The 56108-nt window shown below is 46.6% G+C and carries 64 protein-coding genes, 2 pseudogenes, 2 riboswitches and 1 other annotated feature (1 of these 69 running past the window's edge); of the genes and pseudogenes, 42 read left to right on the plus strand and 24 right to left on the minus strand.

All coding sequences use genetic code 11. From position 1 onward, the window contains the following. The 9 genes from C3B52_RS36870 to C3B52_RS27905 form a co-directional block, all read left to right on the plus strand. Positions 1-2491 (plus strand): Ig-like domain-containing protein (locus tag C3B52_RS36870; RefSeq protein ID WP_235615882.1); only part of this gene is annotated, 2491 nt, incomplete at its 5' end. Positions 2492-2547: 56 nt separating this feature from the next. Further along, complete coding sequence (locus C3B52_RS27875) at positions 2548-2745, plus strand: hypothetical protein (protein WP_235615883.1); 198 nt, start codon at positions 2548-2550, stop codon at positions 2743-2745. Beyond that, positions 2745-2867, plus strand: coding sequence for a CD1375 family protein (locus C3B52_RS36270; protein WP_201264954.1), 123 nt, complete (start codon positions 2745-2747; stop codon positions 2865-2867). The genes C3B52_RS27875 and C3B52_RS36270 overlap by 1 nt, the downstream gene beginning before the upstream one ends. 61 nt (positions 2868-2928) lie before the next feature. Further along, positions 2929-3066, plus strand: a complete 138-nt coding sequence (locus C3B52_RS37550) for a hypothetical protein (RefSeq protein WP_235615884.1) — start codon at positions 2929-2931, stop codon at positions 3064-3066. A 94-nt stretch (positions 3067-3160) separates the two neighbouring features. Further along, positions 3161-3460, plus strand: coding sequence for a hypothetical protein (locus C3B52_RS27880; RefSeq protein ID WP_103109641.1), 300 nt, complete (start codon positions 3161-3163; stop codon positions 3458-3460). Then, positions 3460-3717: a hypothetical protein gene (locus tag C3B52_RS27885; RefSeq protein ID WP_103109642.1), complete on the plus strand. Its 258-nt coding sequence runs from the start codon at positions 3460-3462 to the stop codon at positions 3715-3717. Before C3B52_RS27880 ends, C3B52_RS27885 begins: the two co-directional genes overlap by 1 nt. A gap of 8 nt (positions 3718-3725) precedes the next feature. Next, positions 3726-5030 carry a peptidoglycan DD-metalloendopeptidase family protein gene (locus C3B52_RS37555; RefSeq protein WP_235615885.1) on the plus strand — a complete coding sequence of 435 codons (1305 nt, stop codon included), beginning with the start codon at positions 3726-3728 and terminating at the stop codon, positions 5028-5030. A gap of 101 nt (positions 5031-5131) precedes the next feature. Next, positions 5132-6004, plus strand: coding sequence for a hypothetical protein (locus C3B52_RS27900; protein WP_103109643.1), 873 nt, complete (start codon positions 5132-5134; stop codon positions 6002-6004). Positions 6005-6100: 96 nt separating this feature from the next. Then, positions 6101-6454, plus strand: coding sequence for a YolD-like family protein (locus tag C3B52_RS27905; protein WP_164684976.1), 354 nt, complete (start codon positions 6101-6103; stop codon positions 6452-6454). A gap of 78 nt (positions 6455-6532) precedes the next feature. Here the strand turns inward: C3B52_RS27905 and C3B52_RS27910 are convergent, their stop codons facing one another. The 3 genes from C3B52_RS27910 to C3B52_RS27920 form a co-directional block, all read right to left on the minus strand. Next, the gene (locus tag C3B52_RS27910; RefSeq protein ID WP_103109645.1) at positions 6533-6811 is read right to left on the minus strand and encodes a hypothetical protein; all 279 of its coding nucleotides are present in this window, start codon (positions 6809-6811) and stop codon (positions 6533-6535) included. A gap of 131 nt (positions 6812-6942) precedes the next feature. After that, positions 6943-7299, minus strand: a complete 357-nt coding sequence (locus C3B52_RS27915) for a hypothetical protein (protein ID WP_103109646.1) — start codon at positions 7297-7299, stop codon at positions 6943-6945. Continuing rightward, entirely contained in the window at positions 7283-7507 is a 225-nt protein-coding gene (locus C3B52_RS27920; protein WP_103109647.1) for a hypothetical protein, read from the minus strand. The genes C3B52_RS27915 and C3B52_RS27920 overlap by 17 nt, the downstream gene beginning before the upstream one ends. A gap of 166 nt (positions 7508-7673) precedes the next feature. Between C3B52_RS27920 and C3B52_RS27925 the strand changes: the two genes are divergently transcribed. The 6 genes and pseudogenes from C3B52_RS27925 (at position 7674) to C3B52_RS27950 (ending at position 10806) form a co-directional block, all read left to right on the plus strand. Next, on the plus strand, positions 7674-7910 hold the full coding sequence (locus C3B52_RS27925; RefSeq protein ID WP_103109648.1) for a helix-turn-helix domain-containing protein: 237 nt from the start codon (positions 7674-7676) through the stop codon (positions 7908-7910). A gap of 96 nt (positions 7911-8006) precedes the next feature. Further along, positions 8007-8156: pseudogene (locus C3B52_RS37560) on the plus strand (sporulation protein YhbH); the annotation flags it as partial. 359 nt (positions 8157-8515) lie between these two features. Then, positions 8516-8884, plus strand: coding sequence for a hypothetical protein (locus C3B52_RS27935; RefSeq protein ID WP_164684977.1), 369 nt, complete (start codon positions 8516-8518; stop codon positions 8882-8884). Between the two features lie 337 nt (positions 8885-9221). Continuing rightward, the gene (locus tag C3B52_RS27940; protein ID WP_103109650.1) at positions 9222-9560 is read left to right on the plus strand and encodes a YolD-like family protein; all 339 of its coding nucleotides are present in this window, start codon (positions 9222-9224) and stop codon (positions 9558-9560) included. A gap of 215 nt (positions 9561-9775) precedes the next feature. Beyond that, the gene (locus C3B52_RS27945) at positions 9776-10207 is read left to right on the plus strand and encodes a hypothetical protein (RefSeq protein WP_103109651.1); all 432 of its coding nucleotides are present in this window, start codon (positions 9776-9778) and stop codon (positions 10205-10207) included. A 212-nt stretch (positions 10208-10419) separates the two neighbouring features. Next, a complete protein-coding gene (locus tag C3B52_RS27950; protein WP_103109652.1) occupies positions 10420-10806 on the plus strand; it encodes a hypothetical protein in 387 nt (128 codons plus the stop codon). A gap of 110 nt (positions 10807-10916) precedes the next feature. Here C3B52_RS27950 and C3B52_RS27955 read toward each other — a convergent pair whose 3' ends face one another. From C3B52_RS27955 to C3B52_RS27965, 3 genes are all read right to left on the minus strand, one after another. Then, positions 10917-11438: a YdcF family protein gene (locus tag C3B52_RS27955; RefSeq protein WP_235615886.1), complete on the minus strand. Its 522-nt coding sequence runs from the start codon at positions 11436-11438 to the stop codon at positions 10917-10919. Between the two features lie 202 nt (positions 11439-11640). Continuing rightward, positions 11641-13104, minus strand: coding sequence for a methyl-accepting chemotaxis protein (locus tag C3B52_RS27960; RefSeq protein WP_103109653.1), 1464 nt, complete (start codon positions 13102-13104; stop codon positions 11641-11643). 1 nt (position 13105) lies between these two features. Next, complete coding sequence (locus C3B52_RS27965) at positions 13106-13654, minus strand: GNAT family N-acetyltransferase (protein WP_103109654.1); 549 nt, start codon at positions 13652-13654, stop codon at positions 13106-13108. A gap of 259 nt (positions 13655-13913) precedes the next feature. After that, positions 13914-13997, minus strand: a riboswitch (cyclic di-GMP riboswitch). Between the two features lie 388 nt (positions 13998-14385). On the opposite strand from C3B52_RS27965, the gene C3B52_RS27970 reads away from it, so the two are divergent. Then, positions 14386-15984: an amidohydrolase gene (locus tag C3B52_RS27970; RefSeq protein WP_103109655.1), complete on the plus strand. Its 1599-nt coding sequence runs from the start codon at positions 14386-14388 to the stop codon at positions 15982-15984. 221 nt (positions 15985-16205) lie between these two features. Here the strand turns inward: C3B52_RS27970 and C3B52_RS37905 are convergent, their stop codons facing one another. Then, positions 16206-16340 carry a hypothetical protein gene (locus C3B52_RS37905; RefSeq protein ID WP_268811911.1) on the minus strand — a complete coding sequence of 45 codons (135 nt, stop codon included), beginning with the start codon at positions 16338-16340 and terminating at the stop codon, positions 16206-16208. A 594-nt stretch (positions 16341-16934) separates the two neighbouring features. Between C3B52_RS37905 and C3B52_RS27980 the strand changes: the two genes are divergently transcribed. The 7 genes from C3B52_RS27980 to C3B52_RS28015 all read left to right on the plus strand — a co-directional run bounded on the left by C3B52_RS27980 (position 16935) and on the right by C3B52_RS28015 (position 22375). Then, entirely contained in the window at positions 16935-17744 is an 810-nt protein-coding gene (locus C3B52_RS27980) for a TrmB family transcriptional regulator (protein WP_103109657.1), read from the plus strand. A 71-nt stretch (positions 17745-17815) separates the two neighbouring features. Then, positions 17816-18550 (plus strand): AzlC family ABC transporter permease, encoded by a 735-nt coding sequence (locus tag C3B52_RS27985; protein WP_103109658.1) that lies wholly within the window; start codon positions 17816-17818, stop codon positions 18548-18550. Next, complete coding sequence (locus C3B52_RS27990; protein ID WP_103109659.1) at positions 18541-18867, plus strand: AzlD domain-containing protein; 327 nt, start codon at positions 18541-18543, stop codon at positions 18865-18867. Before C3B52_RS27985 ends, C3B52_RS27990 begins: the two co-directional genes overlap by 10 nt. Positions 18868-18899: 32 nt before the next feature. Further along, positions 18900-19607, plus strand: a complete 708-nt coding sequence (locus tag C3B52_RS27995; protein ID WP_103109660.1) for a DNA alkylation repair protein — start codon at positions 18900-18902, stop codon at positions 19605-19607. A gap of 439 nt (positions 19608-20046) precedes the next feature. Then, positions 20047-20829, plus strand: a complete 783-nt coding sequence (locus tag C3B52_RS28005; RefSeq protein WP_103109662.1) for an amino acid ABC transporter substrate-binding protein — start codon at positions 20047-20049, stop codon at positions 20827-20829. Between the two features lie 125 nt (positions 20830-20954). Continuing rightward, entirely contained in the window at positions 20955-21614 is a 660-nt protein-coding gene (locus C3B52_RS28010) for an amino acid ABC transporter permease (RefSeq protein WP_103109663.1), read from the plus strand. 14 nt (positions 21615-21628) lie between these two features. Continuing rightward, on the plus strand, positions 21629-22375 hold the full coding sequence (locus C3B52_RS28015) for an amino acid ABC transporter ATP-binding protein (RefSeq protein WP_103109664.1): 747 nt from the start codon (positions 21629-21631) through the stop codon (positions 22373-22375). 70 nt (positions 22376-22445) lie between these two features. On the opposite strand, the gene C3B52_RS28020 is transcribed toward C3B52_RS28015, so the two are convergent. The 3 genes from C3B52_RS28020 to C3B52_RS28025 form a co-directional block, all read right to left on the minus strand. Next, positions 22446-22712 carry a KTSC domain-containing protein gene (locus C3B52_RS28020; protein WP_103109665.1) on the minus strand — a complete coding sequence of 89 codons (267 nt, stop codon included), beginning with the start codon at positions 22710-22712 and terminating at the stop codon, positions 22446-22448. A gap of 39 nt (positions 22713-22751) precedes the next feature. Further along, positions 22752-22874, minus strand: a complete 123-nt coding sequence (locus C3B52_RS37910; protein ID WP_268811912.1) for a hypothetical protein — start codon at positions 22872-22874, stop codon at positions 22752-22754. A gap of 273 nt (positions 22875-23147) precedes the next feature. Beyond that, complete coding sequence (locus C3B52_RS28025) at positions 23148-24071, minus strand: LysR family transcriptional regulator (protein ID WP_103109666.1); 924 nt, start codon at positions 24069-24071, stop codon at positions 23148-23150. A 140-nt stretch (positions 24072-24211) separates the two neighbouring features. On the opposite strand from C3B52_RS28025, the gene C3B52_RS28030 reads away from it, so the two are divergent. From C3B52_RS28030 to C3B52_RS28080, 12 genes and pseudogenes are all read left to right on the plus strand, one after another. Continuing rightward, a complete protein-coding gene (locus C3B52_RS28030) occupies positions 24212-24967 on the plus strand; it encodes an SDR family NAD(P)-dependent oxidoreductase (protein ID WP_103109667.1) in 756 nt (251 codons plus the stop codon). Between the two features lie 38 nt (positions 24968-25005). After that, positions 25006-25749 carry an SDR family NAD(P)-dependent oxidoreductase gene (locus C3B52_RS28035; protein WP_103109668.1) on the plus strand — a complete coding sequence of 248 codons (744 nt, stop codon included), beginning with the start codon at positions 25006-25008 and terminating at the stop codon, positions 25747-25749. Positions 25750-25882: 133 nt separating this feature from the next. Further along, positions 25883-25999, plus strand: a pseudogene (locus tag C3B52_RS37565) (spore germination protein); the annotation flags it as partial. A gap of 37 nt (positions 26000-26036) precedes the next feature. Beyond that, the gene (locus C3B52_RS37570) at positions 26037-26207 is read left to right on the plus strand and encodes a hypothetical protein (RefSeq protein WP_235615888.1); all 171 of its coding nucleotides are present in this window, start codon (positions 26037-26039) and stop codon (positions 26205-26207) included. 227 nt (positions 26208-26434) lie between these two features. After that, positions 26435-27247 carry a MetQ/NlpA family ABC transporter substrate-binding protein gene (locus tag C3B52_RS28045; protein ID WP_103109670.1) on the plus strand — a complete coding sequence of 271 codons (813 nt, stop codon included), beginning with the start codon at positions 26435-26437 and terminating at the stop codon, positions 27245-27247. Positions 27248-27335: 88 nt separating this feature from the next. Continuing rightward, positions 27336-28358, plus strand: coding sequence for a methionine ABC transporter ATP-binding protein (locus C3B52_RS28050; RefSeq protein WP_103109671.1), 1023 nt, complete (start codon positions 27336-27338; stop codon positions 28356-28358). Further along, positions 28351-29022, plus strand: a complete 672-nt coding sequence (locus C3B52_RS28055) for a methionine ABC transporter permease (protein WP_103109672.1) — start codon at positions 28351-28353, stop codon at positions 29020-29022. The genes C3B52_RS28050 and C3B52_RS28055 overlap by 8 nt, the downstream gene beginning before the upstream one ends. Positions 29023-29051: 29 nt before the next feature. Then, positions 29052-29831, plus strand: coding sequence for an enoyl-CoA hydratase-related protein (locus tag C3B52_RS28060; protein ID WP_103109673.1), 780 nt, complete (start codon positions 29052-29054; stop codon positions 29829-29831). A 44-nt stretch (positions 29832-29875) separates the two neighbouring features. Continuing rightward, entirely contained in the window at positions 29876-31021 is a 1146-nt protein-coding gene (locus C3B52_RS28065; protein WP_103109674.1) for an alpha-hydroxy-acid oxidizing protein, read from the plus strand. A 24-nt stretch (positions 31022-31045) separates the two neighbouring features. After that, positions 31046-32233 carry a CaiB/BaiF CoA transferase family protein gene (locus C3B52_RS28070; protein ID WP_103109675.1) on the plus strand — a complete coding sequence of 396 codons (1188 nt, stop codon included), beginning with the start codon at positions 31046-31048 and terminating at the stop codon, positions 32231-32233. A 204-nt stretch (positions 32234-32437) separates the two neighbouring features. Next, entirely contained in the window at positions 32438-34588 is a 2151-nt protein-coding gene (locus tag C3B52_RS28075) for a bifunctional diguanylate cyclase/phosphodiesterase (RefSeq protein ID WP_103109676.1), read from the plus strand. A 209-nt stretch (positions 34589-34797) separates the two neighbouring features. Then, the gene (locus tag C3B52_RS28080; RefSeq protein ID WP_103109677.1) at positions 34798-35712 is read left to right on the plus strand and encodes a DMT family transporter; all 915 of its coding nucleotides are present in this window, start codon (positions 34798-34800) and stop codon (positions 35710-35712) included. 63 nt (positions 35713-35775) lie between these two features. Here the strand turns inward: C3B52_RS28080 and nadD are convergent, their stop codons facing one another. The 5 genes from nadD to C3B52_RS28105 form a co-directional block, all read right to left on the minus strand. Then, a complete protein-coding gene (gene nadD / locus C3B52_RS28085) occupies positions 35776-36405 on the minus strand; it encodes a nicotinate (nicotinamide) nucleotide adenylyltransferase (RefSeq protein ID WP_103109678.1) in 630 nt (209 codons plus the stop codon). Between the two features lie 38 nt (positions 36406-36443). Beyond that, a complete protein-coding gene (locus C3B52_RS28090) occupies positions 36444-37001 on the minus strand; it encodes a cysteine hydrolase family protein (protein ID WP_103109679.1) in 558 nt (185 codons plus the stop codon). Between the two features lie 23 nt (positions 37002-37024). Continuing rightward, entirely contained in the window at positions 37025-37813 is a 789-nt protein-coding gene (locus C3B52_RS28095) for an NUDIX hydrolase (protein ID WP_103109680.1), read from the minus strand. Positions 37814-37978: 165 nt separating this feature from the next. Continuing rightward, complete coding sequence (locus C3B52_RS28100; RefSeq protein WP_103109681.1) at positions 37979-40102, minus strand: RNA degradosome polyphosphate kinase; 2124 nt, start codon at positions 40100-40102, stop codon at positions 37979-37981. Positions 40103-40368: 266 nt separating this feature from the next. Next, positions 40369-41904: a Ppx/GppA phosphatase family protein gene (locus C3B52_RS28105; protein WP_164684978.1), complete on the minus strand. Its 1536-nt coding sequence runs from the start codon at positions 41902-41904 to the stop codon at positions 40369-40371. A 151-nt stretch (positions 41905-42055) separates the two neighbouring features. Beyond that, positions 42056-42295: a binding site (T-box leader), on the plus strand. A gap of 77 nt (positions 42296-42372) precedes the next feature. On the opposite strand from C3B52_RS28105, the gene C3B52_RS28110 reads away from it, so the two are divergent. Next, the gene (locus tag C3B52_RS28110; protein WP_103109683.1) at positions 42373-42873 is read left to right on the plus strand and encodes an Lrp/AsnC family transcriptional regulator; all 501 of its coding nucleotides are present in this window, start codon (positions 42373-42375) and stop codon (positions 42871-42873) included. After that, positions 42870-44054 carry an aminotransferase gene (locus C3B52_RS28115; protein WP_103109684.1) on the plus strand — a complete coding sequence of 395 codons (1185 nt, stop codon included), beginning with the start codon at positions 42870-42872 and terminating at the stop codon, positions 44052-44054. Before C3B52_RS28110 ends, C3B52_RS28115 begins: the two co-directional genes overlap by 4 nt. Before the next feature lie 74 nt (positions 44055-44128). Here the strand turns inward: C3B52_RS28115 and C3B52_RS28120 are convergent, their stop codons facing one another. Together C3B52_RS28120 and C3B52_RS28125 are read right to left on the minus strand one after the other, a co-directional pair. Continuing rightward, the gene (locus C3B52_RS28120) at positions 44129-44803 is read right to left on the minus strand and encodes a CidB/LrgB family autolysis modulator (protein ID WP_103109685.1); all 675 of its coding nucleotides are present in this window, start codon (positions 44801-44803) and stop codon (positions 44129-44131) included. Next, a complete protein-coding gene (locus C3B52_RS28125) occupies positions 44800-45171 on the minus strand; it encodes a CidA/LrgA family holin-like protein (protein WP_103109686.1) in 372 nt (123 codons plus the stop codon). Before C3B52_RS28125 ends, C3B52_RS28120 begins: the two co-directional genes overlap by 4 nt. 111 nt (positions 45172-45282) lie before the next feature. On the opposite strand from C3B52_RS28125, the gene cidR reads away from it, so the two are divergent. Both cidR and C3B52_RS28135 read left to right on the plus strand, forming a co-directional pair. Further along, a complete protein-coding gene (gene cidR, locus C3B52_RS28130) occupies positions 45283-46164 on the plus strand; it encodes a cidABC operon transcriptional activator CidR (protein ID WP_103109687.1) in 882 nt (293 codons plus the stop codon). Between the two features lie 186 nt (positions 46165-46350). Beyond that, complete coding sequence (locus tag C3B52_RS28135; protein ID WP_103109688.1) at positions 46351-46791, plus strand: hypothetical protein; 441 nt, start codon at positions 46351-46353, stop codon at positions 46789-46791. Between the two features lie 148 nt (positions 46792-46939). Here C3B52_RS28135 and C3B52_RS28140 read toward each other — a convergent pair whose 3' ends face one another. The 4 genes from C3B52_RS28140 to C3B52_RS28155 form a co-directional block, all read right to left on the minus strand. Further along, entirely contained in the window at positions 46940-47995 is a 1056-nt protein-coding gene (locus C3B52_RS28140) for a TolC family protein (RefSeq protein WP_103109689.1), read from the minus strand. Between the two features lie 212 nt (positions 47996-48207). Further along, a complete protein-coding gene (locus C3B52_RS28145; RefSeq protein WP_103109690.1) occupies positions 48208-49656 on the minus strand; it encodes an amino acid permease in 1449 nt (482 codons plus the stop codon). A 121-nt stretch (positions 49657-49777) separates the two neighbouring features. Then, positions 49778-49964: riboswitch (Lysine riboswitch) on the minus strand. 149 nt (positions 49965-50113) lie between these two features. Further along, on the minus strand, positions 50114-51460 hold the full coding sequence (speD, locus tag C3B52_RS28150; protein WP_164684979.1) for an adenosylmethionine decarboxylase: 1347 nt from the start codon (positions 51458-51460) through the stop codon (positions 50114-50116). Positions 51461-51641: 181 nt separating this feature from the next. Next, entirely contained in the window at positions 51642-52136 is a 495-nt protein-coding gene (locus tag C3B52_RS28155) for a DinB family protein (protein WP_103109692.1), read from the minus strand. Positions 52137-52276: 140 nt separating this feature from the next. Here C3B52_RS28155 and C3B52_RS28160 point away from each other — a divergent pair, with 140 nt between their 5' ends. Together C3B52_RS28160 and C3B52_RS28165 are read left to right on the plus strand one after the other, a co-directional pair. Next, the gene (locus tag C3B52_RS28160; RefSeq protein ID WP_235615887.1) at positions 52277-52867 is read left to right on the plus strand and encodes a CGNR zinc finger domain-containing protein; all 591 of its coding nucleotides are present in this window, start codon (positions 52277-52279) and stop codon (positions 52865-52867) included. A 140-nt stretch (positions 52868-53007) separates the two neighbouring features. Beyond that, on the plus strand, positions 53008-53760 hold the full coding sequence (locus C3B52_RS28165) for an alpha/beta fold hydrolase (RefSeq protein ID WP_103109694.1): 753 nt from the start codon (positions 53008-53010) through the stop codon (positions 53758-53760). Here C3B52_RS28165 and C3B52_RS28170 read toward each other — a convergent pair. The 3 genes from C3B52_RS28170 to C3B52_RS28180 form a co-directional block, all read right to left on the minus strand. Continuing rightward, positions 53738-54136, minus strand: coding sequence for a hypothetical protein (locus C3B52_RS28170; protein ID WP_103109695.1), 399 nt, complete (start codon positions 54134-54136; stop codon positions 53738-53740). The genes C3B52_RS28165 and C3B52_RS28170 overlap by 23 nt on opposite strands. A 36-nt stretch (positions 54137-54172) precedes the next feature. Next, the gene (locus C3B52_RS28175; RefSeq protein WP_103109696.1) at positions 54173-54697 is read right to left on the minus strand and encodes an ImmA/IrrE family metallo-endopeptidase; all 525 of its coding nucleotides are present in this window, start codon (positions 54695-54697) and stop codon (positions 54173-54175) included. A 78-nt stretch (positions 54698-54775) separates the two neighbouring features. Then, positions 54776-55225, minus strand: coding sequence for a helix-turn-helix domain-containing protein (locus tag C3B52_RS28180; protein ID WP_103109697.1), 450 nt, complete (start codon positions 55223-55225; stop codon positions 54776-54778). A gap of 305 nt (positions 55226-55530) precedes the next feature. Here C3B52_RS28180 and C3B52_RS28185 point away from each other — a divergent pair, with 305 nt between their 5' ends. Beyond that, on the plus strand, positions 55531-56108 hold the 5' portion of the coding sequence (locus C3B52_RS28185) for a hypothetical protein (RefSeq protein ID WP_103109698.1). The gene runs 1333 nt beyond the window's last position; 578 of the gene's 1911 nt are visible here — the first part of the coding sequence; its start codon is at positions 55531-55533; its stop codon lies beyond the right edge, outside the window.

The raw sequence follows: 56108 nt of genomic DNA on the forward strand, positions 1-56108 counted from the left end.
CAACACGGACATGCAAACCAATATCGGATTTAACTGTAATGGTGTGACAAACGTTTTTGCACTTGAGCCTATCACCAACAACCCGCCAACGCTCACACTCACGTCACCTGCCGATAATCAGACATTAACAGAAGGCAGCACGTACAAGCTGGAGGGCACTGTCTCTGATGTTGACGTTGGTAACGCCCTGTCTGTGAAATACTCCATCGGAGGTGGACCAACGCAAACTATAGCGCTCGGTACGTCTGACGGCTCAACAGCGAAGTCATTCAACAAAACGTTGAAGTATTCACAAGGTCGTTTCTGGGATGGTGCAACGGATGTTTCAGGCTTGTTGCCAGCAGAGGCATCGTCTATTCAAATCTGGGCAAATGACGGTATAGACGACTCAGCCAAGGTGACTCGGAACTTCACCGTTGTACAAGAGGACGGGAAGATTATTATTCCTGTCAACGTGGTATCGGCTGGGTACCTCGTTTCTCGTATGGCGCCGCCTGTCCGATTGAGCAACGGGTGGTTGGTTGGGGCTGTTAAAGATACTTCTGTAAATCGAATAGCCATCTATAAATCAACTGACAATGGAAAGATTTGGATGCAACTATCAGCCCTGAATACTGTTCCGGGTGAGTTTTCACTTACTAGTAAAGGGATGTCAGTATACATCTTGGCTAGTATGAGTTCGACTCAAATTCTCGCATATAGGTTCGATGTTACGACTGTGGGCGCTTCAATAACTGGCGGAGTTTCCGTTGAATCTGGACAAACAGCTCTCGGTGCAATTGATCTCAAAATTACTCCTGACGGCACCACACTCCGGTGGGCAGCCAGCACAAAAAACGCCACCTATCCGAACAGTTTCAACATCCGTGCTGGTTCTATTCCGATTAATGCGGATGGTACGTTGGGGACTCCGAGTGCGGTTAGTCAGGCTACAACTTATGATATAAAACAATATAATTGCACTAATCCTGTTCTGGTTTTTCGTGACGGCCTCCCTGTAATCGTATTCCAGTACAATGGCACATCCATGTATAACAATATTTACTCCTTAGCTTTAAATGGTTCAGAATGGCCTGTAGGTGTTGTATATCAAGGAGGCGAGTCGTTCGTCCAATCGTCGCCAACTGTCTGCGCCACACCTAACACCAAACTGCATACGGCGTGGCACGGAACAGACGCGACAGATTCCGCAAACCCGTGGATTCGCTACTCCAACGCGTCAGTCGGCGCACTTTGGCTCCCCACACCGAAAAAGTTGGTTAAAGGCCAAAATGCTTGTATCACCAGTGACAAGAGCGGCAAGCTGTTCATTACCTACGAAGACGGCGGAGTAATCAAGCGGATCGAGTCTACCAACGAATTCGCGTCGTTCCAAGGACCGTTTACAATCGGAGTAGGAACCGTACCAGCATCTCAATTTGACCCAACGTTCCAGACCGATTTCACGATACCGCCTACGATCTATCAGGCTACGGGCGCAGTCAAATATTACGGCTCATTGATCGTCAACAAAAAGCCCGTTGTCACACTTACCACACCTGACAACCAGACTCTGACGGAGAACGCAACGTATGATGTAGCTGGTAACGCTGTAGACGAGGACGTTGGGAATGTCGTAACAGTCTACTACAAAATCAATAATGGACCACCACAGGCGGCTGCATCTGGCATATCAGATGGTAGCACGCCTATTTTGTTTTCCAAGCAGCTGACCTACAAGAACAAGCGCGTCTACCTGGGCACTACAGACATTACAGGAGCTGACCTAGCTGAAAACGTTGACCACATCCTCACCGTCTGGGCTGAAGATAACAAGCAGGGCAAGAGTACAGAAGTCACACGCAAGTTCAAAGTGGTTTGGAACCGTCCGCCAGTAATTAGCGACAGTAACCGCGATCTTGGAATAATGGAAGCACCGCCTTCAGTCAAATACGAAGTGACAGACCAGGAGAATAATCCGTTTACTGTAACCGAAAAGATCGATGGAGAAGTGATCCGCACATATGCGGGAGTTTCTGGACGACAGGAGACTATCACAATCCCACATCATATGTGGTTGCGTGTTGAACCCGGAGTGCTGCATAACTTGACCATCGAAGCCACGGACGACCAAGGAATGACTTCTAAGCGGACGTACACGCTAACCCGTTTTGTCGACAAGATTACTTTCAATGGTATGGATTATGCATTATTGCGGCCAGAGACAAGAGAGTTTTTCACGACCGATGTTGCTGCTAAAAGACTATTGCTCACGCCAATGTGGGACCTTCCGCCGGGGGTTAACTTACTCGTTGAAGCTTGCAACAATGGATACGATGCTTCCCCAACTTGGGAAGATGCAACGCATGTTGTAAAAACAGGCCGAATTCATATGTTCAACAACACTACCAAGTCAGCAGATAAGTGGGGTATAAATTTCAGATTCCGTATAGAGAAAGGTTCAGCAATTTTTCCTGTCTACTTCAAAGGAGTAGGGGGTGCATTCGATTGAACATACAGACTTCAAACCAGAGGTCTTGTAGAGAGGCCCAAGAAGCAAGAGCAGCGTTGGAACAAGAAAAGGCCACGCTTGAACAAAAGGTTGCGCAGCTCACGCAGGACAAAACGAATCTAATGCTTGCCGTCACTGATATGTACGAGCAAAATCTCGTGCTTGAAGAAAAAAATAAAAATGTGATGCTCGCAATGACAGACCTTTATGAAATGCTTCTGCCGTTACTGCCAGATGAAGGAGGAACGCCCTGATGCATCCTATGTCACCGATTTATGCCGACCTGATCAAAGATGGTTTGAAAACCATCGATCAGGTGCCAGAAAAAAACCGCGCTGAAGTTCAAAAGCTATTAGACGCCAATGCAGAGAATTAAACGAGCTGCAGAGGCGATTTTAATATGGCTATTGTTGTCCATGAAAGGAGGTGAGACTATCATGGCGATTGCTACGATTTACGTTACCTTGATCATGGAAGGGAACAAAACATTTAGTCAGGTACCTAATCAGCAAAAACTTCGGAATGAAGTGAAAAACCAACTTGAGGTGCTAGGTTTTCCTGAGCTTGCACAATAGCAGACAAATACATTCATCATGACCATGAGCCAGCTTCGTTCCTAGCGAGGCTATTTTTGTTGCCCCGAGGGGGTGAGGAAGGTGAGCAGAGTATATGAACGCTGAATTATTGGCACTCATTTCTGTAGTATCGGCACTAACCGGTATTGCACTAGGTTGGCTAGGTCGGGCGAGAACGATTCGACAGGATGCAGCCCAGCAAGCCGGGACTGACGCAATGCAGCGCGCAGACGTGGACTATCTAAAACGTGGGGTAGATGATATCAGACTCGAGCAGCGTGCGCAGGGGCAAAAATTCGATGCGCTATCTGAGCGTGTTACTCGGGTAGAGGAATCTGCAAAACAAGCACACCATAGATTGAACCGTTTGGACGGAAGAAAGGAAGATGAGTAATGATTGAAATCGGATTAGTAATTGCAGCTGTAATGGCTATCGGGGGATGGCTGAAAGGACAGGATTGGTACCCGAATAGTTTCATTCCACTGGCGATCGTCTTCTTGGCGGTCGCTTTTAATTTGGCCAACGCCTTTTTGTTTCACGGAGATTTCTTGGAGGCTGGCAAGCTGGCTTTCATCGAAGCGCTTGGGGCAATTGGTATTCACAGCGGCATGAAAAATACATTCCAGGGGCGGGAGAGTGATCAAGAGTGATTCCTCCAATGAACGAGTACAGGGTGACCTCTCCGTTCGGCTGGCGTTCAGGCCCGATCAATGGTAATCGTGAATTTCATACCGGCATCGATTTGGTCAAAACTCATCAAGCACCTATCAACGCTTTCGTAGCTGGAGAAGTCATGCATGCAAAGGAAGGTGTTGCAGGGAGTGGTTTCGGCGGTTACGGGATTGTAGTGGCAATTCGCGATCCAGAAACGGGCCATTTGCACTGCTATGCCCACCTGGACAGTGTTGCTGTGAAAGTGGGTGATAAAGTAAAACAGGGACAATTGATCGGGCGCCAAGGTAACACTGGGCAGAGCACTGGAAGCCATCTACATTATGAAATTCGAAAAAGCTCGTCGCCCCAATATGGCTGGATCGCTGATCGCGAAAAAAATTGCTTCGAACCGGTAAAGTACCTGGATGATTACTTTGCCAAAGCACAAAATAATCCCAAACCTGTTGATAAACCTGTGAATAAACAAGCAGACGAGAAGACAAAAGAGGCGTTGAAGGTGCTTCAAAGCGAACAGGTCATTCAGTCACCAGCATATTGGCTAGAAAACGCATTTGAAGGCGGGACAGTACGCGGCGATTACGCGGCATTGCTCATCCAAAACATGGCGAAGAGACTGGCGACAGCTGGTCCAGTACCAGAGACACCAAAACCGGAGCAACCGAAGCCAAAGCCGGAACCAGAGAAGCCAGTCAAGCAGCCGAAGTCATGGACTGAAATTGAAAAGCTAACCCAGGCCGCTAGTGTCCATGTGGATGTAGGCGGTGGCGGCACAGGGATACTGTTGAAAGGCGGGCTTCTGCTAACAGCCAAGCACGTATCTAAAGGTCGGGTGTCCATCCGGTTTAAGACAAATTCGCGTCATTGGTATACCGCTGATATGATTTCCGAGCATCCGGGGGTCGGTAAGGATTCTGTGGATCTAGCACTGTACCGGATTGAGAACGCCCCGGCAAGCCTACCGTATCTGCTAGTGAATACAGAACCCCTTGTCACAGGACAAAAGCTTTTGACCGTAGAAGCAGAGTACACAGAATGGATATCACGTAGCGGACAGTTGTGCCAAATAAGCACAGCAAAGGAACCCTGGGAATTTGACAGCTCTATTCCTGCGCAACACGGAAACAGTGGTGGAGCTGCAGTTAATGAATATGGCGAGGTAGTTGGAGTCATAGTAAATTTGGCTTCTGTGGGTATCCAGCGTGGCAGTGTGCGGGAAAGTGTTCCTGGGTGCGAGGCAGTTAACCTGATGCATCCAGCGGTAGTAGAATGGTTGAAAAAATACATGTAAATGGTGATGCCCTCCTTCGGAGAAATCCGGGGAGGGCTTTTTCAATTTTTATTGTATATATCCATTAAGCTAACTTTAAATTTTTGCAGGAGGAAAACTTCATGGATAAACTCGAAAGCAATTCAAGTGAGAAAATACATAAAATCCTTATTGAAAATTATGAAAAAGATGTGATTCACTTAGAACTCCCATCAGGAAAAGTAGTCAAATTAGGAGGATTCATTTCTCTTAATGCACTTAGTGAATATGAAGATGCTTTGAATGAAATTAATAACTCGCGTGAAGCATTTTGTATGATGCTTGTTTCAATGATTCGTGACGATAGTTCTATAACAATTGAAGAAATGCTCTCATTAGAAAATGAGAAGATTATCTCTTTGGGTGAGCAATTTATAGAAAAGGACACTTATTTAAAAAATCACTATGAAAAAGTTACTGGTGAATTAGATTTTTTCGAGCGCTTTAAAAAGGCTGTAGAATCGCAGCGAAGAGAAACATCTGAAAAGTTTAAAAAACTAATTCCTGATTTTACCTGGACGAACTCTCATATCCAACCACTCCTCCGTTCAATTGAGAATATTGAGCGTATGAAGAGTAATGTGATATCTCCACAAATGAGGGGAGTTCGGGGTGTAATTAACGACCTTGATCGTTTTCAAGCGAAAGAAGATAAACAAGAGTATGAATCAGTTATGCCCAAAATTGGAGATTACATTTCTCCAGAAGCAATGACAAGTCGATATCTTGAAAAACTTATTGAGCAGCAAGATCAGAATAATGAGAATCTAACAAACCACTTAATAGAAGGTTTTGAAAATATGGTCAAGCTTCAAGCTCAGCTTATAGAAGAGAACCAAAAAAGTAGTGCAGAAGCAAATAAGTTTAACAAAATTGTTGTTTGGCTTACAGGGTTAACTTTGGGTGCAACAGTCATTGGTGTTATTATAGCTACAATACAATATCTGGGAAACTAAGGGTTTTAGGCATTTCATTAATTGGTTGTATTGCATCTTTGCAAGTTGTTCGCATATAATACAAACAAATGTTCCTGTATTATGCGAGGTGATAAGATGGCAGGCAGGATAGAGGACCCACTTGGAATGCGTTTCATACTTCCCGAACACGCGCAGGCGCTAAATGAGCTTGCATATGAAAAGCTACTGATCAAACAGCCCATGCTTGACGATCAAGAGCTGATGGAAATGTCCAGGTTGATTGAAGAGTCACGAATCGATGATTTTGCAGTTCGTGTCGTTTGGTTCGAAGCAGAAAGAAAAGTGGATAATGTCGAACTTGGCAAAGAAGAGTCAGCGTGGGGCTGGATACAGCGGATTGATATGAACCGAAAGCAAATCAAGCTGGTCAATGACGATGGCTTTTGGTGGATTTACTTCAATAGGATAATGCGGATTGATCGGGTCTAAGCAAGCCAGCATATTCTATATTGAGGGATTACAGAAGCAAAGGACCCGCCTTACATAAAATTGAGGCGGGTTCCTTCATTATAAGTATCTGTCCATGTAGTCTGAGGTGTAAACAAACTGCTTTCCCCCGGCCAACATGTATCGTTTCAAATTCTCTCTAAACGATTGATCTGCAAGAGCCAGCTCCACAATGAACGCCTGCGCGCTTCCAAGCGACCTATTTCGCTTCGCTCTTCCGTTGAAAATCGGATTCCGGAAATCCAGATTGTCAGCTACTTTGATCAGGTTCCCGTACATCGTCCTCGAATGGGTCGATGTCACCCGCGGCAGCTCTTCATGTGTTTCCCCTATATCCATACTTTCTCCCCTTCACGTTTCAATTTCAAATTATCGAAATATAACCTCGGTTCAAAAACATCATTCAACACTCTGCACACTAAGAAGCCCTTTCCTATGTAGCAGAGGATATGTAACGCAGCATAGCACCACTAGCGATGGATGACGTCCCCGCGTTTGATCGATCCGTCCAGAGCTGCTTTGACAAGTTTCTGATCGTCGAAGCTGACCAGTCGTCCTGTCCCTACCTCTTCCACATGCAGCCGTCCGCGGCTTACCGATACCACCCGATATCCGTCATTAGATGATAGTGGAGCTGCTGGATGGTATAAAGAATGAGAAATAGAAAGCAAAACACCGAAACTTAGCACGGCCAGCAGCCCCCAAGAAACTTTGGAAACTGTTCTTTCTAAGTCCTCCGGTTCATCGTCGTCATCTTCCCATTCTTCTTCTTCATGATACAGGGGGCGTTTCCGTTCTTCTCGAAAGTACCTACGCTTCCGGGGCATTTGTAGGCACCACCCTTCGCACAGGTACGGGAATCCCGATTCGTTTTTGCTCGTTCTTTACCTGTCGTTCAGCTATCCGGGACAAGGCCATCGGTTTAAGATGCCCTTTTGCCCAGGCGCTAAAGTTCAAGGTCTTGGATATCTCCCACATTTCCCTTTCGAGTGGATCGTTGACGTTAAAGCATACAGGCTTTCTTTCAGTCGCCATTGCAGCACCTCCAAGATGGTGTTATGCAGCGCAGCGTTGTGTAAGGCTGCGTGCTGTTGTGTTACTATGTGATGCGCAACGGATTGTCCAATATGCACAACTCTCTGTGATGCGAAAGGATAAATTTCGAATAGTTTGTCCATCATGGTAATGAGGTGATGGAGAAATGAGATGGAAACATGGTTTAGGAAAGTACCGAACACCGTTTGGCGAGTGGTTGGATGATATGAATAAAACGTCAGTAGAATTTGCAGAAGAAAGCGGAGTGCATCGAAATACTATTGATGCATTGGCTGGGCAGAAGGGGTACGGAGCACGTAGGACAACTTTAGACAAAATATTGAAGACAGCGAAACAACTCGATCCCGGGGCAACGTATGAAAAGTTGTTCCCGCCAACGTAAAAAGCCCATCTCAAAAGCGATGGGCTATTTTCTTTTGAGGAGGGGTATAATAAGATCAAAAGACGGACAAACTAAGTAATTCGTATATATCATAAAGAGGTCAATCAGTATAATAGGCATTCAACCCTGATGTCCGCATACCGGCATATCAAGGAACCTAAGTTCATGCATTGCGTGATTCGAGAAAAAGGCGAGGTTTACAAGGCGCTGCGGACGTTTTTTGGCAAGAAGGAAGTACAGGTGTAGAAAAGCAATGAGCAGCGAGCTTACGGGCTTGCTGCTCTTCTTGTGCCAATCTCCTCTTGTTTATTCGGTGTTTATCGTCGAATGATAAGATCGAATTGCCCATTGTAAAAAATCGTAATGAAAGGACTCCTTCCGCTTCGCTGATGGAACGCCGTATGCGATGAAAGTCGCCTGTACGGTGTAGGCTCGTTATAAGCCGAGAGGTATAAGACGAGAATAGCGTAGTCATTTTAGATGCTGATTCCCTAGGAATTGCAGATAATACAAAGATTACAGGACTGACATCTGGAAAGGTCTACAAGGTTACAGAGGATCCTGAAGGAACGGCAACCATTCTGTATACGAAAGCAAACGGTACCTTGACTTCTGAGGCTTCGGCAAGAACAAGAATGACGGGTACAGAAATCACGGGGTTAACGAATGGTACGACTTACAAGGTAGAAGAAGCGTTACCAGCCTATGCGATTAAGGTGAAGGCCGGATCTGAATCCGTAGTCACAAATGTGGACAACACATTATTCAAGGTGACAACGGAAAATGCAACGCTAGTAAGTCAATTACGTGACGCTTTGGAATCATTGGAAGGCTCGGTACACACCTACAAAATTACAAGCGCGGGATACTTCGAAAAATCCGAGTCAGACACATTAGTGCAAGGCGATTTACTGCTCGTATATGTGAACGGAAGCTACACGATTGACGCTGTTTATCCAATTTATGTAGACTAACTGTCACGATGACCCTCAGGAGAAATCCTGAGGGTTTTTTCGTTCAATCGTTGAGGGGAACAGCTTAAACGGCGCCCTCAAAGGAGTGACCCAACATACCAATATAGTCATAGTCGATTAGCTTGGATATGGAAATGAATTTATCATCGAAATCAGCTCGGTTGACTTCATTGAGAACGAATGGAGCATCCTGCTCCCAAAGCAAAGGTTGATTAAAACTATCGATCTTTTTTTATTTGCATGTTCGTAAATCGTTCGCATATAATAAGAACAAACGTTCCTGTTTTAGGGAACGATAATTTCCGTTTTAAAAGCATGGGAGGAAGGGGTACAGCATATGACTAGCAGAATAGAAAACCCATTTTCGATGCGATTTGTCTTGCCGGAGCAACGGGAATTGTACTTACAGATGAAGCAAGACGATAAATTGGTTCCTATGCCGAGCCTGGATCAGGACGAATTGGACTCATTTCATTATATGATTCGTGATTCGGCTCGAGAAGATTACGCGATCACCGTTTCCTGGTGGGAGCCTGCAAAAGAAGAACGCGGGAACATTTGCACCATATGGGGTGTAGTGAGATGGATCGACCAGAATGGAAGGCGGATCAAAGTAGTGAACGATGAGGAAAGTCTATGGATCTACATGGACCAGATAACAAATGTCAAATCATAAGAACTGTGGATGAAAAACAGTTAACTTTAGTTAGTATACAAACATAGAAAGAGAACCGTATGCTAAATCTGCCCATTGTAATAACCTTCTTATTCGTTGATAGAACGCCGTATGCGATGAAAATCGCCCGTACGGTGTAGGCTCGTCCGAAAACGGAAACGTTAGGCGAGAATAGCGGAGATGTAAAAGCACCAGAATTAGTTGGGGATGTGGGGGTGAGCATATACGGACAAGGAGCAGTACGTATTACTGCTGAATTTGATGAACCAATTAAAGGATTCCAGCTGCAATATGTGAGTCCGGACTTAGTCGAAAATGATATTCAAATTGAAGATTTATCTACTGGACGGGGAACCTACAGGTGGAAAGAAGAAGGAAAGCTTCCTGACGAAACCGCCATTTTTTCAAAGGAAGTCGAGGAGAACGGTCGCTATGACGTTTATAAATTTCAAAGACCAGATGGAACCTTTTACGAACTGCGATTGAATGTAGATGGCAACAAGGTTTTCATCATTTTCCTAAATCCAGGTGGAATGGATGACGAAACTTATCAAGGAGCGGTTGAACTGCTAATTGAGCATCCTTCCACGCAACTAAAAGTGAAGGATGAGGCTGGTAATCTCTCGGGAGATGTCCTCCATAACTAACGAAGTATCAGGGGAGCTGCGAATGTAGCTCCTCTTTTTTTGCCTCCACCTCGCTTGTTTATTCATTGTTTATTGGCGAATGCTATGATCAATCTGCCCATTGTAAGAAACCTTCCACTTCGCTGACGGAACGCCGTATGCGATGAAAGTCGCTTGTACGGTGTAGGCTCGTTATAAGCCGAAAGGGATAAGACGAGAATAGCGGAAGCCATTTGCATGACATTACAGCTTCTCAGATCGTCATTGCGGAGAGCAGCGAGGAAGACCTTATTTTTGTACGGACGGGAAATGCGTGGAATCTCACAGGTGTTCAGCCAGGAGACAAGGTAGTGGTGACAGTTGGAGATGAAAGAGTCATTTACGATTTAAACGAACTGTTAATTGATATATTGACAGGAGAAGATAGCTTTTTCTCTCTGGATTTAGAGTTGCCAAATATCTCCTTCGTCAAGGCAGCCAATGGTGCACCTTCTAGTTTTAGCAACTTTGATGACGCTGTTGATGTAGACGTAGAAGCCCTGGTACAGCTAGAAGACGCACAAGGAAACAGAACCCCAGGAACGACCATTATCGTCGTCGATATCGATTCGCTGACATAAGCAATACTCGCTCCCAATGACAAACAATCCCTTAGGAGAAATCCTAAGGGATTGTTCTTTTTCGTGGGAAAAGGGGATCAGGCTGCACTGCTGACCCTGGAGATAGGCAGTTACCATAAGTAGCGATAATAAGCAAAAAACTCTCTCACTAATGAATAAATGTCCCGCAGATCAAAAAATTCCGCATGTGCAGAAGAGACGCTGCTGATTCCTTCTTTTGAAAAAGCGAGCTTGGTTCTACTGATATGGTAAACCTGCGTAATGATCATTGCCGATTCAAAACCCATTTGCTTCATGATTTCCTTCGTATTTTTTGCCGTCATTCTAGTATTGATCCCGTTGCTGTCTACAATGATGTTTTCCTCGGAGATTCCATGCTCGATCAAATATTTTTTCATGACCTTCGCCTCGTCAAAGCCTTCAACACCTACGCCACCACTGACGATAATGTGTTGAAAATATCCGTCTTTGCTTAATTGGACTGCTTTATCGAGTCTGCTTTTTAGCCGGGCTGACGGTTCCCCATTTAGCTCCACTTTATTTCCCAGCACAACAGCGACATCTACATTAGCAAGCTCATCTGCCATCCCGTCAAACGTGATGAGAACGATATGTACCAAAAACCAAAGCACGAATATCAATGCAGCTATTTTTCCTTTTCTTTTCAAAGCTTTGCACGTCCTCTATTCATTGACATAATTGTAAATTCATTCACAATCACAGCGATTCTAGCATTAGTCTATTTACTATTCAAGGTACATATGAATAAAACGGCCGTATTGATAGAACAAAAACCGCCCCTGCGAGAGAGGCGGTTTGTATGTTTCATTTCACTTAATGCAGCGTTCTCAGTTGATGCTCAATCTTTTCAAATCCGCTGGATACTTTCACAACCTCATCTTTTTGCTCCGAAACAAGGACGAGGACATCTTCGAGGCTATCCTTATTCTTGTCGGTAATGTCTGCATTCAGCTCAACCTTGGCGCTGACTTCCTGAATCATGCTGTGTACATTCACGATGAATTCCTGCAAGTATTTTGTCTTATCGGAGAAGTCTCTCATGTAGTTGTCGACATTGGTGAACATCTCCTGAACCTCATGGATGCCTTCACTGTTTTTCTCAAACGAAACTTGCGATTCAGAGATCATGTCCGATACACGCTTCATTTTTTCACGAATCGTCATCAGAAGAGTAGAGATCGATTCAGAGGACACTTTGGAAGATTCCGCAAGCTTGCGAACCTCATCCGCAACGACAGCAAATCCGCGTCCATGTTCGCCTGCCCGAGAGGCCTCGATGGTTGCATTGAGTGCCAACAGGTTGGTTTGTGCCGAAATATCCGAGATTGTTTGAATGATTTTTTCAATTGATGCGGTTTCTTCATACAGCTCTTGAATCAGGCGATTTGTTCCTTGAATATCGGTGATAAAACGCTCGAAATCATTGCCGATATTGCCGATCCGTTTTCCGCTTTCGTGTGTAGCCTCTTTTGTAGATTCCACAAATTCATGCATTTCTGTAACGGAACGAGTCATATCCTCGACGCGCCCATTGGTTGAATTCATTTCGTTACGCAGTTCATTCGTGTTGGAGGTTTGAACTCCAAACGATTCCATGATCTCCTTGAGGGAAGACACTGTTTCAACAGCCCGAACTGTTACACCATCTGTAACCTTGTTTAAATTCTCCTGATATTCCTGTACAGAGTTCAGAGATTGATTGATCTGGTCAAGTACACGCTGCAACGACTCTTTGGACTCAATCGCTTCCTGCTTCTGCAGCTCGCTTTCTTTTTGCAGCTTGTTATTGAAGAGAGCATGCAGCATACTCGTCAACGATACGTAGCAGAACGTCAGAAGATAATAGAGCAAATCGATTGGCGACGACGAGTGGAAGATCGCATCGCCCTGTGTAAAGAAATAGTAGGTGACGATTCCGAGTGTAGACAAAATAGTTAAGATGTTAATGATTTTATCCTGGTAAATCCCCATGACAGCGACGAAGAACATTCCTAGCAGAACATTAACCATATGAGGATCAAGCTGCAACACTACGAATATGAAGGTGCCGATGACAGCAAAGTTGAAATACTTCATAAATGTAGCCATTTTGTCTCTGAGACTCGGCAGGTTGGAGATGTAAGTAAATGGCGCCAATACACCGTACAAGATTCCGAGAACAGACAGCACAAAGGAAATCGGAGCGCCGCCAATAAATATATTAATGATTTGCACCACTGTAATAATGCTGGCAAAAACGGTAACAACCCAATTATTTCTTCTTCTCAATAGATCCATATTAGCCCACTACCTCAACTTTTATTTGTGAAAACATTGGTGTGTACCATGAATAGTCAGGATGATCTTTATTGTCGTAAGCTTCTTTAAGATGAAATAGCGTAGGGATGGTGTCTGCCCCTTTATAATAGATCTTCTCTTTTACCTGGGTCGCCCTGACATGATATTTATTGTTAATCAATTGAAAAAAGCTTGGATCAGCAATACCAACTGCATGTGTATAGCCATGCTTTTCAGCATAATCTAGCATCAGGGAAATACCCTTTCGCCCTAGTCCGCGATATTTTGGAAGAACAGCGAGACTATCGAGCTCCATCACTTTCATATCTTTGGTCACAACGTCTTCAAACAACGTACGAATAAACGGAGTTGACTTTGAATGAGGTGTGAACTCATACGTTCCACCTGCTTCACCGTCATCCGCAATTAGTAAAAATAGATCTGAACCATCTTTCGCATATTCCATCTCAAATCCCATTGAATCCCAAACGGTTTTCTTGATTTGATGGAATAATGCTAAAGACTCTGCTGAATCTACTTGTTTGTACATTTCGTTTCCACTCCATCATAGTAGTCGTTCTCATATTTGCTCGGTATAAAAAGCAGACACGGTTGACTTTTTATTTACTGCTTTTCTCTCTTTTTCTAAAACGTTATAGCAAAAGAAGCAGGAAATCGGAAGTTGCTGCAAAACGCATGGCATTCTCCTTTCCGACGAATGTATGATCGGGAAATAAAAAAGGTTATTCCAGAAAATGGAACAACCACTCCAAGCTAGCTACCAACATCTAAAAATAGGCATTACGATGTATGGCAACCCGGCTATCATGGTCAAAGACTTTAGACCCGTGGTTTTGCGTCCCCACCTTTCGATGGATTTGCCCTTTTCATTTCGTAGTTGAAAATTGTAAATGGATGTCGAAATATGAAAAATCGTATCCAAAATAAAGGACTTTGTCAAGTTTTGGTAGGTAGGTTTTACTAATTCTTCATACCTTCGAGAGGGTCAAAAGAACTTTTTATCAATAAAAGCGAGCTTGGAAAACTAGTTTCTCAGGCTAGTGTCTTTTCACTAAATCAGAAAGGGCCTACGATTTCGTAGCGAAGGGATATTTACAGGCAAAATAATAGGGTGGTAGAACAAATCGGAGCGAATGTGTTGTAATCAAATCAATAATATAGCAATTCAGACAAAGGTTGACTGCTCATTGTCCAGGTTCTATGATTTGGGGGAGTATGGTTTGCTTCCGTATGAATCAAAAAGAGAGAAGGGCGAAAACGATGACAAGAACCATTTATACGAATGGCGTGATTCACACGCTCGATGCGGAAAATCCGCTAGTAGAAACAGTGGTAGTAGAAAATGGCAAAATCGCCGATCTCGGTACGCATGACGAGATGATCCTGCAATGGGGCCGCGCTGGTACGCCGGTTGTTGATTTGCAAGGCAAGATGGCTTCTCCTGGTCTGATTGATAGTCATTTGCATTTGTCGGGAGTAGCCTTTCACTTTTTAGATTTGAATTTAACAGGTGTCAAATCCAAAAATGAGATGCTTGAGAAAATAAAAGAGAGAGCGGATGCTACTCCTCCTGGGAAGTGGCTGATCGGGATGGGCTGGGACGAAAATTTGTTTGAATCAGGGACAATTCCCACGATTGAAGAGCTAGATCAGGTAGCTCCTCATTGTGCTATCTATTTAAAAAGGGTTTGCCATCACGCATTTCTCGTGAATAGCAAGGCGCTGGAGGTATGCCAGTATCATCCTGCTATCCAGGTACCGACAGGAGGAACTGTCGTTCTTGATCCGCATACGCAAAAGCCGACTGGACTCTTATTGGAATCGGCATCTCAGCTGATCACGAGACACATTCCAGAAAAAACGTACGAGGAACTGAAATTTGCACTGGGGCAAGCGATGAAATATTCTGTTAGCTTAGGGCTGACCGGTGTGCATACGAATGATCCCGTTTATTTGGGCGGGCTGGATCAAACGTACCAGATGTATCATGAATTACTGAATGAAGAGGAGTATAGACTGCGCTGCAATCTGTTGATTGATTATCCATATCTCAAACGCCTCCAAGAAAAGGGCATGTACGCAGGCTATGGGAATGAAAGACTGCAAATCGGAGCAATCAAAATTTTCGCAGACGGAGCTTTTGGTAGAAGAACCGCTTTGCTGTCCGAGGCCTATCATGATGCACCAGGGCATTTTGGCGATGCGATGCATGAGCCGGAAACGCTATTTGCAATGATAAAAGAGGCGAGAGAGCATAAGATGCCGATTGCCGTACACACAATTGGTGATAAAGCGTTGGCGGATGTATTGGACATCCTCGATCAAATGCCAAAAGTGGAACATCGTGATCGCTTAATCCATGTTTCGTTGCTTCGCGAAGACTTAGTGAAGCGATTGGCTGATCCGAGCCGAATAGCTGATATCCAGCCTAGATTTGTTGTAGGGGACTTCCCATGGGTCAAGGATCGGGTAGGAGAGCAGCGGGGCGAGTATTTATATGCGTGGAAAAAACTGCTATCGGCAGGCGTCTTGTGTGCGGGTGGTTCGGATGCTCCAGTCGAGCCTCTTGATCCGCTGCTCGGCATCCATGCAGCACTGACACGACGCGCGCCTTCTGAAACCCATAACGGCTGGTATGAAAACGAAAAGCTGTCAATGACAGAAGCGCTGCAAGCCTTTACGATCGGCGGGGCTTACGCTACCAACGAAGAGCAAATCAAGGGTACACTCACGCGAGGCAAGCTGGCGGATATGACGGTATATTCGAAAAACCTCTTTACACTCGAAAATCCGGATGAGCTGCTGGAAACGAAAGCAGAGATGACGATCATTGACGGTGAAATTCAAAACGTAAGATAGCTAAATAATGAACAGACCGAAAAATCCTTGAGCAATCAGGGATTTTTTTTCGTTGGGATGTATTGGGTGACTTCTCTGAAGTGATTTTATCTCTAACGTGGCTGTGGGGGAGAGAAGCATGTTTCCATTCTTCGCTCCGGTCTACGTCCTGCGAGGAAGGGGTGACTGTCCGCTCCGAGCCGATTCGCGGGGGAGCGTAAAAGTGGTAGCCGCTTCGTAGATTACTCAGGGTTACGCTCCTGATGCCCGCGAATCGGCTCTCCGCTGAGTAGGACTTCGCGAGTCGCTCCGCCTGGAAACATGCTTCTCTGCGTATCTACATACGCTTCGTCGAGAAGTCCACAAAGAAAAAGCATGTATCAATAGAAAGCTCGCAGAGAAAAAGGGAGAAGGACGCGAAGCTCTTTGGAACACCTACCGAGGCGCAGTGGAAAAAGAGAAACACGTCTTTAGCGTCCAACTTTGAGAAGCCTCTTGAACCGACCACTTTTGGACGCGGGTTTCGCTTTTGCAACGGAGCCGTCCAGGGATGACCCGAGAGAGTGTTCCAAGAAGCTGGAGCGTTTTCTCCCTTTTTCTCCCCACCCCTGCAGCTCGATTAAAGATATCTTTCATCGTAGCTTTACCAAAACAGTCTTCCAAAAATACGACCAAAATCTAAAGCTCGCAGAGAAAAAGGGAGAAGGACGCGAAGCTCTTTGGAACACCTACCGAGGCGCAGTGGAAAAAGAGAAACAAGTCTTTAGCGTCCAACTTTGAGAAGCGGCTTGAACCGACCACTTTTGGACGCGGGTTTCGCTTTTGCAACGGAGACGGCCAGGGATGACCCGAGAAAGTGTTCCAAGAAGCTGGAGCGTTTTCTCCCTTTTTCTCCCCACCACTACAGTCCGATTGACAACAAACTCACCGCATTTTATAGTGAGTATAATACTAACCACTAAGAGGTCTATATGGAAGATATCTATAAAGAGCTGCAAAAGCTCGGCTTTTCGCAATACGAGTGCAAAGCCTACATCAGCTTGCTGAAAAACTCTCCGATCACCGGCTATGAAATCAGCAAACGCTCAGGTGTACCACGCTCCATGATTTACGAGGTCATCGGCAAGCTGCTCGATAAAGGGGCCGTTCATACTGTGCCTTCCGAGCCGGTTACGTACGCACCATTGCCAGCCAAGGACTTGATAGGCAGGCTGCGAAACAACTTTGAACAGTCCTTTGATTATTTGGAAAAAAAGCTCTCCGCCCTGGAAAGTGAGCAGGAAGTAGACGTGATCAGGCGGATTAGCACCGATGAGCATGTCCTCATGGAAATCACCGAGATGATTGAACAGGCAAAGGAAGAGCTTTGGCTATCGATTTGGGAACCGCAAGTCGGGTTTATCCAGGAACGGATAGATCGACGTGTAAAAGAGGGAATTCCCGTCTTTTCCGTCCTGTTTGGAAAAGCAGAGACACAGGTGGGGATAACCTATCATCACGACTATATGGCGCCAGAGGTAGCAGAAGAGCGAATGGGCGGTCACCTGACGATCGTGGCCAGAGACAAGGAAGAGGTACTGATTGCTAACTTTGGACCGAATCGGGTAGCGTGGGCAGTAAAAACCCAGGACCCGGCACTGGTCTTAGTAGCCATCGAATACATTCGCCATGACATCATGTTTGCAGAAGTGACCAAGGTGCTTGGTCCGGAAAAAGTCGAAGCTCTCTGGAGAAACAAGCCAGATCTTTATCATGTTGTGACAGGAAAGCGGTTCATGTAGATGTGAGCCGCATTTTCTTCCTTGTTTTTATAGTCGTTATTTTACTAACTATTAGGAGAAGAGGGAGCAAGGTGAGTCAAGAGGAGCTTAGAGTAAAATCATTTCCGAGTCCGGGGGATGAAGGCAGCTTTATCCAGGGGGTAAAGGACTGTATTCCAACCTTACTTGGTTATTTGAGTATCGGGTTTGCAGCGGGAGTTTTGGAGAAGACAGCTGGTCTGAGTATTATGGAGATTACGCTGCTGAGTGTGCTTTTGTATGCGGGCTCGGCGCAGTTTATCGCAGCGGGAATGATAGCGGCAGGAAGCTCGGCAACTGCTATCGTCATTACCATTTTCTTTGTAAATTTGCGGCATATTCTGCTCAGTGCAGCGCTGTCTCCTTATTTTCGGCATCTTACGGCGTTTAAAAATATGCTCGTCGGCTCTCTTTTGACGGATGAAACCTTCGGGGTCGCTATTAATGAAGCGGCAAAGAAAAAACAGCTGAATGAAAAGTGGATGCACGGCTTAAATCTGACAGCGTATTTGAATTGGATTTTTGCTAATATCGCTGGAGCGTATTTTGGACAATGGATTTCAAATCCGGAAAAGCTCGGACTGGATTTTGCTCTTCCTGCCATGTTTATCGGGCTTTTGGTACTGGCGATTGTCAGTCGCAAAAAAATCAGACTTGATGTTATCGTGGCGATTTGCGCAGTTGTAATCGCAGTGGGGGTAACGATCGTGTATCCCGGAAATATGGGAGTCATTATCGCTACGGTGGTCGCTTCTACGATTGGGATGGTGATAGATAAATGGAAGTAAGATGGGATGTCTTTTTAATTATCGTTGGGTCAGCCTTGGTTACATTCTTGCCACGGGTCGTGCCTCTCATGGTTTTGAGTCGGATGGAGCTGCCAGAGTGGGGGATTCGCTGGCTGAACTATGTCCCCATCTCTGTGATGGCAGCATTGGTCGGGCAGGAGCTATTCGTGCATGATGGGCAACTGACTTCTCTATGGACAAATGTAGAGCTGCTCGCAGCGATACCTACCGTTCTGGTGGCTATCAAAACGAGAAGTCTGCTTGGTACGGTCGTCGCAGGAATGATCTCGATCATGATTTTGCGTTATTTGCTGTAAGAAATAAAGAACCAATTAAGGAAGGTGACGGGATGACCCTAGAGGAAGTCATGCAAAAGCTCGAAGCAATGGGCACGGAGCAAACGAAAAAGACTTTTCTTCGTCATGGAGCCAAAGAACCTTTTTTCGGTGTCAAAATCGGAGACATGAAAAAGCTGGTGAAGGAAGTAAAGCGTGATCAAAGTCTCGCGCTCGCATTATATGAGACAGGCAACTCGGATGCGATGTACTTGGCGGGACTGACCGTAGACCCGAAGAGCATGACAAAAGAGCGCCTGAACAACTGGGTCAAAAAAGCGTACTGGTACATGCTGGCGGAGTACACAGTCGCAAGCATAACAGCTGAAAGCGATTATGCTATGGAGCTGGCGAGAGAATGGCTGGATGCACAGGAAGAAATGATCGCCGCATGTGGCTGGAACACGTATTCCAACTATATTTCCATCACAGACGATGAAAAGCTCGATCTGGCAGAAATAGGGCGCTTGCTAAAACGTGTCAACGAAACCATCCACGAAGAACGAAACCGCGTGCGCTATACGATGAATCAATTCGTTATCTCCGTTGGCGCATACATCCCGGCTCTACATGACGAAGCCATCGAGGTCGCAAAAGCCATCGGCAAAGTCCACGTCGATGTCGGACAAACCGCCTGCAAGGTACCATTGGCTACGGAATATATCAAAAAGATCGAAGAACGAGGAAAAATCGGTCAAAAACGAAAAACATGCATCTGCTAATACAAAGTTGTAGAAAACGTGGGAGAAAATTCCCACGTTTTTTCGTTCTAAAAGAGAGCTTCAATGGATATGCTTTCAAAGTGTTATCCAATCACCAAAAAAGGAAGTTGGAAAAACTACGGCTCGCGAGAGGAAAAAGGAGAAAAGCGAAGGTCTTTGGGACCCTTTGCAAAGGCGGAATGGAAAAAACGAAACACGCATTTAAGCGTCCACCTTTGAAATACCTCCCTGAAACCGACTACTTTGGACGCGGTTTCGTGGAGCCTTTTCTCCTTTTTCCTCTCCCCACAAAGCCGGTTTCTAGCTGGAATTTATTATAAACTCTCTATTTTTCAGCAGATTATCGACTCTTTTCATATGATGTGCTATCATGATAACTTGTTAACGTATTACCACTTTATCAGACTAAAAGATAGAAAAAGGGTCTAGGGGGATCACGATGAAAAAATTCGCATTGATGTCATTACTCATGGGAGCAATGCTCTCGCTTGTAGTAGGTTGTTCTAGCTCGAATACAGGAGCTGGCGCAGGAGCCAATAAAATCGTCGTAGGAATCGACGACAAGTTCGCGCCTATGGGCTTCCGTGATGAGAAAAACGAGCTGGTTGGCTTTGATATCGACTATGCTCGTGCAGCAGGCGAAAAAATGGGAAAAGAAATGGTTTTCCAACCGATCGACTGGAGCTCCAAGGAATCCGAGCTAAACAGCGGTCGTATTGATCTGATCTGGAACGGATACACCATTACAGATGAGCGTAAAGGGAAGGTTTTGTTCACAAAGCCTTATTTGAAAAATGCACAGGTCGTCGTAACATTGGCTAAATCGGACATGAGCAAGCTCGCTGATTTGTCAGGCAAGGTTGTAGGGTTGCAAAAGCTGTCTTCTGCGGCTGACGCACTGGATGCTAACGAGGTCAAAGGTCAAATCAAAACGATTACAGAGTTCCCTGACAACGTTCTTGCGCTGAGCGATTTGAAAATTGGACGCATCGACGCGGTCGTTATTGACCAGGTGGTAGCTGACTACTATATGTCCAAAGATAAAGGAACCTTTAAGTTCCTGGATGAGTCGCTTGCGCCAGAAGAGTATGGAATTGGTGTGAAAAAGGGTAATGAAGCGTTGTTGAATGATTTGCAAAAAGCGCTGGATACCATGAATCAGGACGGAACAGCGGCAAAAATTTCGGAAAAATGGTTTGGCGAGGATCGTGTATTGAAATAGATAGTAGAGGTGGCTTCGCCAACACGATGGCGGAGCCACGCTTTTATCGCACCGATTCAACCAAAAATTCGCCTGCGTCATCGGGTTTGGGTGGGGCAAAAACCAAGAAATAGGAGCAAACGCATATGAGTGTAGATTATATCATTTCAATTACAAAGCCTATGCTAGAAGGGGCGCAGATGACGGTATTGTTGTTCCTCATCGCCATTCTGGTGTCCATCCCGTTAGGCTTTATCATTACGCTGATGGCAGGTAGTGGTAACAAGGGACTTGCCGGGTTTGCGAATACGTATATTTATGTCATGCGTGGAACACCACTCCTCTTGCAGCTCTTATTTATCTGCTTCGGACTGCCACTCTTACCGGTGGTTGGCGAATATTTGGTGATGGACCGCTTCGTTGCTGCCTGTGTCGGCTTTGTCCTTAACTATGCAGCTTACTTTGCGGAGATTTTCAGAGGGGGGCTACTTGCGATTGACAAGGGCCAATATGAAGCAGCGCAAGTACTTGGCTTTAGCAAATGGCAGGCGACTACCAAAATTATTTTGCCTCAAATGTTTCGTGTCGCACTTCCTGCGGTTGCAAATGAATCTATCACCTTGGTGAAGGATACAGCGTTGCTCTACGCCGTTGCCGTTCCCGAGCTGCTGCATTTTGCGCAAACGGCAGTAAATCGAGATTTTACCATCGTTCCTTTTTTTATTGCTGGCGTGATTTATTTGCTCATGACCCTCTTATTAACTCTGTTTTTTAAGTGGCTGGAAAAAAGGTTCAAATTCGAATAAAGGACTGGCGAGAAATGGCGATGATTCAAGTATCCAATTTAAAAAAATCGTTTGGCAATCTGGAGGTCCTGAAGGATGTATCGTTCGAAGTAAACAAAAACGATGTCGTAGCGGTGATCGGTCCATCTGGCTCGGGAAAAAGCACGATGCTGCGAAGCCTTGTTTACTTGGAACAGGTGAACGGTGGGAGTATCCGTATTCAGGATGATTATTTGGTCAAGGACGGCGTGTACAGCGACAGCCAGAAGATCAAGCAGATTACAGGAAAAATGGGCATGGTGTTTCAGCATTTCAACCTGTTCCCTCATCTAAGCGTAAAAGAAAATCTGGAGATTGCCCCACGAGTGGTAAAAGGCGAGTCAGTCGAAGCGATCCGTCAGCGAAGCGCAGAGCTACTGGAAAAGGTGGGACTGGCTGACAAGGCAGATGTCTATCCTGCCAAGCTCTCAGGCGGTCAGAAGCAGCGTGTTGCCATTGCACGGGCGCTGATGATGAACCCGGACATTTTATTATTTGATGAGCCTACATCGGCTCTAGACCCGGAGCTGACGGGCGAGGTGCTCCAGGTCATCAAGCAGCTGGCGAATGAGCACATGACGATGATGGTCGTCACACATGAGATGGGCTTTGCGAGGGAAGTGGCGAACCGAATCATGTTTATGGACAATGGTGAATTTGTGGAGGCAGGGACGCCTGAGCAAATGTTTACCAATGCCCAATTCGAGCGGACAAAGGCGTTCTTGCAACGAGCGTTAAAATAAATGAACAAATGAACAAAAGAAAGCCCTCTAGAGTCGCTAGAGGGCTGTTGGCATGAATAAAAGCGTAAGGCTACATTACTTGATAGTTCAAGTACCGCATGTTGATAAAGGAGTGGAAATGCTCGCTGAACGACTCCGCATTCAAAAAGGCATTATAGGCGTAAGGAGAAACCTTACAGTAGACAAACTCGCGGCCATCCTGAAAACGTATGTATAAATGATTGGCTTCGAGATCATAGCGTGTCGACTTAATTAAGCGGGAATTCAGCTCCTTGTACGTGAACTCCTCTTTCTCCGGCGCTTTACTTGAAAAAAACTGGCGAAAAAATGATTTCACTTCGATGCGAACTCCTTTTGCGTAATCTAATGAAGGATTCTATTTCTTCGAGTCTTTTATTTTACTCAAAAATTTGTATTCGGCATACAAAAACAGCACACCGATCGCAAAATGAGCCAAGAGAACTGTGCTTACGGCAATGCTTGAAATGTCTGCTAGCATGTTAGTTCCTCCTGTTTGAGAGCACGAAGTCACGATACAGAAGTGACTTGCTCGAAATAGGTGGAGTTCTCCCTTTCGATCGTTCTAAAGGCCTAGATTCTAGCTGTGTTAAGAAAAGAGAAATCGTCCATAAGGGCTTGTCGATCTATGTTATAACTTGTCGAATTAAGTCTATATACCTACTGGACGATTGTCAACAATTACATAGAATCAAAGTTTCGGAATTCATCCTGCCTTATGAAGCTGTATTTTTCTAGAGTCAAGCATGGGAGTTTAGGGAAGGGGCAGAGCTTTTTGCTTCAAATCGTACTGCAGCCGATTCGTAAAGCTCTTGGAAATACTTGAAAAATGACGCTCCTCTGACCGAACCCAGCCGAGATAAATAGGCTGTTGATCAGGGATAGCGAGATCGAGCGTGACGAGATCCGAATACTGTAAATACGGCTCGTGGATAAAAGAATAGTCTAGTCCGATCGTGACGGCCATATTTTCGCGGACAGCATTGCGAATGGCGTCTGTATTGTTTGTTGTAAATAATATATCGACAGTGCCGTATTTGGCAGCGAAATTGTCAGCAAACCATTTCACATAATCATCGTTGTATAGAACAAAGGCGTACTGTCGCAGTTCATCCGGTGTAACGGAGTCTTGATACGCGAGCGGCGAGTTTTTACTGACGCCAACCACCATTTTTCCCTTTAAAAGCCGCTCGAATGCCAAGCCCAGACCAGCGCTTTTTTGAATGAGGCTTTCATACATGATGATCAAGCCGATATCAATTTTGTTTTGACGAATGTCCTCCAAAATTTCCTGCGTGCCCTTTTCCGCTATTTCCGTTTTGATTTGCGGATAATCTTTTTTAAAGCTGGTGATTGCATTCACCAGCAGATTCATGGGGCCAGGGATCGTAGCCAGCCTGAGCTCGCCACTAAGCGTATTTGTATAGCTTTGCGCCTCCTCCTGAATTTCTTGAATCTTCATTAAGGCCTCTAACGCTTTTTTAATAATAATGCGACCTTCCGAAGTAGGGACCGCGCCCATTCGGGAACGAGTAAACAAAGAAATGCCGAGCTCGGCTTCCAGACTGGAGAGGGATTGGCTGATGGCAGACAACGTGACGTGCTTATTCTGAGAAGCCTTGGTCAGAGAGCCGGTTTTCGCTATTTCCACGATATATTCGAGCTGTTCAATATGCATGAGGAGCGACTCACATCCTTTAGTGAGATTTAAGTAAGGGTAAGTATGTTTACATATGATTTAATATACGAAAGCTCTATAATGGAAGCAAGGGCAGAGAGAACAGCCTGCCATGAATTTTGAAAATGGAGGCGTTGGCAATGGCGAGATTGGAAGGAAAAGTAGCGATTATCACCGGTGGTGGGACAGGCATCGGAAAAACGACTGCACTTCGTTTTGCGAAGGAAGGCGCGAAGGTAATCGTTACGGACATAAATCTGGACAGCGCCAGTCAGACAGTAGCCGAAATAAAGGAAGCGGGCGGAGATGCACACGCGATTGCCCATGATGTCAGTCGTGAGGAGCAGTGGGAGCAAGTAGTTGCCGCGACCGTAAAACAATATGGAAAACTGGACATTCTGTTTAATAATGCAGGTATTTATATGATCAAGCCGTTAGCAGAAATCACGCTGGAGGATTGGAATAAACTGATGGCGATTAATGTTACTGGCGTATTTTTGGGCATGAAGCACGCGATGCCAGTTATGGCGAAGCAGCAAGGTGGATCGGTTATCAATGCTTCTTCGATCGCGGGATTGATCGGTGCCCCAGGCCATGTTCTGTATGGTGCAAGCAAAGGCGCAGTCCGCATCATGACAAAGGATGCTGCTATCGAATACGCAGGTCAAGGTGTGCGTGTCAACTCGATTCACCCCGGCTATATCGATACGGGCATGGTGACGTATGCATCTGAAGCAACCAAGCATTCCAAAGCGGAGCTGGCACAGGGAGTACCAAGCGGACGTTTGGGTACCGTAGAAGATGTTGCCAATATGGTGTTGTTCCTGGCTTCTGATGAGTCTGGACATGTGACAGGGGCAGAATTCGTCATTGATGGTGGTGGAACCGCACGCTAAGGACAGTTCATCCAGTTTGAAAAAAGGAGAGATAACAGATGAGATTCGTGGATAAAGTAGCGATTGTAACAGGTGGAGCCAGTGGAATTGGAGAAACGACAGTTCGCCAGTTTGCAAATGAAGGGGCAAAGGTAGTCATTGCCGACTTTTCCCCGCGCGGAAAGGAGTTGGCGGATCAACTGAACGCAGAAGGTCATGAAGCTTTGTACGTGAAAACGGATGTGACCAAAGAAGAGGAAGTCAAGCATATGGTTTGTGCTACCGTAGAAAGGTTTGGCAAAGTGGACATCCTGTTTGCCAACGCTGGGATCGCCAGAGACAACGCCGCCCACAAGCTCTCTCTCGATGACTGGCAGCGAACCATTGACATTAATCTCACAGGCGTATTTCTGTGCGATAAATACGTAATCGAGCAAATGCTGACTCAAGGCACTGGGGGAGCAATCGTCAACTGCGGCTCAATCCACAGCCATGCGGGAAAAGCGGGAGTGACAGCTTATTCCTCGGCAAAAGGTGGAGTTAAGCTCTTGAGCCAAACCCTCGGCATCACCTATGCAAAAGAGGGCATTCGGGTCAACGCGGTCTGCCCGGGCTACATCGATACACCGCTGATCGCAGGTCGTAACGAGGAGATGAATCAGCATCTGATCAGTCTGCATCCGATGGGTCGACTCGGCAAACCGGAGGAAGTAGCCAAAGCAGTGTTGTTCCTGGCTAGTGACGATGCTTCTTTCGTAACAGGGACAAGCCTGTTGGTCGATGGTGGTTATACCGCACAATAAATGAATTATAGAAGAGAAGCCGGGCGATTACGTCCGGTTTTTTGTTTTGTGCACCCCCTGTCCGCCATCGTCCAATCATCGTAAATTTCATACACATACAGTAGAAGTAGTCCAATTAAAAAGGGAGGAGGAGGTGCGCTTGCCGGCGAGTATTGGAAGTGTACAAATCCAAAATAACTTTGGTTCGATCCAGTTCGGCGACACCGCCAACAACTCTCCAAAAAGCATTACCAAGTCAATTTCGGGTGCAGGGGGCGGAAATAACGGGAATACGGTCAACGTCACTATTGAAAACAGCACTACCAATACAAAAATGTTTGGAGCGAGGGGCCAAAAAAGAAGATGCCCGAGTCCTAGAAGGCGACCTGCAAAAAAGTAAGGAAATGCGTGCGCAAATGCCTTCAAAAGCGCGTCTGCTGCCCGAAAAAATGCAAAAGATAATGAATCGTCCTCAATGAAAAGGGGACAAGTAAGGCGGACAGGCTACAAAGATTTTTAATGTCGAGTAATTGACTTGGTTATTAGTGATATAGTATATTGGTCTATGTAATAATTTTCACATAATTGTATCTTCGCTTTTTGCTCGATCAACACGTTAGGCAATATGGCTTGCGTGGGGGAAACCTATGATTGTTATTCATACTAATCCTACTTGTATAAAGGGAATTTGGAGGGAACATACATCATGAAAAAAGCTCTTGGTTTACTTGCTTCTGGCTTCTTGGTACTGGCTCTGACAGCGTGCGGGGGATCACAGACAACAAGCTCAGCCATTAACGAGAAGAAAATTGTCGTGGGGGTTACTTCGGGCCTGCATGAGCAAATTTTGGAGAAAGTAAAGGAAGTAGCGGCAAAAGACGGACTTGAAGTTGAGCTGAAAGTATTCTCTGACTTTCAGATGCCCAATATTGCACTAGCGGAAAAAGAAATCGATGCCAACAGCTATCAAAGCATTCCATTTTTGGAGACTTATAAAAAAGAACACAAAGCTGATCTGGTAGGTGTAGGACAAACCGTGCTGAATCCGATGGGCATGTACTCAAAAAAGATCAAGAGCCTGGATGAGCTGAAAGAAGGGGACAAGCTGGGGCTGCCGAGCGATCCGACAAACAGTGTTCGTGCGCTGATGCTGTTCCAAAGTGCAGGTCTGATCAAGCTCAAGGATGGTGTAGGGGATGAAGCGACTGTCCTCGATATCGCCGAAAATCCACGCAAGCTGGAATTTGTTGAGCTAGATGCAGCACAGATCGCCAAGCAGCTGGATGACCTGACTGCAGCAGCCATTAATACGAGCTATGCGATCAAAAATAACCTGAAGCCAGGAAAGGATTCGATCTTCCTGGAGCAAAAGGATTCCAAGCATCACAATATTATCGTCGTTCGTACTGAAAACAAGGATGACGTCGCGGTACAAAAGCTGGTAAAGGCGTACCAAAACGATGAAGTAAAAAAATTCGTGGAAGATACCTTTGAGGGCTCGGTTATCCCAGTCTGGTAAGCCACAGGGCTCCGTCAATCATTGGCGGGGCCAACTTTGCGTGAGTAGACCAACATTGGCCTGATGAAGAGGGAGGTTCTGTAGCAGCGTGATCAAACTAACAAGCGTATCTAAGAGCTTTCAAACAAAAAAAGGGACGGTTCATGCGATCGACGATGTTTCGCTAGAAGTAGCACAAGGCGAGATTTTCGGAGTCATTGGCTATAGTGGCGCAGGGAAAAGTACGCTGATCCGTTGCGTCAATTTGCTCGAGTCGCCAACAGCGGGCTCGGTTATGATCAAAGACCAGGATGTGACAAACGTATCGGCAGAGGAGCTGTTGCAGGTGCGGCGGAAGATCGGGATGATCTTTCAAGGCTTCAACCTGCTGAAAACGGCGACTGTTTATGACAATATTGCGATCCCGCTAAAGCTGACTGATGTAGACAAGCAAGAAATCGATCAGCGCGTTCGGAAATATTTGCAAATTGTAGGACTCGAAGACAAGCATGAGGCCTACCCCGGTCAGCTATCTGGTGGACAAAAGCAGCGGGTAGCAATCGCACGGGCACTTGCCCAGGAACCGGAAATTTTGCTCAGCGACGAAGCGACGAGCGCTTTGGACCCGGAAACGACCGAATCCATTTTGGAGCTGCTGCTCAAAATCAATCAAGAGCTTGGCATTACTATCATGCTGATTACCCATGAAATGAATGTGATTCAGAAGATTTGTGATCGTGTGGCCGTCATGGAAAAAGGCAAAGTCATTGAGCAGGGCAAGACAATCGACATTTATGCCAGACCAACACACCCGACGACGAGGCGCTTTGTCAACAGCACATACCACAAGGAGCTGCCGCCGCATGTATTGCGAGAATTGATTCAAACGGGGCCTGTCGTTCGGCTGACCTTTGTTGGGGAGAGCTCAAGCAAGCCGGTGCTGGCATCGGTTAGTGCCAAGTTCCAGGTTTCTCCGAATATCCTTGCAGGGGGTATCATTGCGCTCAAGCAAGAGACGATAGGAACTTTGGTTGTTCACTTGCACGGAGAGAGGGATGAAACGGCAAAGGCGATCGCCTATCTGGAAGAACAAGGAGTAAAGGTAGAGGGAGTGGAGGTCACACATGTCTGAGATTCAGCAATTTATTGAGGGACGCCTCCCGATCATTGGGGAATCGGTTGTTCAAACGTTTCAAATGGTCTCAATATCGCTTTTGTTCTCCGTCCTGATCGGTCTGCCGCTCGGAATCCTATTGATTTTGACCAGACCTGGCAATGCTTTGGAGAATCGAGCGGTATATATGGTATTGAATGTGCTGGTCAATATTCTCCGGTCCATTCCTTTTATCATCCTGCTCTTTTTCATTTTGCCGTTTACCAAGCTGATCGTCGGCACCTCCATCGGCATCAAAGGAGCGATTGTGCCTTTGATTGTCCACGCTGCTCCCAATATTGCCCGTTTGATGGAAAATGCCCTGCTGGAAGTAGACAGCGGTGTGATTGAGGCTTACAAATCGATGGGGATTCGCACGCGGCATATCATCTGGCATGTGCTCCTGCGTGAGGCACGGCCATCGATCATTTTAGGCTTGACCATTGCATTGATCACGCTGATCGGTGGTACTGCCATGGCAGGACTGGTCGGGGCAGGCGGCTTGGGAGATTTGGCTTATCGCTTTGGACATTTGCGCTACGAAGTGGATGTTATGTATGTGACGGTCTTCATTTTGATCGTGCTAGTCCAATGCCTGCAATCGATTGGAAACCGCTTGGCGGCCAAGTATAAAAAAGATTAATGCTAGGAAACGAAAGGTGTAGACAAAAAATGGGAGAAAAAGCTTTATATATCGAAAAGGCCGACACCATCGCAACGATTGTGATTAATCGTCCTGACAAGCGAAATGCTTTTACGCTGGACATGTGGAAAACGCTGACGAGCCTGTTGGCAGAGCTGGAAGCAGATGAAGCGACCAAGGTAGTCGTGATCCGCGGCGTTGACGACACAGCATTTGCAGCTGGAGCAGATATTAGCGAGTTTATCTCCAATCGCTCTTCCGCTGAAAAGGCAAAGGCGTACAATGATAAGTCTATGGAAGCGGTAGACCGCCTGCATACTTTTTCTAAGCCAACCATCGCCATGATTCGCAAATACGCGGTGGGCGGGGGATTAGACATCGCGCTCTCGTGTGATTTTCGCTTCAGTGCAGAAGATGGCATCTTTGCCATTACACCAGCCAAGCTGGGGATCGTATATAATTTAACAAGTACGAAGCGTCTGGTAGATTTGATCGGACCATCCCGCACCAAAGAGATTTTGTATACAGCCAGAACATTGGATGTACAGGAAGCACATCGCTTTGGCTTGCTTGATCGCATCTATTCCAGTGAAGAGCTCGTGGAAAAAACGTACGAGTTTGCCCGGTTGCTCACACAGCGCTCGCAGGTCTCGATACGAGGCACGAAGCAAATGGTCGGGGCCATTTTAAAGGGACAGACCGAAGAGGATGAACAGATTGAACAGCTAGTGCTGCAATCCTTTAATTCCGATGACTACAAAGAAGGCGTACAAGCATTTCTGGAAAAGAGAAAGCCGAATTTTCGTTAAACAGCAAGCATCAAAATGAAAGCCAAATGGAAGGAAGAGAGAACATGGCAGAAACAAAAAAGGAAGCCCTCCTCTTTACAAGAGTAAACAAAGACACCCAATCGCTTCCCGTATCTATTGAAGATTGGGAGCAAAAAGCCCGAGAAATCTTGCCGGATGGACCGTTCGACTATATAGCTGGTGGATCAGGAGCTGAGGAAACACTGGCTTCCAACCGGACAGCATTCTCCAAGTGGGCGATTGTGCCGCGGATGATGCGTGATGTGACAAACCGTACTATGAGTATTAGCTTGTATAACCAGGCACTGCGTACACCGATCATGCTTGCTCCAGTAGGTATGCAAGCTATTGCTCATCCGGAGGGAGAGCTTGCAACTGCCAGGGCTGCCAAGGAGGCAGGAGTTCCTCTCGTGGTCAGTACCGTTTCTGCGCACTCAATGGAGCAAATTGCGGAGGTAATGGGTGATGCGCCGCGCTGGTTCCAGCTTTATTGGTCCAATGACCGCGAAGTATCCGCGAGCATGGTAAAACGTGCGGAGGCAGCAGGCTACTCTGCGATTGTGCTCACAGTGGACACGATTATGCTGGGCTGGAAGCGCCGTGATTTCCGCAATGGATACTCGCCACTGCGCGAAGGAAAAGGAGTGGCTAACTACATTACCGATCCTGTTCTTTGCTCGCGTCTGACCGAGGTTACTCCTGAAAACGTCGTGGAGGAAATCTTGAAAAATATTTATCATCCGGCACTGAACTGGAACGATATCGCATTTCTGCGCGAACAGACAAGTCTGCCAATTCTGGTAAAAGGAATTCTGCATCCAGACGATGCAAGACTCGCTGTGGAGCATGGGGTAGACGGCATTATCGTCTCCAACCATGGAGGACGTCAGATGGATGGAGCGATTTCTACGCTGGAAGCATTGCCGGCCATCGCAAAAGTAGTGGCGGGTAAAATCCCTGTTTTGCTGGATAGCGGAGTTCGCACAGGGGCAGATGTCGTGAAGGCGATTGCTTTGGGCGCCAATGCTGTGCTGATTGGACGTCCATTCCTGTTTGGCCTTGCTGTAGCTGGTGAAAAGGGAGTCGCGAGCGTACTCGATACACTGATCAATGAGCTGGATGTGGCTATGGCCCTGTCTGGAAGCAATTCCGTTGCCGATCTGAACGAAAGTATACTCGCTCGCATGTAAATCACCACTGGGAGGCAAAGTATCATGCAACAAGCGCTACAAAACATGAAGGTAATCGATCTCACACAAGTGCTGGCAGGTCCGTACTGCACGATGGTACTCGGTGATCTGGGAGCAGACGTGATCAAGGTGGAGAAATATCCGCACGGGGATGACAGCCGGATCATGGGGCCGTACGTAGAAGAAGAAAGCTACAGCTACATGATGGCGAACCGCAACAAGCGTGGAATTCGTTTAAATATAAAGGAAGAAGCGGGACTGGGCATCCTGCTCGATCTGGTAAAAACAGCAGATGTGTTCATTGAGAATTTCCGTCCGGGTGTGACCAAAAAGCTGGGGATTGATTACGAGGCGCTACGTGAGCTTAATCCCGGCTTGATCTATTGCTCGATCTCCGGCTATGGACAGACTGGACCATACAGCCAAAAGGGCGGCTATGATATTATGGCACAGGGCTTGTCTGGCTTGATGAGCATGACCGGAGAAAAGAACGGACGCCCGGTGAAAAACGGGATTGCGATCCACGATATTGCAGCAGGGATGACGGCGATTTATTCCATTATGGCTGCGTATATTCACAAGCTGTCGACTGGTGAGGGACAATACATTGACCTGTCACTTGTTGATTCCGGCTTGGCCTGGACCGTTTGGGAATCCGCTGCTTATTTCGGGGCGGGAGAGGTTTCCCGAGCGAACGGCTCCGCCCATCGGGTGACTGCTCCGTACCAAGGCTTCCCGACCAAAAGCGGGCACATCCTCGTCGGTGCTGGCAACCAAAAGCTGTGGGAAAAATTTTGCCGTGATGTCATCGAAAGAGAAGAGTTGATCGATGACCCGCGCTTTTTGACAAATAGCGAGCGGCAGGCGAATCTGGAGGAGCTGGAGCAAGTCATTCAGGATGTTCTCATTCAGGAGGACTCGAAGCATTGGCTCACCAAGCTTGATGCAGCAGGCGTGCCCTCCAGTCCGATTTACAGCTATGATGAGGCATTGAATGATCCGCATATTCGCTCGCGTGACATGGTTATTGAATACGACCATCCACTAGGAGGGCGAATACAGAGCCTTGGTTTTCCTGCTAAAATGAGCAAGACCCCTGGACAAGTCAAACGTCCGGCACCGTTATTGGGCCAGCATACGAAAGAGGTTTTGGCAGAGCTGCAATACTCGGAGGAAAAAATCCGGGTGCTGGAAGAAAACAAGATCATCTAAGAATAATTGACTGAAATAAAATTTTTTATCAGGTCGATGATTTGAAATATTGTTGCTTAACTCGCTCTGTATCTCATTGATCTTTGGAAAATACATGGTAAAATGAAGCGGACTTACCATTGTGAATAACTGGATCCTTCAGAAAAGGGTCCTTTTTTTGCGGCATCCAAAAAGTAGGTTTACTTCCATAGATAGGTGATAGAGATGAGAAACGAGTTAATAGCCACGCTGACGCCACAAGAGTGGGAAGAGCTTTTGCAGGAGAAAGACGAAAAATTGAAGGATACATTGCGCGAGCTGGCAGATGTCAGGGCTGCGCTGGACCAATCGACGATTGTGGCGATGACCGATCATCGGGGAATCATCTTGCGAGCGAATGACCAGTTTTGCCAAATCTCCAAGTATGCCAGACATGAATTGATTGGTCAGGACCACCGTCTGCTAAACTCAGGCTATCACCCCAAATCGTTTTTCAAGCAAATGTGGGCGTGCATTGGTTCGGGAAAAATCTGGCGAGGAGAAATCCGCAACCGGGCAAAGGATGGCAGCTATTACTGGGTGGACACGACTATCGTGCCGTTTCGGAATCAAGAAGGAAAAATCTATCAATACGTCTCGATTCGTAGCGACATCACGGCGCGCAAGCAGATGGAAGAGGAAGTGCGCCAAAGCGAAGAAAAGTATCGCATCATCGCCGAAAATACTTCTGACATCATCAGCATGATTGATCGGAATGGGGATTTTCTATACTTGTCCCCTGCGCATAAATCGGTCTGGGCACATGACGTTCCAGATGAAGAAATTCGGAATATGCTCGATTGGATCGCCGGTGAAGACAGAGACAATTTTTTGTATGCGATCGAGCACACTTTTTCTTCACGAAAAGAATATATGGTGGAATGCAGGCTCAACACCAAAAGAGACAAGCCAATTTGGACGGAAACAAAGCTTAATCCGATCGTCGATGAACACGACAACGTCACCTGCTTGATCCAGGTCACACGCGATATTACCGAACGCAAGCAATCCGAAGAGCTGATTCACTATCTCGCTTATCACGATGCATTGACAGAGCTCCCTAATCGCCGCATGTACGTACAGCATTTGGGCAAGGAAATTATGCAAGCCAAGCGTTTTCACTCGAATATGGCGGTGCTCTTTCTCGATTTAGACCGTTTTAAAGACGTGAATGATTCGTTCGGGCATGACGTAGGGGATTTGCTGCTGATTGAAGCTGCCAAGCGCTTGAAGTCATGTGTCAAGCCGGGAGACATGGTTGGGCGTCTGGGCGGAGATGAATTTACAGTCCTGATCTCTAATCTGACAGAGCGAGAGGAAGCTGCTACTGTAGCCGAAGAGATTATGCAGGTGATGCAACAGCCGTTTCATTTGAACGGACAAGCTTTCAACATTTCCAGCAGCATCGGTATCTCCTTGTTTCCACAGGACGGGGACAATGCAGAGGATTTGCTGAAGCGAGCAGATACCGCGCTCTACACAGTGAAGTCACGGGGCAGAAATGGCTTTGACTTTTTTGATCCATCCATGGAAGCCAAGTCTTTGGAGCGCATCCTGATGGAAAATGAACTGCGCAAAGCGATCGAGCAAGAGCATTTTCAAATTTATTATCAACCCAAAATGGACATTAAAACCGGGACGCTTACCGGTATGGAGGCATTGGTTCGGTGGGTGCATCCTGAGCTGGGAATCATTCCTCCCAACCGCTTTATCCCGATTGCAGAAGAAAGCGGCATGATTATTCCGCTGGGCGAGTGGATTTTAAAAGAAGCGTGCAAGCAAAACAAAAGATGGCACGATCAGGGCTACGAATTAAAAGTGTCCGTCAATTTATCCGTGAGACAAATTTATCAAAAGGATTTACTGGATATGATCAAGGCGACACTCGAAGAGACGCAATTAGAGCCAGAGTGGCTGGAGCTGGAGATCACAGAAAGTATTTTTGTCAAAATGGATGAAGCGACAGTCGTACTGCAGCAAATTCGCGAGATCGGAATCCAAATCTCCATTGACGACTTTGGGACAGGGTACAGCTCCTTTAGCTACATCAAAAGCTTGCCTGTCGATACGATTAAAATTGACGCTTCATTTATTCGGGATGTTCACCATAATCAAGAAAGCCAAGCAATTGTAAAAGCGATTGTTACCATCGCGGATAGCCTGAATATGAAGGTTGTTGCAGAAGGCATTGAGCTAAACGATCAAGTAGCAGCGCTCCAGGAAAATGGCTGCGGACATGGACAAGGCTATCTTTTCAGCCGACCGTTGGCGACTGCTGATTTTGAGCAGTTTTTGCGTAATGAACACGCAGGAAACGATGGAACAGTGCATCATTAAAGAATTGAACAAGCTGTATGCAAGCCGGGGAAGCGATCCCCGGCTGTTTTTTCGTGCATGGCAGCCTATTTTATCATTTTAGCCGAGAAGACTGACAACTAGTTTTCTAGCTAAGTTTTTTAAACTGCGGTAATATCACCATCAGGGAGAAAATTTGTGATACCATGAACTGTATTTTCATTTTCATAGGTCGAAAAAGGAGGTCCCCTGTGGGAAGGTTTTCTATCAAAACAACCATAGCGATTGCAAGTCTAGTATTCATCTGGGGGATCAGCTGGGCGATCTACAAGATGGCATTGGCTTTTACCCCGCCGATTTTGTTTGCAGGAATGCGATCCTTGATTGGAGGCGTACTACTGGCACTCTGTTTGCTGCCAACCTGGAAAAAGATCAATTGGCGTGAAAATTGGCCGAAATATTGTATTTCTGCCGTGCTGAATACGTTGTTTTTCTACGGTATTCAGACGGTAGGGTTGGTGTATTTGCCAGGTGGATTATTCTCTGTGTTAGTTTACTTCCAACCGATTCTCATTGGTTTGTTCGCTTGGATGTGGCTGGGGGAGAGAATGACCTGGATAAAGATTACGGGATTGACTCTGGGCTTCCTCGGAATAGTGTCAGTGAGCGCGGATGGATTTACCGGACAAGTGTCTGCTATCGGTGTCGTTCTAGGATTATTGACAGCATTGACCTGGGCGCTTGGCGTCATTTACGTAAAAAAAGAGAGTGCCAAGGTAGACTCTCTCTGGATGGTCGCGATGCAAAGCCTTTTGGGCGGGGCCGTGCTTACCGTGATGGGAGCTGGTCTGGAGAACTGGTCTGATATCGTCTGGAATACGCAGTATCTCATTGGACTTGGATACGGTTCTACATTTGGCGTGCCGATTGCGATTGCCATTTACTTTAGCTTGGTCAATGCGGGTGAAGCCAGCAAGGTTGCAGCTTTTACATTCCTCGTGCCACTGATTGCCGTCATTACCGGAACCATTTTTATGGACGAGCCGATTACGTTTACACTGCTTGCAGGATTACTTCTGATCGTTGTCAGTATTTATCTCGTAAACTACCAGGGCAAGGTGAAAAAGAGCCGCCAGAAGGCAGCACAGATGACCTACGAAAGCTAACCACGAACAAAAAACAGCCGACAATGAATTGCTCGGCTGTTTTTCTTTTGCTGCGAATCGATGCTAGCTGCGATAAATACCTTGCTCATAAATATATTTCAAGCATTCATCTGGCAGTAAAAAACTGGGGTCTCCGCCCTTGCGGATTTCGTCGCGAATATACGTAGAGCTGATTCCCATGTTAATGCCTTTGCTCATGATATGGAAGTGCTCATCGTTATTGCGCAGCAGGGCATCCTCGGCAATCAGATCGGCAGTCGGATAGCCTTCCCGCGACATGACGATGAAGTAGAATTCGGTTAAAAGCTTTTCCGCATTTCCCCAATTGGACATACCCGTGAGCAGATCTGAGCCCATAATGAAGAATAGCTCATCGTTTGGATATTTTTTGCGCATATGAATCATGGTGTCATACGTATACGTTTCTCCAGGGAGTGCATCCATCTCTACTGTCGAGATTTCAAACAGAGGATCGCCTTTACTGTTTGTCTTGCTTTTGCAGGTAGCGAGCGCCAATTCCAGCATGCGCAAGCGATGAACATCGTCTGTCTGCATTTTTTTATCATGGCGCTTGGAGGAACAAGGGACAAAGATGACTTTATCCAGCCGTCTCCGGTGAGCTACTGTGGCTGCCGTAAACAAATGGCTATAGGTGATTGGATCGAAGCTGCTGCCATAAATGCCAATTCGCATATGAGATCCCTGCCTTTATACGTAGTCGACAATGCTGGTTATGCTTTTTGGGATTGCTTCAAGACTGTCATGCCGAGCTGGTTTTTAAAATGACCGAGTGCCCATTCATGTCCGGCTGGATTGAAGCTGGCGACGGCATCCTCGTGGATGACGACACGAAACCCGTTATAAAAGCCTTCGATTGCGGTGTGCAGCACACAAATGTCCGTGCAGACGCCAACGAGGTGAATTTCCGTAATGCCACGTGTGCGCAGCAGGAGAGCCAGGTCCGTTCCTTGAAAAGCGCTGTAGCGTGTTTTATCCATCCAATGAATGGTATCCTCGAATTCCTCATACGTGTTCTGAATGCTTCCGTACAGGTTTCGGCCTGGAGTACCAATGATGTTATGCGGGGGATAAAGGCCTGTTTCCGGGTGATACGGGTCTTGCTCCTTGTGCGCATCTATTGCCATCACGACAAAGTCGCCTTCAGCCAAAAATTCACGAACGAGCTCTTGAATCCGTCCTTCGATTACTTGGCCTGGCACTCCACATGTCAAGGCACCATCAGTGGCAACAAAGTCGTTGGTATAGTCAATGACAATCAGAGCTTTCATACGTAAAACCTCCTCAGTCGATTTTAATAAATCATGGCAACCGGCATGTAGTCGGTAAAGCGATACAGCTTGGCAGGGGAGTTGGAATACTCTGTTGAGTAGAGCGGGGTACCATCTGCTGCGAGTACCGGCTCTAAAATTCCTTGTCTTCTGGTTGTAGAAAGCAGGCGACGCTCAAAATTGCCGCGATCGCTTACCTTGAACGTAGGTACGACTGTTTCAATCACCTGCAAAAGCTCGCTAAGGGTGAACTCGCCAGGCAAAAAGGCTTTGGCGATATTGGTCTGAAGCATTTTTTCGCGCACCCGCGCTAGGGCATCGGTCAAAATCTCCCGATGGTCAAAAGCAAGCTGGAGTCCAAAGGCTTCCTCTATGGGAAAGAGACGCGCTTCCGATGCATCGTCGTCAGCTTTGGCATGTGCGAGCAATTCCTCGTGAACGAGCGAAACATAAGCGACGCTCGGAATCCAGCCCCGCGGATCTCTGCCAGGCTTGTAGTACGTCTTTAGCTGCTCGATATGAACATCGCGATCGATATTCGTTTCTTCCTTCAGTTCCCGATACGCACACTCATCCAATGTTTCGCTTTCCTTGGAAAAGCCCCCGGGCAGTGCCCATTGCTCACCAAAGGTTGTGCTTTTTCTTTTGATCAAGAGGACGGAAAGCTGCTTGGTCGGCAAAGATTTCGTCTTTGTATGTCTCGCTTGAGAGGTGATGGTAAATATACAAATATCAGTAGGCAGTCCGTCCGGTGAGCGATGCTTTTGGGTACGATAGCTGATGCGCCTGGCTGGCAACGGTTTGATGGACATAAAACCAATCCTTTCGTGTCGATCCCTCATTGCTGTCTTACTTGTATATTATATTTTTGTTTTAACAATGTCAATATAACAATGTTAAAATGTGTGCTTTTAACAGAAAACAAAAAGACGTCGCAAAATGGCAGACGTCAGTAGCGTGTATTCGTTGGTGTATCCCTATTCCAGTAGCGCAGTAATCGGTTTCAGACGTTGTGCAGAGAACGCCTTTTCTCGCGATTGATTGAGTCGGAATGCTTCCTCCCAAAAAAAGAGCTGACTGTTCAGGGGAAATGGACTCTCGGGTTGTACACGTATGTAAGTACCGTCGGGCAAGAGCATGGATGCTTTGGCATCATCTTTGAGCATGACCTCCAGATAATGAATCACTCTGGCTTTTAAATCGTCCTGAACGACAGGGAACAAAATCTCGACGCGTGCGATCATGTTGCGTGTCATCCAGTCCGCGCTGGAAAGATAGACCTGGGGATTCCCACCGTTGCAGAACACATAAATGCGGCTATGCTCCAGGTAACGGCCTACGATACTGATGACCCGTATGTTAGCGCTGACCTCGGGTAAGCCCGGGCGCAGGCAACAGATGCCGCGGACGATCAAATCAATTTTGACCCCGGCGCATGATGCCCGATACAAGGCTTCGATGATTTGTTTGTCAGTCAATGAATTCATCTTGGCGATGATAAAAGCAGGCTTTCCTGCAAGGCTGTTCTCCAATTCTTTTTCAATGAGTGCCAAAAAGCTCTCGCGCATGCCGATCGGCGCTGTAGAGATCTCACGCCAGGCAGGTGGATGCGAATAACCAGACAAATGATTGAAAAAGTTGGACGCATCGATTCCGAATTCCTCACGCGAGGTAAGCATTCCGATGTCTGTGTAGGTGCCTGCCGTTTTGTCATTGTAATTGCCCGTGCTAAGATGCACGTATCTTCTCAGTTGGTTGTCTTCTACACGCACGACGAGTGTAATTTTGCTGTGGGTTTTCAATCCGGCCACTCCGTAAATGACATGGCAGCCGGCATTTTCCAGCTTTTTCGCCCAGACGATGTTGTTCTCCTCATCAAAGCGTGCTTTCAGCTCAAGCAAGACTGTGACCTGCTTTCCGTTATCCGCCGCTTTCAGCAACGCATTGACGATAGGAGAATCTCCGCTCACGCGATACAGCGTTTGCTTGATGGCCAAAACATTCGGGTCGACTGCAGCCTCCTGAACGAATTGGATGATTGGGTCGAAAGATTCATACGGGTGATGCAGCAAAATATCCTTTTTTTGAATCGCTGCAAAAATATCTTCCTCGTCCAGCAAATCAAGCGGATGCTGGGAAGTAAGCGGCTCAAACCGCAGATGATCATACCCTGCGAGTGCATGAAAGCGGAAATAGAAGCTGGGGTCGAGTGGACCATCCAGTCGGAAAATTTCGAAAGCGGACAGCTCCAGCCAATCCTGTAGCGTCTCTTTCAAAAAGTCACTCATAGATGCAGCAACAGCCAAGCGGGAGGGCTCACCCATTTTTCGCTTTTTCAGCTCTTGCTCGATCGCTTCTAACAGGTCTTCCGTCTCGTCTTCGTCAATGGTTAAATCAGCGTTGCGTGTAATCCGAAACGGACTTGCCTCTAGAATGTTGTAGCCCCGGAACAAAGTATCCATATACAGGGCGATGACATCCTCGAGCAAAATGAAATGGGCTTCTCCGTCAGGGGAGGGCAGCTCCAGAAAGCGCGGGACAACAGCGGGTACTTGTACCACAGCAAACAGTGGGCCCTCGCTTTCTGGATCGTCATCCTCCAGTAGCACCGCCAGATTCAAGCTTTTGTTCAGCAGCATCGGGAACGGATGGCTGGCGTCTACAGCCATTGGTGTGAGCACAGGATACAGATGGTGGTGGAAAAATTGATGGACAAACTGTTCCTGCTCACAGCTTAATTGCTCTGCTTTCACAAATCGAATACCTGCCCGCTGGAGGTCAGGCGTAATTTCGTTTTTCAGGATTGCATACATGGACCTGAGCACATGGTGGGTCCGCTCCCAAACGGCTTGGAGCTGTTCCCCTGGAGTCATCCCCGATTTGTTGTCTGGCTTGGTGAATCCAGCCTTCACCTGATCCTTTAGACCAGCTACCCTTACCATGAAAAACTCGTCAAAGTTGCTGCTTGCGATTGCAATAAATTTTAACCGTTCAAATAATGGATTATCCGGATTGGCGGCCTCTGCCAGCACGCGCTCGTTAAATGCAATCCAGCTCAATTCTCGATTGATATAATAATCTGGAATACTAAAGTCCTTCATCCATGTCCAACCCTTTTATATATTTATAGAGGTTGTTCAAAAAGTCGTCTTTTGATCACGAAGGATTCCTGAAAGCTAATCGACATCGAAAATGGCGTTCACCTTTGAAGTCCGGTGCTCATGTAGTTTGCCTACATTCCGCTCCTCCTTCTTCCGGTTCTCGTCATTTTCTCGGTGCTGAAAAGCCAACTTTTTGAACACGTATTTATAGGTAGATGATTCCAACTCATTTAGGACAAGTATAGCAGGCTACTATTAAGTGATTGTTAAGTTTTGGGCTTGTCGAGTACTGCTTCAAACGATATCGGTATTTTCCAACCCTTGGAGAACTTGATCAATGGTTCGTCCAGCAAGGAATATTCCAAATGATCCGTGCGCTTGCCTACGCAAATAAGAGAATACGAGCCATTTGTTTTCGTGAGCTGGACAGAGCGGATCGACTGCGTCATGGAGCGATCCAGCATCCGGGATACTAATAGGACGTGGCCGAGCTTTTCAATCATGCTCTTGTCCTGTTTGGAAACGATGTCTGGATGGCGGTTGATCTGGCTCACCAGCAGCTTATTGCTTTTGTAAGACGCAAGCATCGCGATGAGCAGTCGCTCCCGGTGCGTGTAGCCTGCCATCAATACCTGCGAGAGTAAATAAAACGTATGCTCGGATGACTCGTATACGTTGATGGTACGGCCTGCATCGTGTAGCAGGGTAGCCGTAGCCAAAAGCTCTCGCTCCGCTTGGCCGAATGTATGGAGACCCTGGGCGCCTAGCTGGTCAAACAGAGATAGGGCCAAGCTTTTGACATGCTCGGCATGTGTACGGTCGATGTGATAGCGATTCATGAATTGCGCCGCGGTTTTTGCATGAATATCGCTACCAGTTGCAGGCGGTTCTGATCCCCAAACCGACGCATAAAGTACACCCTCACGCAGACCTTTGTTGCTCACGAGAAGGACATCACTGCCTGTGTGTTCCAGCAAGGATTCAAAAGCAGCGATCCCTGAAAGCACGACATCTGCCCGGTCCTTGGACATCCCTGGAACCTGACGTCTTTCTTCCAGAGGGAGGCTGCGGATATGCTCCAAAATACCCGTTACACTTTCTGTGCTGATCGGGTAATGATGCAGGCTGTCCATGCTGTAGTGAACGGAGCGCTGATGAATTTTTCCCAGATTGCGTGCAGTGCCGCCGATCGCAATCACAGGACATTTTTTGCCCATAAGCCATGGCTTGGATGCGAATGAGGCGGCTAGAAAAGAACGCAGCTGGGCGAATTCAGCTTCTGTCGGTATGTCGCTATGTAGAAACATTTTTGTCAGTGTAACAATTCCAAAAGGGAAGCTGTGACTCTCTTGCAGCCTGCGATTTTGAAAATACGTGATCTCCGTGCTGCCACCACCGATATCAATCGTAACTCCCTCGTCTACATTCATGCTGTCCATCACAGCGAGATAGCCATAATGGGCTTCTTCCTCTCCTGTTAAAATCTGGATAGCGATTCCTGTTTCAGCTTTGATCCGCTGGGTCAGCTCGATCCCGTTTTCTGCCTGTCTGACGGCAGCTGTGGCAACGGCAATTGTTTTTTGGACCTGTCTCGCATCCAGCAGCTCCTTGAATTGGTGCAAACAAGTGAGCGTAATGGATATTCCTTCGGCGTCGAGACGGTTGTTTTGCAGATGATTGCTGAGCCTGAGGCTGCGCTTGATATTGTCCACTTCGGTCAGATTTCCCTGCTCGTCCTGCTTATAAATAACCAGCCTGGCTGTATTTGAACCAAGGTCGATAACACCAATACTTTTCGTCATGAGATTCCCCACTTTGCGATAGTACCATTTTTTGATCTTTCCATTATGCCACATAATTTAAGGATTCCACCCAATAACTTGTTAGTTGACAACAGCCCAAAACCTTTTTATAATCGGAGACATTCAATCAAGCATGAAACACGCATAGCAACGAAACGCCGTGAAAAGGAAAGTAGAAAAGGGATTTGACGTCCAGAGAGCTGCCTGATTGCTGGGAGGGCAGCCGCGAACTCTTTTTGAATGCCACCTTGGAGCTCTGCTTTTGAACGAATGAGTAGAAAGCAGCGACTGGCCCACGTTATCGGGCGCATGTCAATGACGACTGCATAAGTTTGCTTTTTGTGAAAAAGGCAAAAAAGCTGAGTGGTACCGCGATACCTTCGCCTCAGCAATCGGATTTATGGGAAACCATGGGTCTGGTTGCTGGGGCTTTTTGCATGTAAAAAGAGAGAAATGGAGTGGTGGGGTATGGATCGAGTGAAGCAACGAGAACTGCTACATCTTTTGGAAGAGGACAGTCGCATGAGCGCCGAGCAAATCGGTAAAATGCTGGCTGAGCCAACTGAGGCTGTCGAAGAGGCGATTGCCGCGCTCGAAGCAGACAAGGTTATCGTGAAGTATCCAGCGCTCGTAAACTGGGAGCGGGTTGAGGACCATCCATATGTAAACGCGATGATCGATGTAAAAGTAACACCGAAGCGCGATGTGGGATTTGACGAGGTGGCACAGCGCATCTGCCGCTTCCCGGAAGTAAAGGCTGTCTATTTGATGTCAGGTGCGAGCTATGACTTGTCGATCGTACTGGAAGGAAAGACGATGAGAGAAGTAGCCAACTTTGTTTCGCAAAAGCTGGCGACACTCGATTCAGTCGTTTCAACTGCTACGCACTTTATTTTGAAACGCTACAAGCACGATGGGATTGAGCTGGAGGATCGTGACGAAGATCGTAGGATGGTGGTTACGCCGTGAGTACACAATTAACAGTCAACAAAAGTCGTTTATCATCCACAGTCGCTTCTTTGAAGCCTTCGGGAATTCGCCGCTTTTTCGATTTGGCAGCTTCGATGGAGGGAGTCATCTCGCTAGGTGTTGGTGAGCCTGATTTCGTTACACCTTGGCGCATGCGGGAAGCATCGATTTCGTCATTGGAGCGCGGTCATACCGCGTATACATCCAATGCTGGCCTTTTGGAGCTGCGGGTTGAAATCCAGAAGTATTTGGAGGAGCGTTTTTCTGTCAGCTATCATCCTGAGTCCGAAATTCTGATTACGGTTGGAGCCAGTGAAGCGATTGACATCGCACTGCGCGCCATTTTGGACCCAGGTGATGAGGTGCTGGTCGTCGAGCCTTGCTACGTATCGTATGAACCAGTCATTCGTTTGGCTGGCGGTGTACCGGTCTTTTTGAAAACGACCATGGAAAACAATTTCAAGCTGACGCCAGAAGAGCTGGAGAAGCATATCTCTCCTCGTACCAAAGCGATCATTTTCTGCTATCCGAACAACCCAACAGGGGGAACGATGACCGCGGACGAGTGGAAAACATTGCTGCCGATTATTGAAAAACACGATCTTTTGGTGATCTCCGATGAGATTTACGCAGAGCTGACGTATGGTCGGATGCATGACAGCATCGCGGCGCTGCCAGGAATGAAGGACAGAACGATTCTGATTTCCGGATTCTCCAAAGCGTTTGCGATGACAGGCTGGCGGCTAGGGTACGTATGTGCCACTCCAGATTTGTTGGCAGGGATGCTGAAAATTCATCAATATACGATGCTGTGTGCACCAACGATGGCGCAAATGGCTGCGCTGGAGGCACTTCGTCATGGTCGCGCAGATATGGAACGGATGATTGAGAGCTACCGTCAGAGACGCAATTACGTAGTGGATGGCTTTAGACAGATCGGGCTGACATGTCATGAGCCTGACGGTGCATTCTACGCCTTCCCGTCAGTTACCTCGACAGGACTTACCTCTGCGGCATTTGCAGAAAAGCTGCTAATGGAAGAAAAGGTAGCGGTCGTTCCTGGTGATGTGTTTGGAGAGAGCGGTCACGGACATATACGCTGCTCCTATGCGACGTCGATCGATCAGTTGAAAAAGGCGCTGGAGCGGATGGATAGCTTGATGAGTCGGATGAAAGCTTGAGAAGCGTCTATATAATAGAAGAAAAAAGGGATGCCATTGGGTTATCCCTTTTTTTCTTCTTCAAAATCTCCCTATCAGGAGGACATCACGATGGTAGCAACCAGCTGTGTCACGAGCGCCGCGAGGATCATTGAAATGCTGGAGACGGTGCCAGAGATCGGACTTAGCTCGAACGCTTTTGATGTACCTGCACCATGTGCGCTCGTACCGAGCAGGACTCCTCTGGCAATATCATCGGAGATGCGCAGGTATGAGATGATATACGGTCCGATGACAGAGCCGAGCAGTCCTGTAATCAAGACAAGCACAGCAGTAATAGAAGGAACGCCTCCGATCATCTCCGATACATTCATGGCGATCGGCGTAGTGATCGAGCGCGGCAGCAGGCTGAATAGCACCTGATGATCGACATGCAGCAAAAGTGCCAGCAAGGCCGAGGAGACGACTGCTACAGCGGAACCAGCTACCACACTGATCAAGATCTGCGCAGCGTGTTTCTTCAATAAAGGATAGTATTTGTAGAGCGGAACGGCAAAAGCGATGGTAGCAGGCTGGAGCATGTAGGCCAGCCATTTGCCGCCAGCATTGTACGTATCATAAGACGTATGAGTGCAGAGTAAGACAATAACTAAAACGATCGGCGTAAACAAAAGTGGCGAAAACAGTAGTGTACGTTTGAAGCGATAAAGTCGTTTGGCGATGAGGTAAACGAAAATGGTGAATAAGAATCCCAATATGCCGGCAATCATGGACGGGTATGCTCCTTTCGTTTGGAAATGCTCTGGGCTACCAGTCCACTGCAAATCATAACAAATGCGGTACCAAATGCAATCACGAGAAAAATTTGAATCCCCTCATGCAACATCAGGCTTTGATACGAGATGATTCCGACGGAGGGCGGAATGAAAAAAAGCAGCAGCTCGGCAAGTAGCGAGCTCGCTCCCGTTTCAATCCATTCCAGACGCAGGACCTTAGATTGAAGCAATAAAAACACCACGAACATGCCGAGGAGGCTCCCTGGTATTTTCCAATCGAGGATGGAGACAAGCGCGTTCATTATAATAGAAACGACAATAAAAAAAGCAACCTGCCCCAAGAGTATAAGTAGTCTTTTCATGAAGTTCTCTCCCTTTGTGAAAAGTGTACATCACCTCTTTTCATAGGTAAAATGCATATATAGAATCATTGGGATTCATTCTATCTATAGGTGTCGCAAAGGAGCTGTCTGATGGATATCCGGCATTTGCAATATTTTTTGGAGGTAGCTCGCCACAACAGCTTCACCAAGGCAGCGGAGTCTCTCTATATTACACAGCCCACGATCAGTAAAATGGTGCGAAATCTGGAAGAAGAGCTGGGCGTCGAGCTATTTGAACGTTTGGGCAAGCGAGTCGTGCTGACAGACGCTGGGTGGGTGCTGTATTCCCAAGCTGAGGTTATGGTGAAATCGTTTGAAAACATGACAGTCCATATTAATGAATTGATGGAATTAAAAAAAGGCAGGATACGGATTGGATTGCCGCCGATGGTAGGAGCTAATTTTTTCCCACGGGTCATCGGAAAGTTTTGCGAGCAGTATCCTGGGATTGTACTGGAGCTTTTAGAGGTAGGCTCGAAAAAAGTGGAGGCAGATGTGGCTTCGGGAATGCTGGACAGCGGAGTCGTGCTTTTGCCGATTGATGAGGAAGTTTTCGAGTCATATTCATTTGTGAATGAAGATATTCAAGTCGTTGTCCATCCGACGCACCGATTGGCAGCCAAGCAGAAGATATCCTTGGCAGAGCTTGCAGACGAGCGGTTCCTGTTGTTCCACGAGGATTTTGCTTTGCACAGTCGCATCATTGATGCATGTGTGCGGGTCGGCTTTCATCCCCAAGTGATTTACAAAAGCTCGCAGTGGGATTTTCTCAGTGAAATGGTCGCGGCAAATATCGGGATTACTTTGCTGCCCCAAACCATTTGCAGTGAGCTGGACTCCGAGCGGTTTCGCATCCTGTCCTTGGTGAATCCCGAGATCAAGTGGCACTTAGGGATGATTTGGCGAAAAAATGCTTATCTCTCATATGCTACACGGGAGTGGATTCATTTTACCCAAGATATACTCCCCTAATTAATCACTTTATGAAAAGCACCCTCAAGGAACAGCGGAAAATTTGATGATGTTCCTAAGGGTGCTTTGAAATTACCACTTAAAGGAATTTTGTAGTAAAAATAGTAATAATATACTGAAAGTGATTTACTTAAAAAACTATTTATGGTAAAAATAGTATATACCAAAAAATAGGAGGTAATAGTCTTGAAAAAATTTGCACTAGGTCTAACTAGCCTTGCACTCGTTTTCAGCCTTTCCACTAGCGCTTTTGCTGCCACTACAACCTATTTCGAATCTGAACCGAACAATTCTATGTCAACAGCAGATCCTTTCAGCCTAACTATCGGGGAGACTCTTCTGAGAGGCGTATTGGACCCTATTGAAGTAGAAGAAAATTGGGATTATTTCAAGGTAACTCCTAATAAAACATACCAGGCAACTATCAAGTTCAATAATCCGTCTTCTCTGCCGAATGGATTCCATTTCAAAATCAGAAATTCATCAGGGCAGATTATTTCTTCCACTAGGACTAGCACCGAAACACTATCCTTCCAATTTCAAAAAGGAGTACCGTATTATATTGTGATCGATGGTAACAGTACTGATAATTATGTACCTTACACATTGAACATTACGATTCCTTAGTCTATTTTGTTTCAAAAGAATTCTTTTTTGTAAAATAGGAAACCCCCTAGAGGTTGAGCAAGAAATTCTCTAGGGGGTGTACTTTTGTTATAGGGAAAGAAAATAAAAATAGTAAGAGTTCCATTAATAAAAGCTGACTTAGAAAGGATTAATTATCAATAGATTGCTTTAATGTGACGACAGCTACATTATATTGATGCAACGAATCAGCTGCTTTTGTTTCACTATCCAACAATTTTGCTTCTATATCAATCAACTCATCGAGAGTCACTTTTCGATTTAAGTAATCAGACCATGCCTGATCATAGTGCTTCTGTGCGGCATCTTTGGTTGCCTGGCTGTCTTCCATAACTTTTTTCGCTGAGATTACTTTTTCATAGTGTTCCTTCACTTCTTTATCAACCGTTGATTTCGTTCTTTGCAACAATATCTCAGCTTTTTTCAAGTTATTTCTTGCGATTTTACCATCGTAGCTACTCGAGAGAGAATACTTTGCAACAATGGCTACTTTTACTTCGGCAAGCTTTCTTTCCTCTTCGGCTTTTATCATATCCGGGCGTTTTTCGTAGGCGATGGATTGCACTTCTTCCCATGTAGGCAATTGATATTGAATCAGGTCGTAAGCGGACAAATTCCATTCTTTATCCGGAACTTCCAGCAGCAAATCATTAAGCTTGGCCAACGCCTCCTGGTGGCTTGTTTGAAGTTTAGCAAGCGCTTCTTTGGCTTCTGCGTTCGGGGATGGATACCAATAGTGGCGCTGGATGCTTTGCCTTTGCAATTTTATTTTGGTTTCGAGAGAGAGAACTTCCAGATAAGCCTTTTCAACCTGGAGCCGCAGTGAGCTTTTTAGTGCATCCATGGTGGCTTTGCTAGCAGCAATATCCTTTTTCGCTTCTGCTGCCTTTTTGTATTTCGACTGGGCATCTTTGAATGTATAGATGGAATCTTCTTTAATTGCCTGACTATCTCTGAGTGTTATGAGGGAATCGTAGTAGGTTGTATCGGCAGCTAACCGGAGCAATTCCAGGTCGGCGTTGTTATTCAGAGCTTTTTCGATAGCTTGGTCAATCGTAATGGATGCCAAATTCGCCTGTTCGGCAGCAGCGGATACGTGAGCAGAGGGGAAAGCTAGGGACGAGCTGGCCAGTAATGTGGTGACCAAGGTGGTGCTATAGATGTGCCTGAAAAGTTTGGACTGCATGATACAAACCTCCTAGAGCATATATGTTATATTTGATAACGATTATCATTATCAAATTAATCAAAAGTATATATTTCCACTTTTATTTCGTCAACAGAAATAATCCTGAGAAAGAGAAAAAAATGCAGAAAAATATTTTTGCTGTAACAAAAAAAGGACCCCCATTTTGCAAGGAGGTCCTACTTTGTGCAGTTCAAGAGATCGTGCTGCGTTTAATGAGAGTTTTCATCGATGCTGAAATCTACACGATCCAGCGGCACCAGCTTTGTTTTTTTCGTAAATTTATAGACTAACCAGACGATCAAGAAGAGAGGCAGTCCGATGTAAGACACCATAAGCCCGTTCCAGTCGATTCCTTCGGCAGAAATCGCGGAGTAATTTTGACCAAGAATGACAATACAGCAGATGATAAAGGCGAAAATAGGGCCAAACGGGAACCACTTTGCCCGATAAGGAAGCTCCTTCAGATCGCGTCCTTGCGCCAGAAAAGCTTTGCGGAAGCGATAATGGCTGACAGCGATACCGAGCCATGCGATAAAGCCTGACATCCCGGATGCGTTTAACAGCCAAATGTACACTTCGCCATCGCCAAACAGCGAGGACAAAAAGGCGAGCGCCCCGATTAAAGCAGTCAGGATCAAGGAATTGATCGGTACACCGTTGCGTGTAACCTTGGCAAACCATTTAGGCGCTTTGCCTTCCTTGGCCAGCACCCAAAGCATGCGGGTAGAAGCGTACATGCCAGAGTTACCAGCGGATAGAACAGAGGTGAGAATGACAGCGTTCATCACCGAAGCTGCGAAGGCAAATCCTGCTTTTTCAAACACGATGGTGAACGGGCTGATTGCAATATCTGAAATATCGCCGCTAATCAGGTTAGGGTTATCGTATGGCACCAGGAGACCGATAATGGCAATCGCAAAAATATAAAACAACAGGATACGCCAAAAAATCTGACGAATGGCTTTTGGAATGTTTTTTGCTGGATTTTCACTTTCACCCGCCGCGACACCAACCAGCTCTGTTCCCTGGAAAGAGAATCCTGCGATCATAAAGACACCAAGCAGCGCCATGAAGCCGCCATTAAATGGAGCGTCGCCTTTCGTGAAGTTTTGGAATCCAACAGCTTCTCCACCCATGATACCGAAAATCATCAAGACACCAATTATGATAAAGACAATAACGGTTACGACCTTAATAAGTGCAAACCAATATTCGGATTCCCCATAGCTCTTGACTGACAACAAATTCAGACAGAACATAAGGACGAGGAACAGGGCACTCCACATAATAGAGGGAGTATCCGGGAACCAAAATTTCATGATGAGAGCAGCAGCCGAAAGCTCGACGGCAATGGTAATCGCCCAGTTGTACCAGTAGTTCCAGCCGAGGGCAAAGCCCAGAGATGGATCGACGAAGCGCGTCGCATACGTGGAGAAGGAACCGGAAACCGGCATGAAAGCAGCCATTTCTCCCAGACTTGTCATCAGGAAGTAAACCATGATACTGATAGCGATGTAGGCAACCAAAGCTCCGCCAGGTCCGGCAGAGTGGATGGAGCCACCGCTTGCGAGGAATAATCCTGTACCGATCGAACCGCCAATGGCGATCATGGTCAGGTGACGGGCTTTTAAACCACGTTGCAATTGATTTTCTGACATAACCTACTTGCACGACCTTTCTAGAAAATGATGTTCGTAAAGGTAGGTCGGAAACGAAAAAACCGCCTGTAGCCATAAAAAAAGGCACAAAGCGGTATCATCAAATCCCCACCAAGCCTTCACTGAAGATAGCACAACACGCTTGCCGGCACGCAAGACGTGACAGTTCTGTCCCTTTCGGGTACAGCCCCAGCCCATGCGCACAGCGATACGCGATGGACTTCGGCGGATTTTCCTTTTCCTGCAGTCATGAATTTCTGCTGAATCTCGTACAGGATCATATAAAAGCCGCGACCTCTATCCTCACCGTGAAAGATGAGGATACATGTATGAAATTGATTTATTTATCAACTATATAAGATTGTTCTGTATTTATCAATGTAAAATCTAGTCATTCCTTTTTCCTCTGTACAAAAAATCCCCGCGACAGCATGGCGTCTGAGGGGGATTTGCCATTCTACATACTATTTCCAGCTTCCTGCTGATAATACTTGTGCAAAACCAGATTTCCTAGCGAATTGGTCGTCGCGTTTGCCCGTTTTAACAAAATACCCTGTTTGAAAGCAAAAAGGGCATCTATATCGGCTGGGAGAGTACGAGCGGGTACAGGTATGCTGTCTGTCTTGCGGATGAGTGGTTTTTGTGCCGCCAAGTGAAAGCCCCAGTCACCGAAGGAAGGGACCAGACAGTGATAGGGTTGTGTGTGAAGTCCCGCAGCCTTTAACGAGAGCTCTATACTCCAATAAACACTGGGTGCGTCTTCGGGAGAAAACGACTGGCAAACCATTACACCATCATCAGAAAGCTGTGCAGCGAGGCGTTGAAAAAATTCCGTGGTGTACAGCGCGCTAATGATTTCATCGGCTGGATCAGGAAAGTCCACGATGATGATCTGATAGGAAGGTCGTTGCAAGTCCAAAAATTGAGCAGCATCCTGAGGATGAACGTGTACACGCGGATCATGCAAGGACGACTCGTTCAGTGAAACGACTGCGGGTACGAGCTTAGCTACATCCAGCACCATTGGGTCCAGATCGACAAGGTCAACATGCTCAACCCCAGGGTACTTGAGGGCTTCTCGTACAGCGAGTCCGTCACCACCACCTACAATGAGTACACGTTTATGGGATGCAGCATACAGGAAAGCTGGATGAACAAGTGCTTCGTGATAGATTCTTTCATCCAATGAGCTAAATTGCAGCTGCCCGTCCAAGTACATGCGCATGTCGTTTGCCTCGATCAGCTCCACGCGCTGATAATTACTCGTTCCTTGGTATAGCATGGTATGTTTGCCAGCTAGAATTTCTTTGCGTTCTATCTGGTCGTAGTTGTCACCGCGATTTGAAGCAGAATCAATCCCCAAGGAGACATTGGAAACAGAAATGTTGTTTGCCTGATCGGACGTGCTTGCAGAATCAAGCCGCGATTGCATGGACCAAATCGCCGGCTCACCACTGCCTGTGTTAGAGCGATCTATGCCGTATACGAGCGCGCTTTTTGAGGAAAGTCCACGAATAAGTGTTTCAATTTCTGTAGCTGGATCATCGTCTCCACATGTAAACAAATCAAAGGCAGCATACGAGTACTCGGGCCACGTGTGAATCGAAATGTGTGAGGTGGAGAGTAGAATAATGCCAGTTACTCCCTGAGGATCGAATCGGTGGAAGCTAGTCGCCAAGATCTGCATACCAAGTGATGAAACGATTTGATCGAGCAGCTTTTCCAAATGAACGAGATCATCTAGTAAAAGAGGATCACAATCGAAGGCGTCGACTACAATATGACGTCCCTTTACTCCATTCATTGTGCATCCCCAACCCATTTGCTCAAAGCGAACAACTCCTTTATCTAATATATGTTCAGGATACGGTGCTGAAAGGATAAAGGTTTGTACGATTGACGCATAGTGACAAGAAATAGGTTGAATTAATAAAAGAAAACTACCGTCCATAGATGCGTAGACGGTAGTTTCCATGATGGTACCTCTATAAAAATGAGCGTTTTTCTGGCCATGTTCCCTGAAGCTTGCGGATTTGCACGATTTGTCCTGTGTGAAAGGCATCATGAAGTACGATGCTCATCACACTCTGACCTAAAGGAATACTGGGCAGCGGTTGGTCAAAAGCATCTTCGGTGAGCGAGGCGAGCTTTTCATGTATTTGACGATGAACTTGCTCCATGCGAGCAACGGTGGCTTGCCATGCCTCTTCATCATCTGGACCGCCTGAGGGAGTAAAGGTGTCATCGTTTGTCTCGGCGGATAGGGGGAACTCGGTATTTTGCAAACGATGCAAGAGCCGCTCCTTGAAAAATAACAGGTGACTGACATTTTCCCAGATGGTGTTAGCGGCTAGGCCATCAGGGCGCCAGCTGGCCTGTGCAGCGGAAAGTCCGGTCAGAGCATCTCTTAGCGGTGGGTACCAATCTTCTTTGTCGTAGGTACATTTCCATTCGTGCAGCAGTAATTCCATCCTGTTCATGTGCATCCTCCTCGTCTGTGAAACGAAATAAGTAGGCGGTATAATGGCTCTAAGGATGATAATGGTTGTAACTTACAAAATTCATTTTGGTCGTTACAAGGAAAAACATACCATATCCTCGGTTTCCATACAAGAGGTTCTTGAGAGGACATGCAACGAACGGGGGAGCAGTAGTGGAGTGGCTTTGCATTGACTTTTTAAATAGTGATTGGCGAGATTGGCGGGGTTCAGGCAAAAGAGAAAATCGACTGGATAAGCAGGAGTGGCTGGAGAACTTTTTTCACCAATGGAAGCTGACGCCGCCAGCTCCAGCGGATGAACAGGTCAGGCTGTCACTGTTGCGGCTTCGTGAACAAATGCGCAGAATCGTAGAAGCAGTGGTCAGCGGTGAAGCCGCGCCACAGGAAGATGTAGATGCATTGAATCACGCATTGGCTTTGGTGCCGTCTTGCATGCGGGTAGCAGAAGACAAAGAAGGACAAGGCTATCGCCTGGAGCAGATAAGCAAAGCAGAGGGATGGGCGCTCATACAAGGACGAATAGCGGAATCCTTTGCACAGCTTTTGACGAGCCAGGATGTGCGCCGGATCAAAATTTGCCATAATGACGATTGTAAGTGGGTCTTTTTTGATGAGAGCCGCAATCGGGTAAGACGCTGGTGCGATGATAAAATGTGCGGAAATTTGATGAAGGTCCGCCGTTTCCGCGAAAGGCAAAAGGAAAAAGGGTGAAGCGCAAATCGCGTTTCGCCCTTTTATTTTACAGTGACGAAGCTGGGATGAAATGAATCTTTTCATACAAACACGCACATGCAACGGAAAAAGGAGACATAATAAGAAGCAGATAGCTGGGAACGGATGGTGATAAACGGATGAGTCGATATCGGAAACGTTGGTTTCAGATTATCGTATTGGCGGTATTGCTTGCTGCCTGTACAGCGATATGGTATTTACGCCCGTATGAGCCTGATCAGGCAGCTGCTGTGGCTATGCAGGGAGGAGAAGGGATCACGGTCATGAATACAGGTGACTGGATTGCTTTTGAAGGCGGAGAATCGCATGATCCCGGTATTATCTTTTATCCAGGCGCTCTGGTTAAACCGGAAAGCTACGCTCCACTCGCCAGATCGCTTGCTGGCTCAGGGTATCGAGTATTCATTGCAAAAATGCCATTAAATTTGGCAGTGAGCGATATGGAACGGGCCAATCAGGTGTTAAAAGCCTATCCGAAGCAGACGTTTGTCATCGGTGGGCACTCTCTAGGTGGAGCGATGGCTGCTCGTTATGCCCCCGCACATACGGATCGGATTCGCGGTGTTTATTTACTCGGAGCTTATCCGGACAAACAAGGAAGCTTAAAGGAGGCAGGAATCCCTGTCTTATCACTTCTGGGATCGCGCGATGGGATTGTGAATCAGGAAAAATTTGAGCTGGGAAAAACATATTTACCGGAAAATACGAAGTATATGTCCATTGAAGGAGGCAATCACGCTCAATTTGGCAGCTACGGGAAGCAGGACGGAGATCAGCCGGCTGCCATCACCCCGCAGGAGCAATGGCAGCAAACAGCTGCAGCGTTGAAGGATTGGATAAGAAGCGAGGTCATGGGTGTGGCTGGGAAATGATTCCGCTGACAACGCCTGTGATCCGAATGTTTTCAGAAGGGAGGATGAGGGGCTCATCGTCCTCGTTGGTGGTCGTAAACACACACTCTACCGGATTGACATCAGCCGCGATGCGAACGATAAATTGCCCTTCCTGTCTGACTAGAACGGGTCTGTCCTTAATCGGTTCCATCGAAAAATTGGAGATCAGCAAGGCATCTCCCGCAAGTATGCCGAGTCCACTGAGCCCCGAGTCGCGCATAATGAGCGCAAAATTAGCTACATGGTAGCTGGCGACCTGAATGGCAGGATAAAGAGAAAGCTCTTCGTCATTTCCGATTGCCAGATCAAAAAAATGAGTGCTGTAGGCATCTCCTGCGACGAAGATGTGCTTCATTTTAGTCAATGGCCTCCTTTTCTTAAGCGGCTGGACTTACCAAAAAACAGGTACGCCCCTTGCGTGCAAGCGAGCGAGGACGCGGTCGAATCGTCTGCTTGCCATCGAGAGCGGGACGCGAAACCGCTGTGCCAGCAGAGCGGGTGCATCGAAACGGGAGCAATCTGCCAAGAGTGGACTGATCATGAAAAAGGGCAGCAGCAGATGCTCAGCAAAGTGGTTTGCCTGTGATTCCTGCCAATCGATCATCCATGTAGTGCTTTGAGGCTGAACACCCTCATGCAAAAGTAAATGCCCCAGCTCGTGTGCGATTTTGACTCTTTGGTAAGCAGGCTCTAGTCGCTCATCGACAGCAATGATGTACCTGTTTTTTAGTGTTGGATGCTCATGAGCTCTGCTGCGGCCGTTAATTTCAATAATTTCGATGCCGTATGTCTCGCATAAACGATGCAGATCGATTTGCTCGGGCTCCTCCATGCCCAAGTGTCGTAGAAGCATGTACACCCGGCTCTCCATCCAGGTCTGCGGCTCGCAGATTTCTTGAAAAAAAGGTAGAAACATCCAGTGTTCCGCCTCCCATACCAATAAAAATGGAACGTACGTTCTGTTTTGGCCGTGAAAGAAAACCCCGCAATGGGGTTATTTTTTTTTCAAATCTTCCGTTATGTCGAACAAAGAAGGCGGCCTTGTTTCTCGTACCTGACGTACCTTCAGCTGCTTTTTCAAATCGTACCAGTAACGACGAATCTCTTTTTTCTCTTCTTCAGATGCCTCCAGATAACCATCCAAAAAGTAATAGTCATCCGGGTCGTCGATTTTTTCCTGCAAAAGCTCGTCCAAAGAACGCTGTTCCTTAGCCAGGGAAGCTGATGCAGCGGTGTTTGCTATTACATCGTTTGTTCGACCGAGCAGCCAATCCGTCGTGACCTCAAGTATATCTGCCAACTGCCGCAGCATATCGTTAGGCGGCGTGCTGTGATTGTTTTCATAGTTGCTGATCGTCCCTTTTGTTGTGCAGACATGCTCTGCCAACTCTTCCTGGGTCAGACCTTTTGCCTTACGGGCTATGCGCAAGCGCTGGGATAGCATGAGCGAGCCAGTCCTTCCATAGAGGATGTACAACTATATTGTACTAGAAGAGAGAGAAAAAGAAAAGATTGTATGATGATTTTATTTTTTATGATTGACTAACAAGAAACTTGTACTTTATTATGTTTGTACAACTGAATAGGAACGTTTGTTCTGTTTTGAGAATGGATGTGCGTTTGGAAGCAAGCGCGAATGTCCATTCAATCCATGCTGAGAAAAGGAGGAGTGGAAAAAGAGAGCGACGAGAACGAGACGCATGAGGAAATACGTGAGCAAAAAACAGAAAAGAAAGTGGTGAAACGTACATGAGAGAAAGAATTTCCGTCTTGGTGTTGATCCTGCTGATTCTGGCTGTCTTTTCGATGCCTGAGGGAGTGACGACAGCGGCACAGGACCAGGCCCCCATGGATGAAATTTCGCAGATGGATCAGGAGATTTTGGGGCTGCATCAGACGCTAGAGTTTTTCCAGGCTGTTGCTATCCGAAAAGGAAACGAGAAGCTGGCGAATCAGATCTTGCAGCAAGCATCCGCTTATTTTGAGCGGGCCAAAGACCTGCACAAGCAGCAGCCTACGACAGATGAACAGCTACTGGCACAAAAAGAGCAAATCAGGAATTTGCAAGCTGAGTATGATCGAGCAGTGGCAGGCTATTGGGCGGAGCTGCTTCCTGAGCTTGGTCCAAAATTAGCTGAGTCAAATCAGCAAGCAAAAGGAAAAGCAAGCGAAAACGCGACCTTGCTCGCCATCGATCCTGCCATCGATCCGTTTGAACCAAATGATGACTTTGCAACCAGCTACCCGATTACAAGCGGGAATTACTACGAGTCCAAGCTTTCTACAAGCACAGACAAGGATGTATATCGCTTTGACTCAGGGGCGTT

It is taken from the genome of Brevibacillus reuszeri (genome assembly GCF_002897295.1).
Taxonomy (GTDB): Bacteria; Bacillota; Bacilli; order Brevibacillales; family Brevibacillaceae; genus Brevibacillus; species Brevibacillus reuszeri_A.

Bases quoted from the DNA above. Each gene is read 5' to 3' on its own strand.
- C3B52_RS28065 (WP_103109674.1), top strand. From the start codon at position 29,876: ATGGCAGAAACAAAAAAGGAAGCCCTCCTCTTTACAAGAGTAAACAAA.
- speD (WP_164684979.1), bottom strand. From the start codon at position 51,460: ATGAATGGAGTAAAGGGACGTCATATTGTAGTCGACGCCTTCGATTGT.
- C3B52_RS37555 (WP_235615885.1), top strand. From the start codon at position 3,726: ATGAACGAGTACAGGGTGACCTCTCCGTTCGGCTGGCGTTCAGGCCCG.
- C3B52_RS28095 (WP_103109680.1), bottom strand. From the start codon at position 37,813: ATGTCCATCAAACCGTTGCCAGCCAGGCGCATCAGCTATCGTACCCAA.
- C3B52_RS28170 (WP_103109695.1), bottom strand. From the start codon at position 54,136: ATGAAGCACATCTTCGTCGCAGGAGATGCCTACAGCACTCATTTTTTT.
- C3B52_RS27960 (WP_103109653.1), bottom strand. From the start codon at position 13,104: ATGGATCTATTGAGAAGAAGAAATAATTGGGTTGTTACCGTTTTTGCC.
- C3B52_RS27900 (WP_103109643.1), top strand. From the start codon at position 5,132: ATGGATAAACTCGAAAGCAATTCAAGTGAGAAAATACATAAAATCCTT.
- C3B52_RS27940 (WP_103109650.1), top strand. From the start codon at position 9,222: ATGACTAGCAGAATAGAAAACCCATTTTCGATGCGATTTGTCTTGCCG.
- C3B52_RS28145 (WP_103109690.1), bottom strand. From the start codon at position 49,656: ATGTCAGAAAATCAATTGCAACGTGGTTTAAAAGCCCGTCACCTGACC.
- nadD (WP_103109678.1), bottom strand. From the start codon at position 36,405: ATGCGAATTGGCATTTATGGCAGCAGCTTCGATCCAATCACCTATAGC.
- C3B52_RS28055 (WP_103109672.1), top strand. From the start codon at position 28,351: ATGTCTGAGATTCAGCAATTTATTGAGGGACGCCTCCCGATCATTGGG.
- C3B52_RS28140 (WP_103109689.1), bottom strand. From the start codon at position 47,995: ATGCAGTCCAAACTTTTCAGGCACATCTATAGCACCACCTTGGTCACC.
- C3B52_RS28045 (WP_103109670.1), top strand. From the start codon at position 26,435: ATGAAAAAAGCTCTTGGTTTACTTGCTTCTGGCTTCTTGGTACTGGCT.
- C3B52_RS27990 (WP_103109659.1), top strand. From the start codon at position 18,541: ATGGAAGTAAGATGGGATGTCTTTTTAATTATCGTTGGGTCAGCCTTG.
- C3B52_RS28015 (WP_103109664.1), top strand. From the start codon at position 21,629: ATGGCGATGATTCAAGTATCCAATTTAAAAAAATCGTTTGGCAATCTG.
- C3B52_RS27910 (WP_103109645.1), bottom strand. From the start codon at position 6,811: ATGGATATAGGGGAAACACATGAAGAGCTGCCGCGGGTGACATCGACC.
- C3B52_RS28175 (WP_103109696.1), bottom strand. From the start codon at position 54,697: ATGTTTCTACCTTTTTTTCAAGAAATCTGCGAGCCGCAGACCTGGATG.
- C3B52_RS27915 (WP_103109646.1), bottom strand. From the start codon at position 7,299: ATGCCCCGGAAGCGTAGGTACTTTCGAGAAGAACGGAAACGCCCCCTG.
- C3B52_RS28070 (WP_103109675.1), top strand. From the start codon at position 31,046: ATGCAACAAGCGCTACAAAACATGAAGGTAATCGATCTCACACAAGTG.
- C3B52_RS36270 (WP_201264954.1), top strand. From the start codon at position 2,745: ATGCATCCTATGTCACCGATTTATGCCGACCTGATCAAAGATGGTTTG.
- C3B52_RS37910 (WP_268811912.1), bottom strand. From the start codon at position 22,874: ATGCTAGCAGACATTTCAAGCATTGCCGTAAGCACAGTTCTCTTGGCT.
- C3B52_RS28125 (WP_103109686.1), bottom strand. From the start codon at position 45,171: ATGAAAAGACTACTTATACTCTTGGGGCAGGTTGCTTTTTTTATTGTC.
- C3B52_RS37905 (WP_268811911.1), bottom strand. From the start codon at position 16,340: ATGCTTTTTCTTTGTGGACTTCTCGACGAAGCGTATGTAGATACGCAG.
- C3B52_RS27885 (WP_103109642.1), top strand. From the start codon at position 3,460: ATGATTGAAATCGGATTAGTAATTGCAGCTGTAATGGCTATCGGGGGA.
- C3B52_RS28105 (WP_164684978.1), bottom strand. From the start codon at position 41,904: ATGACGAAAAGTATTGGTGTTATCGACCTTGGTTCAAATACAGCCAGG.
- C3B52_RS28100 (WP_103109681.1), bottom strand. From the start codon at position 40,102: ATGAAGGACTTTAGTATTCCAGATTATTATATCAATCGAGAATTGAGC.
- C3B52_RS28075 (WP_103109676.1), top strand. From the start codon at position 32,438: ATGAGAAACGAGTTAATAGCCACGCTGACGCCACAAGAGTGGGAAGAG.
- C3B52_RS28180 (WP_103109697.1), bottom strand. From the start codon at position 55,225: ATGCTATCCCAGCGCTTGCGCATAGCCCGTAAGGCAAAAGGTCTGACC.
- C3B52_RS28005 (WP_103109662.1), top strand. From the start codon at position 20,047: ATGAAAAAATTCGCATTGATGTCATTACTCATGGGAGCAATGCTCTCG.
- C3B52_RS27980 (WP_103109657.1), top strand. From the start codon at position 16,935: ATGGAAGATATCTATAAAGAGCTGCAAAAGCTCGGCTTTTCGCAATAC.
- C3B52_RS27995 (WP_103109660.1), top strand. From the start codon at position 18,900: ATGACCCTAGAGGAAGTCATGCAAAAGCTCGAAGCAATGGGCACGGAG.
- C3B52_RS28060 (WP_103109673.1), top strand. From the start codon at position 29,052: ATGGGAGAAAAAGCTTTATATATCGAAAAGGCCGACACCATCGCAACG.
- C3B52_RS28025 (WP_103109666.1), bottom strand. From the start codon at position 24,071: ATGCATATTGAACAGCTCGAATATATCGTGGAAATAGCGAAAACCGGC.
- C3B52_RS27905 (WP_164684976.1), top strand. From the start codon at position 6,101: ATGGCAGGCAGGATAGAGGACCCACTTGGAATGCGTTTCATACTTCCC.
- cidR (WP_103109687.1), top strand. From the start codon at position 45,283: ATGGATATCCGGCATTTGCAATATTTTTTGGAGGTAGCTCGCCACAAC.
- C3B52_RS28120 (WP_103109685.1), bottom strand. From the start codon at position 44,803: ATGATTGCCGGCATATTGGGATTCTTATTCACCATTTTCGTTTACCTC.
- C3B52_RS28165 (WP_103109694.1), top strand. From the start codon at position 53,008: ATGAGTCGATATCGGAAACGTTGGTTTCAGATTATCGTATTGGCGGTA.
- C3B52_RS28010 (WP_103109663.1), top strand. From the start codon at position 20,955: ATGAGTGTAGATTATATCATTTCAATTACAAAGCCTATGCTAGAAGGG.
- C3B52_RS27970 (WP_103109655.1), top strand. From the start codon at position 14,386: ATGACAAGAACCATTTATACGAATGGCGTGATTCACACGCTCGATGCG.
- C3B52_RS27965 (WP_103109654.1), bottom strand. From the start codon at position 13,654: ATGTACAAACAAGTAGATTCAGCAGAGTCTTTAGCATTATTCCATCAA.
- C3B52_RS28035 (WP_103109668.1), top strand. From the start codon at position 25,006: ATGAGATTCGTGGATAAAGTAGCGATTGTAACAGGTGGAGCCAGTGGA.
- C3B52_RS28090 (WP_103109679.1), bottom strand. From the start codon at position 37,001: ATGAAAGCTCTGATTGTCATTGACTATACCAACGACTTTGTTGCCACT.
- C3B52_RS37550 (WP_235615884.1), top strand. From the start codon at position 2,929: ATGGCGATTGCTACGATTTACGTTACCTTGATCATGGAAGGGAACAAA.
- C3B52_RS28030 (WP_103109667.1), top strand. From the start codon at position 24,212: ATGGCGAGATTGGAAGGAAAAGTAGCGATTATCACCGGTGGTGGGACA.
- C3B52_RS28155 (WP_103109692.1), bottom strand. From the start codon at position 52,136: ATGAACAGGATGGAATTACTGCTGCACGAATGGAAATGTACCTACGAC.
- C3B52_RS28110 (WP_103109683.1), top strand. From the start codon at position 42,373: ATGGATCGAGTGAAGCAACGAGAACTGCTACATCTTTTGGAAGAGGAC.
- C3B52_RS27925 (WP_103109648.1), top strand. From the start codon at position 7,674: ATGAGATGGAAACATGGTTTAGGAAAGTACCGAACACCGTTTGGCGAG.
- C3B52_RS27920 (WP_103109647.1), bottom strand. From the start codon at position 7,507: ATGGCGACTGAAAGAAAGCCTGTATGCTTTAACGTCAACGATCCACTC.
- C3B52_RS27880 (WP_103109641.1), top strand. From the start codon at position 3,161: ATGAACGCTGAATTATTGGCACTCATTTCTGTAGTATCGGCACTAACC.